The sequence below is a fragment of the Pseudomonas asplenii genome (assembly GCF_900105475.1).
In the GTDB taxonomy this organism is placed as follows: Bacteria; Pseudomonadota; Gammaproteobacteria; order Pseudomonadales; family Pseudomonadaceae; genus Aquipseudomonas; species Aquipseudomonas asplenii.
This window is the reverse complement of sequence record NZ_LT629777.1, coordinates 4,013,327-4,070,997: the sequence shown is the minus strand read 5'-3', so window position 1 is coordinate 4,070,997 and position 57,671 is coordinate 4,013,327. Positions and strand designations below refer to the sequence as shown.

General features: G+C 59.3%; 50 protein-coding genes and 3 pseudogenes (2 of these 53 running past the window's edge). 30 read left to right on the top strand and 23 right to left on the bottom strand.

The features are described 5' to 3' along the window. Positions 1–1,552: the 5' portion of a sigma-54-dependent Fis family transcriptional regulator gene (locus BLU37_RS18765; protein WP_090207478.1), read on the bottom strand. The gene continues 332 nt to the left of window position 1, outside the view; only the first 1,552 of its 1,884 coding nucleotides appear in the window; it begins with the start codon at positions 1,550–1,552; its stop codon lies off the left edge, out of view. 416 nt (positions 1,553–1,968) lie between these two features. Here BLU37_RS18765 and BLU37_RS18760 point away from each other — a divergent pair, with 416 nt between their 5' ends. From BLU37_RS18760 to BLU37_RS18740, 5 genes are all read left to right on the top strand, one after another. Next, positions 1,969–3,039 (top strand): ATP-NAD kinase family protein, encoded by a 1,071-nt coding sequence (locus tag BLU37_RS18760; protein ID WP_090207475.1) that lies wholly within the window; start codon positions 1,969–1,971, stop codon positions 3,037–3,039. After that, a complete protein-coding gene (locus tag BLU37_RS18755) occupies positions 3,020–3,994 on the top strand; it encodes a thiamine pyrophosphate-dependent dehydrogenase E1 component subunit alpha (RefSeq protein ID WP_090207472.1) in 975 nt (324 codons plus the stop codon). The genes BLU37_RS18760 and BLU37_RS18755 overlap by 20 nt, the downstream gene beginning before the upstream one ends. 69 nt (positions 3,995–4,063) lie before the next feature. Further along, entirely contained in the window at positions 4,064–5,083 is a 1,020-nt protein-coding gene (locus BLU37_RS18750; protein ID WP_010446263.1) for an alpha-ketoacid dehydrogenase subunit beta, read from the top strand. After that, on the top strand, positions 5,080–6,192 hold the full coding sequence (locus BLU37_RS18745) for an acetoin dehydrogenase dihydrolipoyllysine-residue acetyltransferase subunit (protein WP_090207470.1): 1,113 nt from the start codon (positions 5,080–5,082) through the stop codon (positions 6,190–6,192). Before BLU37_RS18750 ends, BLU37_RS18745 begins: the two co-directional genes overlap by 4 nt. 63 nt (positions 6,193–6,255) lie before the next feature. Beyond that, positions 6,256–7,320 (top strand): 2,3-butanediol dehydrogenase, encoded by a 1,065-nt coding sequence (locus tag BLU37_RS18740; RefSeq protein WP_010446267.1) that lies wholly within the window; start codon positions 6,256–6,258, stop codon positions 7,318–7,320. Positions 7,321–7,409: 89 nt separating this feature from the next. Here BLU37_RS18740 and BLU37_RS18735 read toward each other — a convergent pair whose 3' ends face one another. From BLU37_RS18735 to BLU37_RS18675, 13 genes are all read right to left on the bottom strand, one after another. Beyond that, positions 7,410–8,444, bottom strand: coding sequence for a DUF2891 domain-containing protein (locus BLU37_RS18735; protein ID WP_232000348.1), 1,035 nt, complete (start codon positions 8,442–8,444; stop codon positions 7,410–7,412). An 84-nt stretch (positions 8,445–8,528) separates the two neighbouring features. Next, positions 8,529–10,292, bottom strand: a complete 1,764-nt coding sequence (locus BLU37_RS18730; RefSeq protein ID WP_090207467.1) for an enoyl-CoA hydratase/isomerase family protein — start codon at positions 10,290–10,292, stop codon at positions 8,529–8,531. Positions 10,293–10,315: 23 nt separating this feature from the next. Then, complete coding sequence (tldD, locus tag BLU37_RS18725) at positions 10,316–11,770, bottom strand: metalloprotease TldD (RefSeq protein ID WP_090207465.1); 1,455 nt, start codon at positions 11,768–11,770, stop codon at positions 10,316–10,318. 36 nt (positions 11,771–11,806) lie between these two features. Beyond that, the gene (gene trxA, locus BLU37_RS18720; protein ID WP_010446275.1) at positions 11,807–12,163 is read right to left on the bottom strand and encodes a thioredoxin; all 357 of its coding nucleotides are present in this window, start codon (positions 12,161–12,163) and stop codon (positions 11,807–11,809) included. A 28-nt stretch (positions 12,164–12,191) separates the two neighbouring features. Beyond that, complete coding sequence (locus BLU37_RS18715) at positions 12,192–13,538, bottom strand: TldD/PmbA family protein (RefSeq protein WP_090207462.1); 1,347 nt, start codon at positions 13,536–13,538, stop codon at positions 12,192–12,194. A gap of 13 nt (positions 13,539–13,551) precedes the next feature. Continuing rightward, on the bottom strand, positions 13,552–15,267 hold the full coding sequence (locus tag BLU37_RS18710; protein ID WP_090207459.1) for an ABC transporter ATP-binding protein/permease: 1,716 nt from the start codon (positions 15,265–15,267) through the stop codon (positions 13,552–13,554). Positions 15,268–15,326: 59 nt separating this feature from the next. Then, entirely contained in the window at positions 15,327–17,039 is a 1,713-nt protein-coding gene (locus BLU37_RS18705) for an ABC transporter ATP-binding protein/permease (RefSeq protein WP_090207456.1), read from the bottom strand. Between the two features lie 16 nt (positions 17,040–17,055). Then, positions 17,056–17,472: an ExbD/TolR family protein gene (locus tag BLU37_RS18700; protein ID WP_231986155.1), complete on the bottom strand. Its 417-nt coding sequence runs from the start codon at positions 17,470–17,472 to the stop codon at positions 17,056–17,058. A 2-nt stretch (positions 17,473–17,474) separates the two neighbouring features. Continuing rightward, a complete protein-coding gene (locus BLU37_RS18695; protein WP_090207454.1) occupies positions 17,475–18,227 on the bottom strand; it encodes a MotA/TolQ/ExbB proton channel family protein in 753 nt (250 codons plus the stop codon). A gap of 40 nt (positions 18,228–18,267) precedes the next feature. After that, on the bottom strand, positions 18,268–19,095 hold the full coding sequence (locus BLU37_RS18690) for an energy transducer TonB (RefSeq protein ID WP_231986227.1): 828 nt from the start codon (positions 19,093–19,095) through the stop codon (positions 18,268–18,270). Positions 19,096–19,100: 5 nt separating this feature from the next. Continuing rightward, positions 19,101–19,388 carry an STN domain-containing protein gene (locus BLU37_RS18685; RefSeq protein WP_019363048.1) on the bottom strand — a complete coding sequence of 96 codons (288 nt, stop codon included), beginning with the start codon at positions 19,386–19,388 and terminating at the stop codon, positions 19,101–19,103. 267 nt (positions 19,389–19,655) lie between these two features. Next, entirely contained in the window at positions 19,656–20,618 is a 963-nt protein-coding gene (locus BLU37_RS18680) for a FecR family protein (protein ID WP_029533576.1), read from the bottom strand. Then, positions 20,602–21,084, bottom strand: a complete 483-nt coding sequence (locus tag BLU37_RS18675) for a sigma-70 family RNA polymerase sigma factor (protein WP_232000522.1) — start codon at positions 21,082–21,084, stop codon at positions 20,602–20,604. The genes BLU37_RS18680 and BLU37_RS18675 overlap by 17 nt, the downstream gene beginning before the upstream one ends. A 666-nt stretch (positions 21,085–21,750) precedes the next feature. Here BLU37_RS18675 and BLU37_RS18670 point away from each other — a divergent pair. The 7 genes from BLU37_RS18670 (at position 21,751) to BLU37_RS18640 (ending at position 30,582) form a co-directional block, all read left to right on the top strand. Further along, positions 21,751–24,204, top strand: coding sequence for a TonB-dependent siderophore receptor (locus BLU37_RS18670; protein WP_232000344.1), 2,454 nt, complete (start codon positions 21,751–21,753; stop codon positions 24,202–24,204). Positions 24,205–24,251: 47 nt separating this feature from the next. Next, positions 24,252–24,530: a LysR substrate-binding domain-containing protein gene (locus BLU37_RS18665; RefSeq protein WP_232000342.1), complete on the top strand. Its 279-nt coding sequence runs from the start codon at positions 24,252–24,254 to the stop codon at positions 24,528–24,530. Between the two features lie 108 nt (positions 24,531–24,638). After that, positions 24,639–25,508: an AraC family transcriptional regulator gene (locus BLU37_RS18660; protein WP_090207445.1), complete on the top strand. Its 870-nt coding sequence runs from the start codon at positions 24,639–24,641 to the stop codon at positions 25,506–25,508. Positions 25,509–25,865: 357 nt separating this feature from the next. Continuing rightward, positions 25,866–27,206 carry a cytochrome C gene (locus BLU37_RS18655; protein ID WP_090207442.1) on the top strand — a complete coding sequence of 447 codons (1,341 nt, stop codon included), beginning with the start codon at positions 25,866–25,868 and terminating at the stop codon, positions 27,204–27,206. Positions 27,207–27,210: 4 nt separating this feature from the next. Next, positions 27,211–27,702, top strand: coding sequence for a sorbitol dehydrogenase (locus BLU37_RS18650; RefSeq protein ID WP_090207439.1), 492 nt, complete (start codon positions 27,211–27,213; stop codon positions 27,700–27,702). After that, a complete protein-coding gene (locus BLU37_RS18645; RefSeq protein ID WP_090207437.1) occupies positions 27,699–29,957 on the top strand; it encodes a GMC family oxidoreductase in 2,259 nt (752 codons plus the stop codon). Before BLU37_RS18650 ends, BLU37_RS18645 begins: the two co-directional genes overlap by 4 nt. A gap of 220 nt (positions 29,958–30,177) precedes the next feature. Next, positions 30,178–30,582: a helix-turn-helix domain-containing protein gene (locus BLU37_RS18640; protein ID WP_090207434.1), complete on the top strand. Its 405-nt coding sequence runs from the start codon at positions 30,178–30,180 to the stop codon at positions 30,580–30,582. Between the two features lie 355 nt (positions 30,583–30,937). On the opposite strand, the gene BLU37_RS18630 is transcribed toward BLU37_RS18640, so the two are convergent. Next, positions 30,938–31,810, bottom strand: coding sequence for a LysR family transcriptional regulator (locus BLU37_RS18630; RefSeq protein WP_090207425.1), 873 nt, complete (start codon positions 31,808–31,810; stop codon positions 30,938–30,940). 103 nt (positions 31,811–31,913) lie between these two features. Here BLU37_RS18630 and BLU37_RS18625 point away from each other — a divergent pair, with 103 nt between their 5' ends. The 5 genes and pseudogenes from BLU37_RS18625 (at position 31,914) to BLU37_RS18605 (ending at position 37,885) form a co-directional block, all read left to right on the top strand. Next, positions 31,914–33,440: an NADH-quinone oxidoreductase subunit L gene (locus BLU37_RS18625; protein ID WP_090207420.1), complete on the top strand. Its 1,527-nt coding sequence runs from the start codon at positions 31,914–31,916 to the stop codon at positions 33,438–33,440. After that, positions 33,437–35,884: a YbcC family protein gene (locus tag BLU37_RS18620; protein WP_090207417.1), complete on the top strand. Its 2,448-nt coding sequence runs from the start codon at positions 33,437–33,439 to the stop codon at positions 35,882–35,884. Before BLU37_RS18625 ends, BLU37_RS18620 begins: the two co-directional genes overlap by 4 nt. 225 nt (positions 35,885–36,109) lie before the next feature. Beyond that, a pseudogene (locus BLU37_RS29955) lies at positions 36,110–36,683 on the top strand (TetR/AcrR family transcriptional regulator). A 52-nt stretch (positions 36,684–36,735) separates the two neighbouring features. Then, positions 36,736–37,212: a nuclear transport factor 2 family protein gene (locus tag BLU37_RS18610; protein WP_090207411.1), complete on the top strand. Its 477-nt coding sequence runs from the start codon at positions 36,736–36,738 to the stop codon at positions 37,210–37,212. 196 nt (positions 37,213–37,408) lie between these two features. After that, a complete protein-coding gene (locus BLU37_RS18605) occupies positions 37,409–37,885 on the top strand; it encodes a nuclear transport factor 2 family protein (protein ID WP_090207408.1) in 477 nt (158 codons plus the stop codon). 310 nt (positions 37,886–38,195) lie between these two features. Here the strand turns inward: BLU37_RS18605 and cynR are convergent, their stop codons facing one another. Beyond that, complete coding sequence (cynR, locus tag BLU37_RS18600) at positions 38,196–39,083, bottom strand: transcriptional regulator CynR (protein WP_090207405.1); 888 nt, start codon at positions 39,081–39,083, stop codon at positions 38,196–38,198. Positions 39,084–39,194: 111 nt separating this feature from the next. On the opposite strand from cynR, the gene BLU37_RS18595 reads away from it, so the two are divergent. From BLU37_RS18595 to BLU37_RS18585, 3 genes are all read left to right on the top strand, one after another. Continuing rightward, entirely contained in the window at positions 39,195–39,854 is a 660-nt protein-coding gene (locus BLU37_RS18595) for a carbonic anhydrase (RefSeq protein WP_090207403.1), read from the top strand. Between the two features lie 39 nt (positions 39,855–39,893). After that, positions 39,894–40,364 (top strand): cyanase, encoded by a 471-nt coding sequence (cynS, locus tag BLU37_RS18590; protein WP_090207400.1) that lies wholly within the window; start codon positions 39,894–39,896, stop codon positions 40,362–40,364. Positions 40,365–40,473: 109 nt separating this feature from the next. Further along, complete coding sequence (locus tag BLU37_RS18585; protein WP_090207398.1) at positions 40,474–40,728, top strand: DUF2790 domain-containing protein; 255 nt, start codon at positions 40,474–40,476, stop codon at positions 40,726–40,728. Between the two features lie 22 nt (positions 40,729–40,750). Here the strand turns inward: BLU37_RS18585 and BLU37_RS18580 are convergent. Next, positions 40,751–41,260 (bottom strand): annotated as a pseudogene (locus BLU37_RS18580) (IS256 family transposase); the annotation flags it as partial. Between the two features lie 8 nt (positions 41,261–41,268). On the opposite strand from BLU37_RS18580, the gene BLU37_RS18575 reads away from it, so the two are divergent. Continuing rightward, positions 41,269–41,460: a putative inorganic carbon transporter subunit DabA gene (locus BLU37_RS18575; RefSeq protein WP_090207395.1), complete on the top strand. Its 192-nt coding sequence runs from the start codon at positions 41,269–41,271 to the stop codon at positions 41,458–41,460. A 142-nt stretch (positions 41,461–41,602) separates the two neighbouring features. Here BLU37_RS18575 and BLU37_RS18570 read toward each other — a convergent pair whose 3' ends face one another. Beyond that, positions 41,603–42,520 carry a LysR family transcriptional regulator gene (locus BLU37_RS18570; protein ID WP_010446329.1) on the bottom strand — a complete coding sequence of 306 codons (918 nt, stop codon included), beginning with the start codon at positions 42,518–42,520 and terminating at the stop codon, positions 41,603–41,605. 125 nt (positions 42,521–42,645) lie between these two features. Between BLU37_RS18570 and BLU37_RS18565 the strand changes: the two genes are divergently transcribed. From BLU37_RS18565 to BLU37_RS18530, 7 genes are all read left to right on the top strand, one after another. Then, positions 42,646–43,404 carry a 5-oxoprolinase subunit PxpA gene (locus BLU37_RS18565; RefSeq protein WP_090207392.1) on the top strand — a complete coding sequence of 253 codons (759 nt, stop codon included), beginning with the start codon at positions 42,646–42,648 and terminating at the stop codon, positions 43,402–43,404. A gap of 91 nt (positions 43,405–43,495) precedes the next feature. Then, the gene (locus BLU37_RS18560; protein ID WP_010446331.1) at positions 43,496–43,741 is read left to right on the top strand and encodes an acetyl-CoA carboxylase; all 246 of its coding nucleotides are present in this window, start codon (positions 43,496–43,498) and stop codon (positions 43,739–43,741) included. A 10-nt stretch (positions 43,742–43,751) separates the two neighbouring features. Further along, a complete protein-coding gene (locus BLU37_RS18555; protein ID WP_090207390.1) occupies positions 43,752–45,125 on the top strand; it encodes an acetyl-CoA carboxylase biotin carboxylase subunit in 1,374 nt (457 codons plus the stop codon). Further along, positions 45,122–45,994, top strand: a complete 873-nt coding sequence (locus BLU37_RS18550) for a 5-oxoprolinase subunit B family protein (protein ID WP_090207386.1) — start codon at positions 45,122–45,124, stop codon at positions 45,992–45,994. The genes BLU37_RS18555 and BLU37_RS18550 overlap by 4 nt, the downstream gene beginning before the upstream one ends. Continuing rightward, entirely contained in the window at positions 45,991–46,965 is a 975-nt protein-coding gene (locus tag BLU37_RS18545) for a 5-oxoprolinase subunit C family protein (protein ID WP_090207383.1), read from the top strand. Before BLU37_RS18550 ends, BLU37_RS18545 begins: the two co-directional genes overlap by 4 nt. Positions 46,966–47,148: 183 nt before the next feature. Next, positions 47,149–48,399: a hypothetical protein gene (locus BLU37_RS18540; protein ID WP_019361153.1), complete on the top strand. Its 1,251-nt coding sequence runs from the start codon at positions 47,149–47,151 to the stop codon at positions 48,397–48,399. A 1,597-nt stretch (positions 48,400–49,996) separates the two neighbouring features. Then, positions 49,997–50,311, top strand: coding sequence for a hypothetical protein (locus BLU37_RS18530; RefSeq protein ID WP_090207381.1), 315 nt, complete (start codon positions 49,997–49,999; stop codon positions 50,309–50,311). 126 nt (positions 50,312–50,437) lie between these two features. On the opposite strand, the gene BLU37_RS18525 is transcribed toward BLU37_RS18530, so the two are convergent. Together BLU37_RS18525 and BLU37_RS18520 are read right to left on the bottom strand one after the other, a co-directional pair. Continuing rightward, the gene (locus BLU37_RS18525) at positions 50,438–52,204 is read right to left on the bottom strand and encodes a hypothetical protein (protein ID WP_157696388.1); all 1,767 of its coding nucleotides are present in this window, start codon (positions 52,202–52,204) and stop codon (positions 50,438–50,440) included. 48 nt (positions 52,205–52,252) lie between these two features. After that, positions 52,253–52,622, bottom strand: a pseudogene (locus tag BLU37_RS18520) (DDE-type integrase/transposase/recombinase); the annotation flags it as partial. A 54-nt stretch (positions 52,623–52,676) separates the two neighbouring features. On the opposite strand from BLU37_RS18520, the gene BLU37_RS18515 reads away from it, so the two are divergent. Beyond that, a complete protein-coding gene (locus tag BLU37_RS18515; protein ID WP_090207376.1) occupies positions 52,677–53,327 on the top strand; it encodes an alpha-hydroxy acid oxidase in 651 nt (216 codons plus the stop codon). A 198-nt stretch (positions 53,328–53,525) separates the two neighbouring features. After that, positions 53,526–55,078 (top strand): IS3 family transposase gene (locus BLU37_RS18510; RefSeq protein ID WP_090207373.1). Its coding sequence is split into 2 segments (ribosomal slippage): positions 53,526–53,988 and positions 53,988–55,078, totalling 1,554 coding nucleotides; the frame shifts between segments, so codons are not numbered across the junction. Here the strand turns inward: BLU37_RS18510 and BLU37_RS18505 are convergent. The 3 genes from BLU37_RS18505 to BLU37_RS18495 form a co-directional block, all read right to left on the bottom strand. Continuing rightward, positions 55,079–56,335: a cation:dicarboxylate symporter family transporter gene (locus BLU37_RS18505; protein ID WP_090207370.1), complete on the bottom strand. Its 1,257-nt coding sequence runs from the start codon at positions 56,333–56,335 to the stop codon at positions 55,079–55,081. It lies immediately after the preceding gene. 72 nt (positions 56,336–56,407) lie between these two features. Beyond that, positions 56,408–57,616, bottom strand: a complete 1,209-nt coding sequence (locus BLU37_RS18500; protein ID WP_090207366.1) for an aminotransferase class I/II-fold pyridoxal phosphate-dependent enzyme — start codon at positions 57,614–57,616, stop codon at positions 56,408–56,410. Positions 57,617–57,628: 12 nt separating this feature from the next. Beyond that, positions 57,629–57,671 carry the end of an RraA family protein gene (locus BLU37_RS18495; RefSeq protein WP_090207363.1) on the bottom strand. The gene runs 623 nt beyond the window's last position, so 43 of the gene's 666 nt are visible here — the last part of the coding sequence; its start codon lies beyond the right edge, outside the window; it ends in the stop codon at positions 57,629–57,631.

Below are 57,671 nucleotides of genomic sequence, written 5' to 3'. Positions count from 1 at the left end.
AGGCTGAGGCGCCAAGCCCCAAGCGCAAACCACAGCGCGAAGCCTCTTCGTCAAGGATCCGGTTGATCAGCACCAGCTTGTCGCTTCGCTCGCGAAGCGGCGGTAATTCGAAACGAGCACCGCTGAGGCGAAAATACAGGTCCTCACGAAAGGCCCCTTCAGCCACGAGGGCCGCCAGATCGCGGTGGCTGGCGCAGATCACCTGAATGTCCACCGCTTGCCGCTGCGCCGCCCCCAGCGGTGCCACCTCACCTTCAGCCAGCGCTCGAAGCAGTCGACTCTGCAGGGCCAGGGGCATATCGCCGATCTCGTCCAGGAACAACGTGCCGCCATCAGCCTGCTGCAAGAGCCCACGCGAGCCTTTGCGATCGGCACCGGTAAAGGCACCGGCGACGTAGCCAAACAACTCGCTCTCGATCAGGCTCTCGGGAATCGCGGCGCAATTGAGCGCCACAAAGGGTTTGTCACACCGCGCGCTTTGCTCATGCAACTGGCGCGCGAAGACCTCCTTGCCGGCGCCGGTTTCACCGTGAATCAACACTGGCAGGTTGCGGTCCTTGACGCGTACCGCCAAGCGCAGGCTCTGCGCGATTTTCGGATCCACTTCAGCGGCGGGGCGCTGCGCAATCGCCGCATGGAGGGCGCCCCGGGGGATGCTCAGACGAATGTGCAAGCCGTGCTCAGGGTCATACCGTGAATGCTCATCAGCAGCCGCGTGCAGCATGTTCAGGTCAAAGACCTCGCCAATCTGCCGAGGCAGTTGCCCGTGGCGCTCCAGCAGATAACGACGGGCCGAAGGATTGAGGGCCTGCACGCAACCGTCGGCGTCCCAGGCAAAGAGAAAATCCGGCTGGCTGTCGACGTAGCCAGGGGCGGCGTGGGCACGCAAGACCCACTGGCCACGAGTACTGTGCATGAAGAAAGCGTTTTCGATATCTCGGGCACTTTGCACGGTCATCTGCCGGATCAGGTGCTGACTGCGGCGATCATCCGGAGACTCCACGGCAGACACATCCAGCACACCGAGCAGTTCACCCCAGGGGTCGAACACGGGCGCCGCCGAACAGGTCAGGCCGATAAAAGCCGCGCGAAAGTGATCGCGCTTGTGCACCGTCACCGGCACACCGTTGGTCAGTACCGCGGCCACGCCACACGTGCCCTCCTCGCCCTCCGACCAGCAAGTACCCAGATAGAGCCCGGCACGCCGGCAATCGGCACGAATCGCCGATTCCACGCGATAGTCGATGGTGTTGCCTTGTGCGTCAGTGAGCAGCACGCAGTAGTCGGCATCGCGCACCCGTCCATGCAGCCGCGAAACCTCTTCACCGGCAAGGCACAGAAAACTCTCGGCGCGCTCGCGGCACTCCTTGAGCAGGGTCTGGCTCAGGATACGCGGGCCCTGCAGCGACCCCGGGTCCAGATGGTGCTGCTCCACTGAGCGGCGCCAGGAGTCGAGGATCAGGTTCGGCACCGGCGCCTCAGGCAAGCGGCCGGCATGACGCAACACGCGACTGACACAGTCCACATGGGCTTTCGAGTAGGCAGGAAGCATGGGGCCTCCACGGCTGTTTCATTGTTCTTGTCGCGCTCATTTAAGCCCCTCCTCGCCTCCCGGACAAGTCTTGCGAACAGGCAGTACCCGGCTGAGACGCAGCGTCTCAACGTCTCACGGGAGCGTCCTGCTGGCTGATATGGCCCGTCTCATTCCACGTGGGTCTGGACGTTGTCGTCAAACGGCTCCAACCGCTCTGGCCCGGCGCATTCGGCACCTTGAAAGCGCCCCTGGCACTGCCCTTGCTATTGCCCTGCTGACACCGGGACGCCGTCCCGCACCCACAACAACAATCAGAGGTGTCTCATGTCCGCTCCTGTTGCTTCGCCATTCTCCCTGGCCGGTAAGGTCGCCCTGGTCACCGGTGCCGGTTGCGGCATTGGGCTGGGAATCGCAGTCGACGGCGGCTTCTCGCTATGAGCGCGCTGCTGCGCGTGGGGATCATCGCCAATCCCGCATCGGGTCGGGACCTGCGTCGCCTGACCGCCAATGCTGCGCTCTATTCCAGCACCGACAAGGCCGCCGTGGTCCAGCGCCTGATGGGCGCCTTTGGCGCCACCGGTATCGACGAGGTACTGATGCCACCGGACATGACCGGCATAGCCGCCGCCGTGCTCAAGGCCAGTACCAGCCGTCACGCCCTTGAAAGCCGCTGGCCGCGCCTGAACTTCCTCGACATGCCGCTGCGCCAGAGCGTGGAGGACACCCGCCTGGCGGCGCGTCTGTTGGCTGAGCGGGGCGTCAGCATGATCGCCGTGCTCGGCGGTGACGGCACACACAAGGCGGTGGCCGCCGAGGTCGGCGACATTCCCCTGCTGTGCCTGTCCACCGGTACCAACAACGCCTTCCCGGAGTTGCGCGAGGCCACCGGAGCCGGACTGGCCGGCGGGCTCTATGCCAATGGACGCATTCCTCCCGAAGTCGGTCTGCGGCGCAATAAACGCCTGCGCGTACGGCTGGCAGCAAGAGGTATCGACGAAATCGCCCTGGTGGAGGTCGCCGTCTCGCCGCTGACTTTTACCGGCGCCCGCGCCATCAGCCGTGCCGAAGACCTGGCGGAAATCCATGCGGCGTTCGCCGAGCCCCATGCCATCGGCCTGTCCTCGCTGTGCGGTCTGTGGAATCCGGTGTCGCGACGTTGCCCGCGTGGCAGTTGGCTGCGCCTTTCCCCGCAGGCCGACGAGGCGCTGCTGGCGCCTCTGGCCCCTGGCCTCTTGCAAGCCTGCGGAATCGTCGCCAGCGGCAGCCTGGAACCGGGCGTGCCACGCCTGCCGCTACTGGCCGCCGGCACCCTGGCACTGGACGGTGAACGCGAGATCGAGTTCGCCGCCAGCGACCGCCCCACCATCACCCTCGAACTTGACGGCCCGCTGAGCATCGACGTCGAGGCCGCCCTGGCCTTCGCTGCCCATCATCGCCTGCTGGCCGTTCCTGGCAAGTCCGTGCCCCCCCCTGGAGAACAAGAAAATGTCCACGCTACCGACTGAACAACTGCTCCATGCCTATCGCGTGATGCGCACCATCCGCGCCTTCGAGGAACGCCTGCACGTGGAGTTCGCGACCGGCGAAATTCCCGGCTTCGTGCACCTGTACGCCGGTGAGGAAGCTTCCGCCGCAGGCGTCATGGCCCACCTCGACGATGAGGATTGCATCGCCTCCACCCACCGCGGCCACGGCCACTGCATCGCCAAGGGTGTGGACGTGTACGGAATGATGGCCGAGATCTACGGCAAGAAGACCGGTGTCTGCCAAGGCAAGGGCGGCTCCATGCACATCGCTGACCTGTCCAAGGGCATGCTCGGCGCCAATGGCATCGTCGGGGCCGGTGCGCCGCTGGCAGCCGGTGCAGCCCTGGCTGCCAAGCTCAAGGGCAGCCGCTCGGTGGCGGTGGCCTTCTTCGGCGACGGCGGCTCCAACGAAGGCGCGGTGTTCGAGGCCATGAACCTGGCATCGGTGTGGAACCTGCCGTGCATCTTCGTCGCCGAGAACAATGGCTACGCCGAAGCCACCGCCTCGAACTGGTCGCTGGCCTGTGACCACATCGCCGACCGCGCCGCCGGCTTCGGCATGCCTGGGGTGACGGTGGATGGCTTTGACTTCTTCGCGGTACACGAAGCGGCCGGTGCTGCCATCGAGCGCGCCCGGGCTGGCGAGGGTCCGTCGCTGATCGAGGTCAAGCTCACCCGCTATTACGGTCACTTCGAAGGTGATGCCCAGACTTACCGCGCACCCGACGAGGTCAAACACTACCGCGAAACCCGTGACTGCCTGATGCAATTTCGTGAACGCACCGTGCGCGCCGGTCTGCTGCAGGCCTCTGCACTGGACAGCATCGATGCCGAAGTACACGCGAGCATCGATGAAGCCGTGCTGCGCGCCAAGGCCGACCCCAAGCCCTCGCCAGCCGACCTGCTGAGCGACGTGTACGTCGCCTACCCCTGAGATCACCCGCCGAGCGCCTGGCCTCATGCCGCGACTCGGCCCGAGAAGAACAACAAAAGGAGAGCCATCATGGCCAGAAAAATCAGTTACCAGCAGGCCATCAACGAAGCCCTGGCCCAGGAAATGCGCCGCGACCCGACGGTGTTCATCATGGGCGAGGATAATGCCGGCGGCGCTGGCGCACCCGGTGAGGACGACGCCTGGGGTGGCGTGCTCGGCGTCACCAAGGGCCTGTTCCACGAATTCCCCGGCCGCGTGCTGGACACCCCGCTGTCGGAGATCGGCTACGTCGGCGCTGCGGTGGGCGCCGCAACGCGCGGCCTGCGTCCGGTGTGCGAACTGATGTTCGTCGACTTCGCCGGCTGCTGCCTGGACCAGATCCTCAACCAGGCCGCCAAATTTCGCTACATGTTCGGTGGCAAGGCGGTGACCCCGCTGGTGATCCGCACCATGGTCGGCGCAGGGCTACGGGCCGCCGCCCAGCATTCGCAGATGCTCACCGCACTCTGGACGCACATCCCCGGGCTGAAGGTGGTCTGCCCCTCCTCGCCCTATGACGCCAAGGGTCTGCTGATCCAGGCCATCCGTGACAACGACCCGGTGATCTTCTGTGAGCACAAGCTGCTCTACTCGATGCAGGGCGAAGTGCCGGAAGAGCTGTACACCGTGCCTTTCGGCGAAGCCAACTTCCTGCGCGAGGGTGACGACGTGACCCTGGTGACCTATGGGCGCATGGTTCACCTGGCCATGGACGCCGCCGCGAGCCTGGCGCGCCAGGGTGTGTCCTGTGAGGTGCTGGACCTGCGCACCACCAGCCCCCTGGACGCCGACAGTATCCTTGAAAGCGTCGAGAAAACCGGCCGCCTGGTGGTCATCGATGAGGCCAACCCACGCTGTTCCATGGCCACGGACATTGCCGCCCTGGCTGCCGAACAGGCCTTCAGCGCCCTCAAGGGACCGATCCGCCAGGTCACCGCGCCGCATACGCCGGTGCCCTTCTCCGACGCCCTGGAGGACCTGTACATCCCCAGCGCGGCGAAGATCGAGGCCACCGTTCTGGAGCTGGTACGAGGGAGGAAGGTCGCATGAGCCAAATCCATACCCTGACCATGCCCAAGTGGGGCCTGTCGATGACCGAAGGGCGTATCGACACCTGGCTCAAAAACGACGGTGACGTCATCGAGAAAGGTGATTCGGTGCTCGATGTGGAGACCGACAAGATCAGCAGCAGCGTCGAGGCACCCTTTTCCGGCGTGCTTCGACGGCAGATCGCGCGTGAGGAAGAGGTGCTGCCGGTCGGTGCTCTGCTGGCCGTTATCGTCGACGGTGAAGCCAGCGACGAAGAGATCGACGAGGTGGTCAATCGTTTCCAGGCGGAGTTCATCCCCAACGGCGGTGCCGAAGCAGATAGCGGTCCGACACCGCTGAAGGTCGAGCTGAACGGCAGTGTGCTGCGCTACTTCGAACGTGGCGAAGGCGGCGTACCGTTGCTGCTGATCCACGGTTTTGGCGGCGACCTGAACAACTGGCTGTTCAACCACGAGCCGCTGGCGGCCGAGCGTCGGGTCATTGCCCTTGACCTGCCGGGCCATGGAGAGTCGGGCAAAAGCCTTCAGCACGGCGGCCTCGACGAACTGAGTGGTGCGGTACTCAGCCTGCTCGATCACCTGGACATCCAGCAGGCGCACCTGGCCGGGCATTCCATGGGCGGTGCCGTAGCCCTCAACACCGCACGACTGGCGCCACGACGGGTGCGCTCGTTAAGCCTGTTGGCCAGCGCCGGCCTGGGCGAAGAGATCAACGGTGATTACCTGCAAGGCTTCGTCAAGGCCAACAGTCGCAACGAGCTCAAGCCGCAACTGGTGCAGTTGTTCTCCGACCCGGCGCTGGTCAACCGCCAGATGCTGGAAGACATGCTCAAGTACAAGCGACTCGAAGGCGTGGGCACCGCCCTGCAGCAACTCGCCGATCAGCTCTTCGCCAACGGCCAGCAGCAGGTCGACCTGCGCCCGGTGCTGGGCAGCACTGAGCACCCGGCGCTGGTGATCTGGGGCGAGGCGGACGCGATCATTCCGGCCAGCCACGCCGAAGGCCTCTCTGCCGAGGTTCATGTGCTGCCCAAACAGGCGCACATGCTCCAGCTAGAAGACGCCGAAGCGGTCAACGCCCTGTTGCTGGACTTCCTCAAACGCCATTGAACCATGAGGGCCCGCCTATGTAGCCGGGCCCAGGAGACAGCCATGACAATCACTTCAAACAGCATGCGCGCAGCGGTCTGGCACGGACGCAACGATATACGCGTGGAGAACGTACCGCTGCCGGGTGACCCGCCAGCCGGGTGGGTGCAGATCCGGGTCCACTGGTGTGGCATTTGTGGTTCAGACCTGCATGAGTATGTCGCAGGTCCCGTGTTCATACCGGTGGAAGCGCCACACCCGCTCACCGGCATCAAGGGACAATGCATTCTCGGTCACGAATTCTGCGGCGAGATCGTCAAGCTCGGCGACGGCGTCGAGGGTTTCAGCAGTGGCGAGATCGTCGCGGCTGACGCCTGCCAGCACTGTGGGACCTGCTACTACTGCCGCAACGGCCAGTACAACATCTGCGAGAACCTGGCCTTCACCGGACTCATGAACAACGGCGCCTTCGCCCAATGGGTCAACGTACCAGCCAACCTGCTGTACAAACTGCCCGCCGGCTTCCCCGCCGAAGCCGGAGCGCTGATCGAGCCCCTGGCAGTGGGCATGCATGCCGTGAAGAAAGCCGGCAGCCTGCTGGGGCGCAATGTAGTGGTGGTTGGCGCGGGCACCATCGGCCTGTGCACCATCATGTGCGCCAAGGCCGCGGGTGCCGCCCAGGTGATTGCATTGGAAATGTCCTCGGCGCGCAAGGCCAAGGCTCAGGAGGTCGGCGCCAGCCATGTGCTGGATCCGAACGAGTGCGATGTGCTCGCGGAAATACGCCGTCTCACCCACGGCCTGGGGGCGGACGTCAGCTTCGAATGCATCGGCAACAAGCACACCGCCAAGTTGGCCATCGATGCCATTCGCAAGGCTGGTACCTGCGTGCTGGTGGGCATCTTCGAGGAGCCCAGTTCGTTCAACTTCTTCGAACTGGTGGCGACCGAGAAGCAGGTGTTCGGCTCGTTGGCCTACAACGGCGAGTTCGCCGATGTGATCGCCTTCATCGCCGACGGCCGCCTGGACATCACGCCGTTGGTTACCGGGCGTATCGAGCTTGAAGACATCGTCGAGAAGGGTTTCCTGGAGCTGGTGAACAACAAGGAGCACAACGTGAAGATCATTGTTTCACCCCAGGTGGCTTGAGCTTCGTCTTGGGGGCCGTGTCAGCGGCCCTCAAGCACGGGTGTCGGGCCCGGACACAACTCAACCCGAGTTCCTCCTGGAGATAGAGATCAGGCATCAAGCGCCAAAAACAGGAAGGTAGCGAGCCAGTGCTCGCCCATGTAGTGGTCATGCAGGTGCGCGCTGCTAGCCTGCAGATGCTGCGCCGCCGACTCGGTCAGTCGGCAATGCTCATCACTGCCGACAGCAAAGCTTTTGGAGATACGGGTCATACACCAGGCGCGACTGAGGTTCAGCCCGTCCAAATGGGCCAGGCGACCATCAGTGCGGTCACTGACCTGGACAGGGATGAAAAGCCTGCTGGACGCAGAAACGCTCGGTGCGAGTAGAGATGTCGAGAACCACTGACGGTACTCTTCGGGTACCAGAACCCGCTGCATCAGCAGGGCCTGCTGCCAGGTGGGAGATAGAAAATCCTCACCGCCCGGCTCAAGCTCTGGGCAAGCCACAGCCTCCTTGAAGTATGAGAGAGCCAGCGTCTGTAGTAACCGGTCAAACTCGATGTCGTTGAAGGCCTGCGCATAGTCGAGCGCCAGCAAGAGCGCGAAGGCCGTGTTGTTGTGTTGTCCGGAGCGGATCGGGTAAACAAGTTTTGGCAAATAGCTCTTTAGTCGCGAGGCTAGCAACTCGGCCAGAGGTTCCAGATTTGCAAGCCACTGCGACGCCTGGGGCAAGGTCGATCCTTTGAGCTGAGCGACGAGCTTGAGCAACCAGACCCATCCATAAGGGCGCTCAAAACCTGCCTGGGCCGGTCGACGAAAGAAGTCGCACTCAGCCTCTACCTTTGGACTCGTGAAGTGGCTGTTGAAATGCTGCTCAATCTGCCGCGCCTGCAGACCTTGTGGCGCTCGCTCCAAGGCATGAAGCAGCAGCCAGTGACTGTGGACACAAGAATGCCAGTCGAAACTGCCATAGAAAATCGGGTGCACACTACTGGGTGTCTGCAGGTCTTCGGCAGACTCGAACACGCGGCTTTGGGAGTGCGGAAACTCCTGACGCACGTGTAGCAGAGTCGCTGAAACGATATGTTCGAATTGAAGATTGTCCATTAAAAATGACGGCTTCGTATTCAAGGTGAAGTTCATTGAGACCCTCGCAAGGTAAATCCCGAGACACGCTGGATGAGGTCGTCATGGAGTCGAATCATCAGGCAACGGCGACGCTGGGGCTCAGGAAACGCCCCGTAATCCGCTAGCCAAACGTTTAAGCATGGGCGCGGGTTTCCAGCTTTCACCAAACTGCGCCTGCAACTTCACCAGGTTGTCATGCAGCGCCAGCACGCTTTGCGCCCAGCGCGCCATGGGGCCAGACTGGTAAGGTGGGTAGCCATAGCCGCGGGTGATCAGCATATCGATATCCGCAGGATTCATCGCCAGCCCTGCGCCCAACTGGTAACAGCCCTGATTGGCAATAGAGCAGAGAATGGCGTCGAGCACGTCTTTATCGTCGAGTGAGCAATCGAGCTCGGTGGTTTGGCGGGAGCCCTGCGGCGACCATTGCAGGGCCTCCAGCGACAGACCGAAGCTTTGGCACACTCGCATGATGGATTCCGAGCTTACCCCCTGGAGCAGGAGGCTATCGAAGTCGGTTGTCCAACCCGCCTTCATTTCTGGCCCCAACATCCACTGTCCAGATGAATGCATGCACGCCAGCCCTACGGCGCGCCCACCATGCACGGCCAACTGGACGTGACTGGATTGATTCGACTCGCGAGCCCAGAACTGCAGGATTGACTTGGGGCCTGTGCCATAGACAAAAGCAGGCAACAACGCATGCCCTTGTATCTGCTCGGGGAGCTGACGCAGGTCAAAGCTCTCCCCTTCGCGAATCGCATAAACAATCACCGCGCCCGGCTTCATGGCCGCACAATAGCGGGTGAAGGTCTCCAACCGATTTGCCTGTGGCTCCTCGGTGAAGTCCAGCCATACATCTGCTGCCTCCAGAGCGGTCAATGTCTGGGCGCGCATTTCATGAGGCTTGATCCAGCTCACCTGCAATCCATCGACACTCTGCTTGCAGCCGAGCGGAAGCTGCGCTCCTGTCAACGTCACTGCGCCTATCGATGGCGCATGCTCGTCGGGCCGTCCTGTCATACGCCACGCCGCAGCTTCGTCGTGCATGAAGCTGTTCATCAAGGCCGTCTTCTGGCCAGATTGCTCAACCTCCAGGTAAAGGCGTTCCTCCAGCTCATAGCCCTTGTCAAACTCATCCGGGTCGATAGCTTCCATCGCCTGCAATATGGCGGCCTTGCCTTTGTATACAAAGAATTCTGCGGGTTTGGCGGCTCGGAATTCGCTGAAGAAGCCCTCCGGCGTTTGCGCGAGCAGATCACTGCGGTTGCGGGTCTGTTGAGGCGCTCCGAGCATCGCGGCCCATTCTGCGATCGCTTTGAAGTCACTCAACCAATCCTTTTCCAGAACCTTATCGACCAGCTTGAGGTCTCCGGCCTGCTCGGCGGTGATGATTGTGCCCTCCAGCAACAGATTCAAGGCTGGCTCAATCCCGATCAGCCGTGGCAAGCGCTGTGTAGCGCCGGCTCCCGGTGGCAGACCTATGTGGATTTCCGGAACCCCGATTCGAGCGGTCGCCGTTGCCACGCGCCAATGGCACGCCAGCGCGAGTTCCAGCCCCGCCCCCAGTACATGACCGTGCATCAGGGCCATGAGCGGTTTTGCGCAGGCCTCCACCGCGTCCACCAGCGGCCTGGTTGCGTCGCTGTTGTACAACGAGCCCAATTCGTTGGCCAAGGCTCCGATCGAGAAATCCGCACCTTGTCCATGGACGACGGCCAGTCGCGCCTCACCGTCCTGCTCATAAAGTGCCAGGCAGCGAGCGAAATCATCCAGCAAGGTTTCGCTGAAGGCGTTGAAAGGCGGGTTATTCAGTTGCAGCAGCGCGAGTGTGCCTTCGCGCCGGTAGTTGACCAGAGACATGCGGGGCTCCTGTAGGAGACGGCTCAGGCCGTCCCTCCGACGATAAGATTGTCAATTTTCAACGTGGGTTGCCCAACGCTGACCGGTACGCTCTGGCCTTTTTTCCCACAGACCGCCATGCCCGGGTCCAGCGCCAGGTCATTGCCGACCATACTGATTTGGCTGAGCGTTTGCGGACCGTTGCCTGTCAGGGTGGCTCCGCGCACGGGGGCAACCAGCCTGCCGTCTTCGATCAGGTAGGCCAGCGCACTTTGGAAAGTGAATTGGCCGCTGACGATATCGACCTGGCCGCTGCCTGGAGTGGCCAGGTAAAGGCCACGTTTCACTGAAGCGATGATTTCCTCTGGCACCAACTCGCCATTGCGCATGAAGGTGTTGGTCATGCGAGGCATCGGCAAATGGGCATATGACTGGCGTCGACCGTTGCCCGTAGGCGCCATGTTCATCAACCGCGCGCTGAGGCTGTCGTGCATGTAGCCGCACAGGATCCCATCCTCGATCAGCGGCGTGCACTGTCCTGCTTCGCCCTCATCGTCGATATTCAGCGAGCCCCTATGGCCGACCAGCGAGCCATCGTCGACCACGTTGACGCCTTTGGGCGCCACTCTCTCCCCCATGCGCCCGCTATAGGCGGAAGTCCCCAGGCGATTGAAGTCCCCTTCAAACCCGTGACCCATGGCTTCATGCAGGAGAATGCCGGTCCAACCGGGCCCCAGCACTACCGGCATACTGCCGGACGGGCTGGGAATGGCATCAAGATTGAGCAACGCGCCATCGACCAGCTTGCGCAGTTCCTCGCCTATGCTCGCTTCGTCCAGCGTCTCCAGCGCATAACGCCCACCGAGACCGGTACTGGCCATTTCGCGTTGCTTGCCGTTGGCGACCATCACGTTCATTTGCACGATGACCAGCGGTCGCACATCGGCAGCCAGGCGTCCATCGTGGCGCATGACCATGACGGTCTGTTGCTCTACCTCGATCATGGCGAAGACGTTGACTACCCGAGGGTCCATGGCCCGGGCCATGCGGTCGATGTTTTTGAGGATTGCGACCTTGGCATCGGTGCCCACAGAGTCGATCGGATCAACGTTGGCATACTGCGCCTGCGGTGCCGTAGTCTGAAGGTTGACCTGAATCGGCTTCCCCCCGGGGGGCGCTATGGTGCGCACTGCACGTGCAGCCTCCATGAGGAACCGCTCATTGATCTGCTGGGAGTAGGCAAAGGCACTTTGGTCCTGATCAAGCGCCCGCAGGCCAAAGCCCTGATCGACACTGAACGAACCAGACTTGATCAGCCCGTCTTCGATAGACCAGCGCTCTCGCTTGACCGACTGCAAATACAAATCCGCAAAGTCGACCTGGTGCGCCATGACATCGTCCAGGGCGCGCGCCAGCTTGCGCTCGTCCAGCCCATAGGGCTCGAGCAGCAGCTGCCTGGCGGCCTGCAGATTATTTATGTGAGTATGAGGTGCGTTCATGATGTCCCAGGTAGCTCGCTCAAAGGAAGTGGGTGATCAGTCGGCGTCGGCCGCAATCGCCTTATCGATAAAACCGCGCAGCCGCAGTCGCGACTGCACACCGACAGCCCGCGTAACCTCTTTGCCGTTCCGGTAAATCACCAGGGCGGGAATACCCGCCACCTGGAAACGTGCCTTGCCGGCCTCCGGGTCCTGGGCGTTGACTTCGTCCATATTGCATTTCATGACCTTGAGTCGGCCGTCATACTCTTCGGCCAACTGGTCGATGACCGGCGCGAGCATCTTGCACGGGCCGCACCAGGGCGCCCAGAAATCCACCAGCACTGGCAGGTCGGAATCAGTCACCTGTGCATCGAAAGTCGCTAGGGACAGGTCTTGAATCAATTCGCTCATGGGGTTCGCTCCGTTCAGAATGTGCAAGTTATTGGCCGCCGATTCGCAGTTGGTCGATCAGGACCGAGCCACTGCTGATATTGCCCAGGGTCAGGGTGTCGCTTCCCACCGCGACGATGCCGGCGAACATCTCGCGCAGATGCCCGGCAATGGTGATTTGCTCGACCGGAAACTGTATCTGGCCGTTTTCAACCCAGAAGCCTTGGGCCGCGCGCGAATAATCACCGGAGGCCAGGCGTACGCCATCGCCCATGAGGTGGGTGACCAGAAGCCCTGTATGCAGCTTGCGCAGCATGGCTGGCAGGTCGTCCTCGGGACGCGTCAGCCGGCTTTTGAGGGTAAGATTGTGCGCCCCCTGCGCATTGCCGGTGCTGACCATACCCAGGCGTCGGGCACTGTAGGCATTGAGAAAATAGCCGCTGACCATGCCATGCTTGACCACGGCACGACGCTGCCCGACTACGCCATCGGTGTCGAAACAGGCGCTGGCCGCGCCACCGACAAGGAAGGGGTCCTCAAGCACGTCAATGTGCTCGGCAAAAATCACTTGGCCAAGGCTGCCACGTAGAAAGCTCGAACCGCGCGACAGTTCGCCCCCGTTTACCGCCTGAAAAAAATGCTGAGTGAGGCTATGGGCAGCTTTGGGTGCGAACAGCACCGGACAACTGCGCGAACTGATCGAGCAGCCGCCCAAGGCTTCAAGCGCAGATCGCGCAGCGCGCTCACCCGTTGCCTCCGGCGCCTGGAGGCGGTGCGGTGCAACTTGATAATCAGTCCAGGCGTCCGGCTTGTTTTGCCCGTCACGATTGGCAATTACCCTCGCGGAAATGTTGTGGTCGGTACGTGTCGCCGTCCGGCAAAATCCTCGTGACGTGACCAGCTGGAATTGCGAGCGCGAAGTGCTCACACTGGCTCCGTCACTGCGCACGTCACGGCCTACCGCCCGTATGCCGGCCTCGACGCGATGGGCATGTTCAAGCGCCTCATCGATACTCAGGTCCCAGGGGTTGTCGAGCTTGAGGTCTGCGTAAAAACGGCTAAGCCCGTCGCCATCCACCAACCCCGCGTGTCGGTCCTCATTGGTGTAACGGGCGATATCCAGCGCTTTACCCACCATGCGCTGCAGGTTGCCCGCGCTGAAATCGGTGGAATGCGTGGTGCCTTGCCGATCACCGCGAAAAACCGTGAGAGAAAGCCCGCTCTTGGCATGTTGCGAGCGCGTGTTCACACGGCCGCCCATGACCTCGACGCTCAGACCGGCCATCTCCGAGAGCGAGACCTTCACATCGCTTGCACCCGCCGCATGGGCCTGCGCGATCAAGTCATGAGCCACTTCTGCCAGTTGTTCCTCGGTATAAGCGAACTGATGATCCATGGGTAACTCCGATTCAGAAAGAATATCCAGAAGCGCCTTCACGCTGCGGATGGTTGAATGAGAACGGCGGTGACGCGTCCAGATCGAGTACGTGCTCGTGCAGGCTGTCCAGGGCGGGTCTGTGGCTGATACTGACGATCGTGGTGGCCGGCAACTGAGCAAGCACATGGCGGTAAACTGCGATTTCGGTCTCAGCGTCCAGCGCACTGGTGGCCTCATCGAGGAACACAAGGTTCGGGCGTTGCAGTAGCAACCGGGCAAACGCCAGCCGCTGCTGTTCACCTCCGGACAACTTGCGGTGCCACGCAGCTTCTTCATGTAGCAGCCCTGCGCATTGCGGCAGCCGACAATCTCGCAGTGCCTGCTCGCACTGCGCGTCACTGAACTGAGCCGCTTCGGCGGGGTAACAGAGTGCAGCCTTGAGCGTGCCGGTAGGCGTATAGCTGCGCTGGGGAACGAACATCACCTGCCAATGGCTCGGCGTCCGTATCAGCCCGCTGCCATGTGGCCACAGGCCGGCGATAGCGCGCAGCAGGGTGCTTTTGCCGCGCCCGGAAGCGCCCTTGATCAGCCAGCGCTGACCCTGGCTGATCTCGAGCGACCTGAGCCGCAGCAAGGGTTGGCCCAAAGGTTTGAGCAGGTGCACATCGCGACAAATCAATCGATAGCCGCCCCGCTGCAGCTTGAAGCCATTGGGTTTCGCATCGAGTTTGTTAATTGCCCAGCTGAAGTCCCGCAGCCGGTTAACCAGCGCCAACCACAGGGTAAAGGTCGGGTATATCTGCACGAACAGGCTCAATACGCCGGTCATCGCGCCGAACGCACCGCCGGCAGGGCCGCCGAGACCACCTCGAATGCGCGCAACGTCGCCAAGGCTGATATCCCCGCTCATGTAGCGCGGTACCGCAAGCAATAGAGGCAGCAGCGAGAATGCCTCGGAATAGGCGTCACGGGCGAACATCAGCCTGCAGGTCCGCCTGATGATCGCCACCCAGTTGCTACGCACGCGCATGAATGCGCCCGATAGCCGCTGCCCTTCTGTTTCTGCGCCACGATAGAAAGCGATCTGCTCGGCGTTTTCGCGCAAGCGCATTGCCAGGAAACGAAACTCGGCTTCAACCGTCTGCTTGTGGTTATTGAGGCCTATCAGCGACTTGCCCGCCCAATGCACCACAGCCAGTTGGCCAAAGGTGTATGCGAAAGCAGCCAATAGCAGGTATCCGGGAATGGCCAAGGCCAGCCCGAATACACTGAACGACAACTCACCTGAAAGTCCCCAGAGCACCACCCCGAAGGACACGGCGCTGACCACGACTTGAATGATGTTGAGAATATTGTTGAGGGTAATGTCGACGAACTGGGCCACATCCTGAGCGATACGCTGATCGGCATTGCCCAGCATGCCCTCGCGTTCAAGCTCGAAAAAATGGTTGGCCTGCGTCCAGCGTTCTACATAGTGACGGGTCAGCCAAGTCCGCCAACGCAACTCCAGTAGCTGGCGGAAGACCGAGCCGATGATCATCAATACCGGTGTGGCCAAGGCCAACAAAAAGTTGAGCACCAACACGGGAAACAGCGTTGCCCAGTTCCGTGCAACCAGCGCATCGACCAGGCTGCCACCGGCTTTGTTAGCCCACACGGCGACATACACCCCGCCCAAGGTAATGCTCACGCACACGGCGAACAACAGGTAGGCCAGCCACTTCTCTTCTGAAACCCAGAACCCCATTACCAGGCGACCTATACTCGGCCGCAGTGCGCTGCTGTCGGTTCTTTGCTCGGTAGCGCTCATGCCGGCACCCCATGCCGCGCGCAGGTGAGGTTCAGTTGATAGGGGTAGTAAGAGTCGAGTTGCCGGTTATGACTGATGCTGATAATCGCGCTGTTGGGCAGGCGGGCGAACACTACCTGATACAGCGCGTGCTCGCTGGCTATATCCAGCCCGCTGGTGGCCTCGTCAAAAAAGACGAATTGCGGTTGTTGCAATAACACTCGCGCAATGGCCAGGCGCTGCTGCTCACCGCCAGAGAGCACTTTCTGCCAGTCGTCACATACGCTTAACGACCCCGCCCGCTCGGTCAAGCCGACATCGAGGAGCGCCTGGCTGCATTGCTCCGTGGTGAACCGGGCCTCAGCATCCGGGTAGCACAGTGCGGCTTTCAAGCTGCCCTCTGGAATGTAGCTTTTTTGCGGGACGAACAGCGTGGTGGCCTGAGATCCAGGCAGTGTGATGTCGCCGTTGCCATGGGGCCACAACCCGGACAGCGCACGCATCAACGTGCTTTTGCCGGAACCGGAGGCCCCTTTGATCAACCATCGCTGGCCTGGCTCTATGCGGATGGCGGCCACATGGCTCAGCAGTTCGCCAGTGGGTGCCTCGAGCGCCAGGGGCGAGGCAGTCAATACCGCCTCGCTTGAATGTTTAAACACGATACCGGTGCGGTTGAATTGCAGTTTGTCCAGCGCCGCCTTGAAGTCACGCAAGCGGTTGGCAGAGGCCAACCAGATGCTGAAATCGACATAGCAGGAGATGAAGTAGTTCAGCGAGGAATGAACGCGTTCGAAAGACGCGGTAACCTGAGTGATGTCCCCCAGCGAGGCAGCACCTGACAAGTAACGCGGCATCGACAATACGGTGGGAACCAGGCTCCCGACGTGAAAGTAGGTCACGTTAGTGACCAATAGCTTGGAGGTGCGGATCACCAGCGCGACAAAGTTGAGCTGTATCTCTCGGAACTGTCCCATCATGCGGCGTCCCTCTTGGGGCCCACCGCGATAAAATGCGATTTGCTCAGCGTTTTCGCGCAGGTTCATGCCCAGCGCTCGGAAGTCCGCCTCGACTGTCTGCTTGCGTGCATTGAGGGCAATCAACGGCTTGCCCATCCATTGCGCGATCAGCATACCCAGCAGTGAATACAGGAGCGCGGCGTAGAGTAGATAACCTGGAATCGCGTAGTGGGTTCCGGCCAGGTCGAACTCGACAGTACCGGACAGTGACCACAAGACCGCACCGAATGTGAAAGCATTCACTACCGCTGTCAGTGTCCCTACGCTCAAGGACAGCGCGCGCTGTACGAACACATCAATGTCTTCGGCCAAGCGCTGGTCAGCATTGCCCAGCAGCCCGTCGCGCTCTATTCCATAAAACCGCTGGTCAGCGGTCCACTGATGGATAAAGCCGTGGGTCATCCAGGTTCGCCAGCGAATGCGCAAGTAATCCTGCACGGCATAATTGATGATGGCCAGAAACACCATTGTCCCCCCCAGCGCCAGCCCCAATCCCAGCGCCCCCCACAACGTAGGCCAATCGCGCGCGACCAGTGCATCCGTGGTTTTTGCCACAACCCGCATTGCCGCAAGAGACACGTAGACCGAACCGAAGTTGATCGCAAGATTGGTCGCCAAGAGCCCCCATGCCCAATACCGGTCTTGCGAAACCCAGTAGGGCAGCAAAAGCTGGGCGAGCGAGGGCCTGGCAGTGGTTTTTACGGCACTGGTCATAGGGGTACCAAAGGACTCAGGGAGTTGCGGGTTTGGCTTCAGTCACGAAGTCGATTTTGCTCAGGCCGCCACCTTGTGCTGCGGATAACACGGTGGCGACCCGCTCGTAGCGCACTGCCTTGTCGGCGAACAGGCGAACATTGGGCACGGGGTCCTGCACCGCAGCCACGGCGATACGTTGTTTGAGTTGCTCATCATCCACCGCTTCCTTGTTCCACAGCACCTGGCCGTCGGCGGTGATCGATACATCGATCGCATCTGGCTGCTTTTCCATCGCGTGGCTGTCGGCTTTGGGCAGCTCAAGTTTCACCGCGTGGTTGATGACTGGAAGGGTGATGATGAAGATGATCAACAACACCAGCATGACGTCGATCAACGGCGTCATGTTGATATCGGACATCACGTCGTCGGCATCGAACTGTGAGCCACCCATGCTCATGCCCGTGCCCTCTCGACGAGAGTGTCCGAGCACTTGTCGGAAGGTACTGCGACAGGCTGTGCCGCATTGCCGGCAATGCTGACGCGGGCGCCGGTGAGGAAGTAGGCGTGCAGGTCGTGAGCGAACCGCCCCAGCGCATGACTGACGCTTTTGTTGCGACGCGCAATCGCGTTGTAACCCAGCACGGCCGGGATGGCCACGAACAGACCGAATGCCGTCATGATCAGCGATTCGCCCACAGGACCGGCGACCTGGGCCAAGGATGCATCGCCCGACGTTCCTATCACTTTGAGCGCGTGGTAAATACCCCACACGGTACCAAAAAGCCCCACGAACGGTGCGGTGCTGCCAATCGACGCCAGCACTGCCAAGCCCATTTGCAAGCGCGACAAATGCTCCTCCACCACATCCTTGAGGCAGCGTGCCAACCAGTCACTCAGGTCGAACCGGCTGTTCAACTGGGAGCTCTGTTGCTGCTGGTGAGTATTAGCGGCAACACCGGCCTGGGCCAGATGGACGAAGGGATTGCCGGGGCCGGTATTGAGCTGCTTTACACCCTCTTCGAAGCTTTCGGCGCGCCAGAACGATGTCACCGCGCGGCGCGTCATGCTGCGTAGCTTGATCAACTGCCCAGCCTTGATGATCATCACTCCCCAGCTCAGTACTGACATGATCAGCAGTACGAAAGCGATGGTTTTCGACACCATATCCGCTGTTTGCCAAGCGTAGGCCAATCCCATTTCTTGCATGATCAATCCTCTTCTGTGGCACTCGAGCATCGTCGAGCGGTTATTTGCTCAAATTGAAGTCAACGGTTTGCACAGCGCGCACCGAGATGGCTTGGCCGCCTTCCATATAAGGGTTGCAAACAGCGCCGCGTACGGCGGTAACCGCAGACTCGTCAAGGTCTTCATTGCCACTGCTGCGAACGACATCCGCGCGCTGTACCAGTCCTTTAGGGTTGATTTCCAGGCGTACCAGCACTTGTCCCTGGGCATGTAGCCGCCGGGCTCTACGCGGATAATCCGGCGCCGGCACGCGGCAACCTACCGAAGGCACGTCCTTGGGCACTGCGGAGGGCAGATCCATCAGCTTTTGCGCAACAGGTGCCGACTGGGCCTGCGTTGAATTCGGGTCAGGCTTGGCTTCAGTGCGTGGGCTCGGCTCGACCGGCTTTTGCTCGACCACAGGCGGCGTTTTCTTCGGTTCAGGCTTGATGACAGGCTTGGGCTTGAGCTTGGGTTTTACTTCCTTTGGCTTGGCCTCGGGCTTGGGCGGCGCCTGTTCTATCGTACGGGTTGCCGACTCACTGGTGAGCACGGCGGGCTCCGGCGCAACAGGAGCTTCGACCACCGGTGGCGGCACAACCACGGGCGGCGGTGGCGGCATGGCGATCAGGCTCACGCGTACACTGGTGACCGGCGCGGAAGCGTCCATCGTCAACTCTCGCTTGCTGACCTGGGTGACCAGCAGTGCCAGCGCCGCCACATGAATCAGCACTGCAAAACTGAACGCCGTGACGATAGGCAAGCGGCTTTTTTTCAGCTCGGCAAACTCGCCAATTCGGCTGGCATCCCAGCCGCGCCCGCGAGGGATCTGTTCTACACGCACATTCATATTGGTCACACGCCTCTCCCCGCACTCGCACGCTTGATCTGGACATCCGCTGGCTGCAGGGTCAGGGTGCCGTTGGCAGTAAGCACCAACTCGAACCCCGAGCCATGCAGGAGCATCCGCGCAACGTCGTAGCCACTGAAATGGCCGCGAACGCCGTCACTGCGCATCTGGCTGATCAAACCCGGATCAAACACGATCGAGCACCCGTTGAGACGCCCGATTTCAAGCAGCGCGTTGCTCAAGGTGCCGCGAGCTATCGAGTAGTCTCGCTCGGCGGTCAAGCTGCAAGCCATACTGCTGCCACAACCTCCTGCCATCAGTACTGACAGACTCACGGCCTGGGCAGAGCGAAAATGACGCTTGGGAAGGAGGGAACGCAGCACGATGGTGATCGCCTAACAGTTGTTCTTACTACCTATGTGCAACGAGGAAGTAAAAGCGTGAGGGGCGAATGCGATTATTTTGGATTTTTTTTGCAGGGCTGCCGTGAAGGCAGGCGTGGCGGGGGTTCTGGTCAGTCAAGCAAGGGAGGAGAAAACACGAGCAGGCAAATGCAGACGTCAGGCAGCGCTGATGCTGACCCAAAAACCTGTGGTGCGCTGTACGATGATCGGCAAGGTTTGCGCTATTGATTCGATGGCATTGTCGCTGTCGTCCAACGGGAATATGCCACTCACCCGCATGACAGCAGCTTGAGGATCCAGCCGCACCACGCCGGTACGATAGTTACGCAGGGCTTCGATTACGGTCGCCAGCGGCTGGTCATCAACCACCAGCAGCCCCCGCGTCCAGCTACATTCGGCTACGGCGGAGATCGGGAAGACATTGAAGCCGTTCGCCCCCACCGAAGCCCCCTGCCCTACGGCAAGCAAGCGCGAATTGCCGGTCGCATCCCACACCTGCACAGGCGCGGTGAGGGCCGCCACCCGGAAGCCATCATTCAGATGCCGGATGGACAGCCGACCACTGCCCAGCTCCACCCTGCCGCCTGCCAACTGAACACTCAGGGGTAGCCGGGAAGCAGCCGCCTGCAGCAACATTTCCCCTTCCATCAATTTGATCTTGCGCTTGCCGTGAACCTCATCGATATCGATGTTGACCGCACTGCGCGCATTGAGCGTAAGCGAGCTGCCGTCACCCAAGGTCAAGGTCCGACGCTCCGAAGTGCGGGTCGAAAGATCGGCGAGGAGGTTGCCGACCGGATAGGTTCTATCGACCAGCGCCCCACCCACTACGCCGACTGCTGCCACGCACAGGGCATTGCGCAGGAACTCACGACGGCGCGAGGGTGCAAGCAAGGTAGAACGCACCGCCTGATGCTGAGTGGGCGCCAGCCTGAGTGGAATCCGACCCAGCGTTGCCTCTATGTAGGCACAGGCCTGATCGTGTTCCGCACTGCGGGCTCGCCAGGCGGCGAACTCATGCTCATCGTCGAGTGTGGCTTCACCAGAACGCAGTAACACCATCCACTCGATCGCCTGTTCGGCTGCGTCGTCAGTACTTTTCTTAGATGCCTTGCTCATGGCGAGCCGCCTCATAACAGCACCGCAGTGCCTTGACCATGTATTGACGAACTCGAGCCGCCGAAACTCCGAGCAGTTCACCAATTTGCGCGTAGGTCAAACCATCGAGCTGGCTATACAGGAACGCGCTCCGGGCGTTGACCGACAGCCCTTCCAGCGCCTTGTCGACGGCCAGCAGTGACTCCATCAGCAAGTGCTGCTCTTCCGGCGAAGGATGACATGCCTCGGGTGCCAGAGCCAGAGCCTCCATGTAGGCTCGCTCCAGATCCCGACGACGCGACAGTTCATACATGACCCGGTTGGCGATGGTGGTCAGCATCGCCCGCGGCTCTTTCACTTCCTGCAGGGTGGGCATTGCAGCCAACTGGGTGAATGCCTCGGAAGCGACATCTTCGGCGTTGTATCGGCAGCCAAGCTTGTAGCGCAAGCGCGAGGTCAGCCAGCTATAGTCACTGCGAAAGACCATAGTCAGTAAATCGGATCGAATGCGAGAGTCAGTGGCGGCCATGAATGCACCCGTTCAACTGCAAATGAATACGCTTCACACAGACGGTCCGGCGACTTGGTCAAGCGGTTGGGGCACACGTACGCAAGTCTTGGGCCAACACAGCTCAGCAGGTTCAGGTAACACCCTGGATACACAGCGTTGTCATAATTGAGCGCTATAGTGGAGCGGGAAAAAACCGCAACGCACCATCATTGATCGAAAGAGAAAGCAGCACTGCAAAAATTTCTCTTGTTCATGCAGCGCACTGGACGAGTGTTACCTAGATGCACCTGGGGAAAGCGATAAAAACCCCAGTTGTAGGAAATTTACTCGGCAACACCACTGCCGGGAGGTGCTGCCTGCCGACGCCCTGATAGCCTCATCAACAAGATGCAGCGGCTGTGATCTTCAACCCTTCAACGAGCCCGCGAAAGATCAGTAGCCGGTCATCGGAATACGTCAGGGATGGCAACTGGTTTCAGGTAAGCCCTCCCCCCCATGCTAGAGCCCCCGGGGGAGGCAATCGCCTACTGCAGGTCAGGTCCTGCTTTCCAAAAAATACATTTTTTTCGCCAGACCTCTCACGCTTTTGACATCTCGTCACACAGAACCAGTAACCGAACATTTTGGTTTTCTGGGGACACGGTGGAGCGCAAACGTATGGCATCAAGCTGCAAGTTGGCAAAACTCGCTTTGGCTATTTCGCTGATTTCCGGCTTGTCGCCGGTGCACGTTGTCCTGGCGGCAACCGCGCAAGAGGCCGTAGCTCAATTCAACGTTCCTGCGGGCTCGCTGGATCAGACACTCCTGGCGATCGGGCAACAGACCGGGAGAACGATATCCTTCGACCCGGCATTGGCCAAGGCTTACCGCGTGCCGGCAGTTACCGGTCTCTTGAGCACCGAACAAGCCATCGCCCAGGCATTGCGCAGCACTGACCTGCGCCTGGGTATCACCAGCAACGGGACATTGACCGTTGAGCGTGCTCCGCAAGCCGCTGCGGCGCCAGCGGCGGCCAATAACGATGCCGTACTACCCAGCATAACCGTGAGCAGCAGCACCGAAAACGAGGATGCAGAGGTCTACAATCCAAACAGTGCCACTGGCGCGATGCGCGGCAACACCTCGATTCAGGAAACCCCACGCTCGGTTCAGGTAATCAGTAACAAACTGTTGACCGACCGCCAAGCCTCTTCTCTCGAGGACGCATTACGCAGCTCTGGGGGCGTAACCACCTGGCAAAATAACCGCGGGGTCAATTCTTACTTCATTCGGGGCTTCGCCGTTGCGAACACCAGCACCAATGGTGTGGCGGACGTTGGCGCCGGCACTACTCCAATCGAAGGGTTGGACCGTGTCGAAGTCATCAAGGGCCCGGACTCCATCATGACCGGCAGCGCGGGTTCTTCGGGCTCGATCAATCTGGTCCGCAAAGCGCCGGTAACCACGCCATTGCATCAACTTCGCGTGGACTTGACCGACAAGGGCGAATTTCAGCAAGCGCTGGATCTGGGTGGCGCATTGAGTGATGACAAACAGTTCAGTTATCGACTCAACATCGTCCACATGCGTGCCAACGAAAGCGAGCCGGATTACAACGGCGGCCGTCGCGACTATATCGCTCCGGCATTACGCTGGAAGGATGACGACACCAGCCTGACGATTGGCGCAGAACTCCAAGGCCAGCGAGGCGCTCTAGGCGCTGCGACGTACCTCTACCAAGGCAAGATACAAAAGCTTCCCAATTACCGCATCACCGGCAAGGACGACCGAGTGACCGGCAATACCAAAACCGGTTATTACGAGTTCAGTCACAACTTCACAAGCAACCTCACGTTTGAAAGCAAGGCGACCTATACCCGTGAAGAAGACCAGGTTCACCTATGGGAGCCGGGAGGACCCGGTGGTGCACCGCCTTATGGGCCGAACGGCTTGATCCGCTCAAGAGGCTTACAATCCGGAACGAACACCGATTCCTTTAATACTCAAAATAATATTATTTACACGCTGACGACGGGTGTTATCGAACAGAAACTTCTAGCCGGGCTTGACTACCAACACTACAAAACCTCCGCGTTTGATACTTCAACTCGGGTTTCAGCCAGTGGCAACCTCAATGCGGGCCACGATTTCGACCTGCCTGATTTCAGTTACACATCACCCAACTATTATCACTCAGGGGACTACCTTCAGACCCAAAAGGGACTGTTGCTGCAGGACCTGGTCAAGGTTGGCGATAAAACACACGTCATGCTCGTCGCGAGACGTACTCTGTACGATGCCGATTCGACTATTTATATACCCAACTTGCCCGACTACCCGGCCAATAGACGTGGCACTTCCTCTTCAACGGATTTCAAGAACAGCAAGTGGGTACCGAGCTACGGCATCAGTTACGACATCACGCCCGATGTAACGGTGTATGCAAACCATTACAAAGGTTTCCAGGCCAACAACACGACTGACAACGTCACAGGCCTGGCGCTGCCTCCTAGACAAAGCGATTCAAAGGAGGCCGGGGTAAAAGTGAAGTTCAACGACGACGCCCTGACCTTGACCAGCGCCGTTTTCCAAATGGAAGAAACCGGCGTGCCGACCACCGATCCGTTCGGCCGAACTACCGGTTCCCAAGGGCTTAAATCCAAGGGCGTGGATCTTGACCTGGCCGGTGAAATTCTTCCGGGCTGGGCAATCAATGCCAGCTACACCTACAGTGATTTCGACCAACCGGCAGCGCCACCAGGAAGGAACCCCCTTTTTAACGCTTCTCCTCAAACGATCGGCCAGCCAAAACACACCGGCAGCGTGTGGACCTCCTATGAGCTGTTGGATGGCACGTTCAAAGGCTTGGGAGCAGGGATAGGCGTGAATGCCTACAGCAGCACGATAAACGGGTACGCTTCAGGCTTCAATTACTTCTCCCTTCCCGGCGGGGCTCAGACCGATGCGTCGATTTTCTACCGGCAGAAAGACTGGTCACTGACGCTGGGCGTCAAAAACATCTTTGACCGCACGCTTTACTCATACACGGCGACGCCGAACTATATCGGGGTGCGGCCTGGGCGTACGACCCGGTTGACAGCGACCTATAACTTCTAAAGCGGCTCAAACAAAAAAACCGGCCTACACTCTGGCCGGTTTTTTTCGTGAAAATTCTCCACTGGGAACAGTGTCGGTTTACCCTGGCCAAGGTGAACGCGGCATTGTCGGATTTCGGCATCACGCTCTGTGTCGAGGACGTGCTCATGCCCTACGTGCAACGAGGTGAATGGGTCGTACTCTTTGAGGACTTCGAAGGGCCCACCTACCCCGTCAACCTGATCTACCCCACCGACCGTCGTCCCTCAGCAAAGGTCAGGCACTTCATCGACGAAGTCGTCGATGCTCTGGGCATGCCGCAAGGCAGAAGCAGCAGCGAGGGCTAACGTTTTCACACCTCAAGGTGGGAACGGCCCCTTGAGCAAGCGCGGCTAGGCGGTTCGTGTCGCTATAGTCGACTCTATTGGCGACCGTACTTCCAGGAGCTGCTCCTTGTGTCTGACATGCCGACCCATTTCGCTTACACGAAACGCTTCAACGCCGTACTCGCCTACATTGATGCCAATCTCGAAGGTGATCTGTCGGTGAAGGTGTTGAGCCATGTGGCGAACTTTTCGGTGTTTCACTTCCATAGACAATTCACCGCGTTCGTTGGAGTGCCTGTCTCACGTTACGTGCAACTGATGCGACTACGACGCGCGGCACATCGCCTGGCCGCCCTCGCTGATCACTCGGTACTGGACGCTGCACTCGGTGCCGGTTTTGAAAGTCCCGAGGCATTTTGCAGGGCATTCAGGCGGGCGTTCGGTACGACGCCGAGTGCGTTCAGGAAGGAACCGAACTGGCAGGTCTGGAACGCGGTATTCGCAATCCCTCACTTTTCCAGGGCTATCATCATGCAAATACGAATCGTGGAATTCCCTGAAGTCAGGGTCGCAGCGCTTGAACACTGCGGACCCGCCGGGCTCGTCAATGAGAGCGTGCGCAAGTTCATCGAGTGGCGCAAGCAGAGCGGACAGTCGCCAGTGGCATCGAGCCGCAGCTTTGGCATTCCCTATGGCAATCCCGATACCACACCTGCGCAAGCATTCCGCTTCGCAATCTGCGGCGAGATTCACAAGGACGTGATACCGAATGAATTCGGCGTGCGCGAGATCGTCATTCCTGGCGGTCGCTGCGTCGTAATGCGACACGTGGGGTCACCGGATCACATCGGCGAAACGATCTATCCGATTTACCGCGATTGGCTTCCTGGCAGTGGAGAGGAACTTCGTGACCAGCCGCTGTTCTTCAATTACCTGAGCGTCTATCCCGAGACACCTCGGGATCAATGGCAAACAGATGTGTATATTCCGCTGCAATAGTGGAGCAAGCAGCTTTCGCCCCTGAGCTGACGTAGAACGGTTGAATCCACAGCCAAAAGCGGCTGCCTCGCAGTGGCCTAGGGGTATCTACGAAGGGGTATCTACGAAACTGTGGGCGATTCACCAGGATGGTCTGCACCGTTTCAACATCGCCAGTTGCCGCCTACACCTTGGCCGCCAGAGAGCGTCTGCCGCTGTGCGACGATCCCTGCTTTGTCCCAACCGTTAGTCGGATATCTCTGAGGGGGTTACTGCAACGACTAGCCTCCAGCCTAGCGTCAGGGACGACGCTGAACATTCGGTCCATGAAGGGCCCGTACGCCTCGTCCCGACGCTTTATCTGCTGAGGAGACGATAATGAAAATAACCCTGAAACGGTTGGCGTGCCTGGGTGCAAGCTTCACCAGCGCGCTCGCCATGGCCGATGCGGCCAGCCCGCCGGTGCTGTCACCTGCGATTCCCTTCGACGTCACCGCCAACGCCCCCTTCACCCTGGACAACCTGCAACACGATTTCGACGTGCTTTCGTGGCAGACCTTCGTCGCCCTGAACTGGCCCGCCAACGCCGACGGCAGCGCCAACACCTCGGCGAAGATCGGCGCGCCGGGGCAGACGGTTTGGGAGTCGTGGAAGGAGAGCTACGAGATTTTCCTGCCCCAAGGCAAGAAGCCGGTCGCGTGGAACCAGAAGGCGCCGCTACCCGCAGCCTGCCAAGGCAAGGGTGACCTGCCCGTATTGCAACAGATGGGCAAGGTCGCCGGTGTGCTCGACGAGTTCATCCAGCCGTTCAAGACCGGCCCACTGGTGGACCAGAACGGCACCTACACGCGCAACGCGATCATGGTCAACCAGCCGATGTTCAACGACATCGTCAACAATGGTCTCTACAGCAAGGAAGGCCAGCAGTCATTCTTCACCAAGGCCGACAACCGCATCGCCTTCTCCTGCGGTTCGAAGAAAGACCAGCAGGTCGGCGCGATCATGGTCAAGTCGTCCTGGAAGGTACTCGGCGGCAACGACAACCCGCAGGACTTCCACGCCGTCGACGCCTTGGTCTACACCCCCGGCAACGCCGACCCGAACAAGGGTGCGGTGATCCCCGAGTCGTGCAGCGCACAGAAGGTCGGGCTGGTCGGCCTGCACATCGTGCACAAGACCAAAGGTGCGCCGCAGTGGGTATGGTCGAGCTTCGAGCACGTGCGCAACGTACCGGAAAAGACCACGCCGATGAACGAGCGCAAGGGCCCCTACCTGTTCTATAACGCCCAGGCCAGCGACCGACCGGTGAACGAACCGCCAGCGCAGCCATGGGACCCGTCGAAGAAAGCCACGCCTTCGCAGATCGTGCGGGAAATCCCGCTCACCGTCGCGACCCAACAGCTCAACGCGCAGTGGCAAGGCGCGCTCAAGGGCACGGTCTGGGCCAACTACCAGTTGATCAGCACCCAGTGGCCGACCGACCCGGCCAAGGATTGCCAAGTGCCGTCGCCGACCAACCCGCTGGGCACGCCTGCCCCGTCCTTCCTGGCCAACGCCACCCTGGAAACCTACAACCAGGGCACCACGCCACAGGCCTCGTCCAGTTGCATGGAGTGCCACAACAACGCGACCACCCGGGTGACCCAGTCCCCGCGCACCAGCTTCGCCGATTTCACCTTCCTGCTTGAACGTGCCCAATCCACCGGCGCCAAGGAGTGATGCCATGAGTGTCCCGAACCTGCAGAACTTCATCGACCTGTCCGCCATACTCACCGGCCTTGCGGCCGACCTGCTCGCGCCGTCCGTCGACCCGATCAACCTGCCGCCGCTGTTCTACGCCACTGCCCAGCAAGGCATGGGCACCGTAGCGTTCAGCAACCTGCTGGAGCTGTACGCCCGCATCAAGAGCCAACCGCCTGAGCAAATCGCTAGCGCCGTGCTCGGCAACTCGGACCCGCAGATCGCCCAGGGGGCCCGCTCGATCATGAAGCTGTGGCTGCTTGGCAGTTGGTACCAGCCTTATGACCAGGACAACGCCCACAAGGGTGATACCCGCGTGGTCTCCGACCAGGCCTACAAGGAAAGCTGGGCGTGGAAGATCGCCCAATCCCACCCCATGGGCTACAGCCAGTACCACTTCGGCTACTGGGCCGAACAGCCACCGACCCTCAAGCAATTCACCGGTGTCGACGCCAAGGAAGGGCAGCAGCCATGAGCAATCTACCAACCCAGAACATCGAAACCGCCGATGTGATCGTCGTGGGCGCCGGCATGGCCGGCAGCGTCATGGCCTATCAGTTGGGCCTGGCCGGCTTGAAAGTGCTGGTGCTCGAGTCGGGCCCGGCGATTCCGCCGAACCGCAGCGAGTACCTGGAGCGTTTCTACACCGCCGTGCTCAAGTCGCCCGAGTCGCCATACCCACCGGAGCAGACCGAGCAGACCCCAGCCACGCAGTTCGCCCCGCGAGCGACTATTCAGGACTTGATCACCGCCAGTAGCACCGACCCGAACAAGGCGCAGAAGAGCTATCTGGTACAGAAGGGGCCGCAACTGTTCGCCAGCACCTACGAGCGGGTAGGCGGCGGCACCATGTGGCACTGGATGGGCACGGCCTTGCGCCTGTTGCCCAACGACTTTCGCATGCGCACTGCGTACAACGTCGGGGTCGACTGGCCGATCAGCTACGACGACCTGCAGACCGCCTACTGCCGCGCCGAGGAGGAGATGGGCGTGTCCGCCGATGTCGCCTCGCAGACCTACCTGGGCGTGACCTTCCCGCAGGGCTATGAATACAGCATGCACGGCATCCCGCCGTCGCTGGTCGACCAGGGCCTGGGCAAGAACGTCACGGGCACGGTGTACCAGAGCCCGGAGAAGGCGCCCGACGACAAGCCATACCCAAGTGTCACCCTCAACGTCCGGCAGACCCCGGCCGGGCGCAACTCGCAGAGCGACAACGGCCGCCGGGTGTGCGCTGGCAACACCAGCTGCACGCCGATCTGCCCGATCCAGGCCAAGTACGATGCCACCGTGACGATGGCCAAGGCGCTGGATACCGGCAACGTGCGCATCCTCTACCAGAGTGTGGCGAGCCAGGTGCAGGTCGATGCCAATGGGGTCACGGGTATCGATTTCATTCAGTACCAGAACGATGGCACGCGCCACAACGGCACGGCCCAGGGCAAGCGCTACGTGATCGCCGCCCACGCGATCGAAACGCCGAAGCTGCTGCTCAATTCCATCGGCCCGAACAGCCCTAAAGGGGTCGCCAACAGCAGCGGCCAGGTCGGCCAGGCGTTGGCCGACCACCCAGTGTACTTGGCCTGGGGTCTTATGCCCGAAGGCAAGCCACTGTTCCCGTTCCGCGGGCCGTTGTCCACCTCGGGGATCGAGGACATGCGCGATGGCCCGTTCCGCAGCCAGCGTGCCGCCTGGCGTATCGAGATCGGCAACGAGGGTTGGAACTGGTCGGTGAATGACCCCTACACCTCGGTCTGCGATTTCATCGACGGCACCAACCACGGCGGCGCTAACCCCAAAAACCTGGCGCTGTCCGGCAAGACGCTGGTGCAGCAGCTCAACAGCGTACTGACCCGCCAATTCCGTCTGGGCTTCCTGATCGAACAGGTGGAGAAAGATCCCGACAATGCGCTGTGCCGGGTGGAGAGGAGCACGGAGTTCACCGACGGTTTGGGCCTGCCTCGGCCACAGATCACCTACGAACTGTCCGAATACACCAGGAAGGGCTTCAAGCAGGCGCGCCTGGCCGCCACGCATATCATCACCAAGCTGATGGGCGCCACCGAGCTGACCAACCTGAACCCCAAGCTCGAGCCCGGCTCGCAAACGGTGTTCGAGTACGACGGCCAGAACTACGCGTTCTTCGGCGCTGGCCACCTGATGGGCACCTACCGCATGGGCTCGGACCGCACCAAGTCGGTGGTGGACAAGGACCAGCGCAGCTGGGACCACCCCAACCTGTTCCTGGTCGGTGATGGAGTGTTCCCCACCACCGGAACCGCCAACCCGACCTTGACCATCACCGCGCTGACCTTCCAGGCAGCAGACGTGGTCGCCAGCGATCTGCTCAAGCGTACCGTGCAGGTGCAGGCCAACCAGGCCTGGCAGAGCACCGGCGTGCAGGTCAACGGGCAGAGCTGGCAACTGGCGGTGTGCATCGGTGGGCAGTGGACGGCCAACCCGGCCACCGGGATGGTCAACGCGGCGGGCCACCCAGGGTTGATCGCCAAGCCCGGCTATACCTTGTCCGGTCAACCGGAAGGAGCATTGATCGGGCGTATCGGCAACAGCGGCGTGCCGTTCCTGGTCGGCAACCAGGCGCAATTGCCACGTGGCCAGCAGGGGGAGTTGCAATTGTGCATCAATGACGATCTGGACGGGCGTTACGGGGCTGGCCTGAGCGATAACCAGGGCAGTCTGTCGGTGGAGGTGCGTTTCGGGACGGTGTAGGCGCTGTCATACCAACCCCACAGTGCTTCGGCAATGCCGCAGTATTGTGGGGTTGCGTTGATACGCCTCGTTCAATGAGACAACATACCCCTGTTCTCGACACAACGGTTCAAGCGATCACGGCTCAAGTCGTGCTAGTTTCAACGGTGCCAGAACACTTCAACCCGCTACACGAACAACCCGATGGGTACACAGACGCCCCCCTCTCACGGAACGTTTTATGTCGCTCAAGACAACCTTTGCTGCGGTGCTCAAAGCCATGCGTGCCACGCGTGGGCTCTCGCAGAAAAAACTCGCTGAAGTCAGCAGCCGCACGTACATCTCGAAGCTGGAACGCGGACAGTGCTGCCCTACTCTGGAAATGATCACTGCGTTGAGTGCTCCTCTGAACGTGAGCCCGCTGACGCTGATGGCCATCACACTGGGGGCGCAGACCGGCGAGCCCATCAAGGGCTTGGTGAATCGCATCGAGCAAGAGGCGGCCGAACTGGCACAGACGGGAGTACTCCAGAAGTTGCAGATTTCGATGGGTGAAGAGTCGCCAGTGCCACAGCGCCGCTCCCCACCTCGGACCCGGCACTTGGCAATGACTACTCAACAGACTGAGTTCTGTTTTGCTGAGTAGCAACGTTTCATATCTTTGTCCGGTTTGTCGATACCCCGGGCTTGAAGATCCTCCCTACGACGAGGTTGGTTGTTCTTCTTTTGGCATGTGCCCGTCCTGCGGTACGCAGTTTGGCTACGATGACGCGACATCTGCTCATGCTGATTTGCGGAAATCATGGATATCTAAAGGAATGCTTTGGTGGAGCAAAGCTCAAGCGTCGCCAAGTGGTTGGGACCCGCTAAGGCAACTACAGACGATCGAAAAACGCATCAATCTCTGAATAGAACACCGCCCTTTGTGACCATTGAAGACTTGCGCGCGCGATCATGGTCGCATGACTATTGAATCGCGTTGAATGTCTGATCAATTGCGATCAAGGCTTGTCAAGCAGCTCATCTAGAATACCAAGCCCAAAATGGCGTTCGAGCGTAACCGCAAAGAACTGCTCGGCGATTTCAGGCAGCTCGGCATACAACTGCAGGGTGCCGTTGAGCAACTCGTCCTGCACCACCACGGCGGGCAGCAAGGCGATGTCGCCGGAGTCGCGCGCCAGTAGACGCAGCATGGCCATGTCGTCCACCTCGGCACAGATATTCGGGCTAAGGCCGTGGCTGTTGCAGTAGACCTCGAACTGGCTGCGAATATCGCTGCTGCGCCCAGGCACTATCAGGCGGGCCTGCTGCAGATCAGCAGGCAAGGTGAACGGCGCCAGCCCCGTCCGGGGCTGCCCCACCAGGCACACGCTCTGCCGGTCCAGCAGGCGGCAGCGCCAGGCCCGCTGGCCATCGCCACTGACCGCCTGGTTGGTCAGCACCACATCCAGTTTGTGTAAGGCCAGCCGGTCAAGCAACTCCTCCAGGCTGCCGGACTCAAGGGTGATGCGCACCTGCGCACGGCCGAGAAAGGGCCGCAGCAGGTTTTCCTGAAAGTTACGCGACAGGGTTGCCACTGCGCCGATGCGTAAAGGCTGGATATCCTGCTGCGCGCCTTGCAGGGTCATCTGCAATTCGCTGCCCAGGGCAAAGATGCTCTCGGCGTAGTCCAGCACCAGTCGTCCCGCTTCGGTCAGCGTCAGGCTGCGACCGCTGCGAATAAACAGCGCGTGGCCCAGATCGTCTTCCAGTGTCCGGATTTGCGTCGACAGCGCCGATTGCGACACATGCAGCGAGTGGGCGGCGCGCGTCAGGTTGCCTTCTTTGGCAACAGCCCAGAAGTAGTGCAGGTGATGAAAGTTGAGTCGACGCATGCCGAATTCCTAAAAAGAGAACGATCCATTCATATCAATCTATTTTTAATAGATCAACCGCTACGGGAGACTAGGACCACTCGATGGATTAGGAGCTACGCCCGTGCCGATCACCCTTCCCCCCCTGGTCGAACTGTTGCCCTGGCTATATGCCCTGGCGCTGATTCCGGCCAGCCTCTTGCACACTCACGAACGTTTCTGGTGGCCAGCCCGAGGTGCCGGCTACGTCGGCCTCAGCCTGGTTCTGGCGGCCTGGCTGCAAGCTGCTCTCAACGAACAGAAGGATGATCGACTGGGTCTGGCCATGGCGGGGCTGGTCAGTTTGCTGGCGTTGGTGATCATCGACTATTCCCGGCGCTACCTGGAGGGCGAACCGGGGCAGCGGCGCTATGTGCTGGCCCTGCTCGGTACGCTGGCGGCAGTGGCCACCGTGGTCACCAGCACCCATCTGCTGGTGCTGGTCGGTGCCTGGATTTTCTCCAGCCTGTGTCTGCATCAACTGCTCACGTTTTACCGCGACCGCCCGCAGGCCCTGGTGGTGGCGCACAAGAAATTCCTCGCCAGTCGCCTGGCCGATGTCTGTTTGTTGTTGGCCACCGGGTTGCTGGTGCGTGCCGGCGGTGACAGCAGCATCGCCGTGATTCTCGATGCCGTGTACAGCCGCCTGCAGACCAGCGGCCAGCTTGGCTGGGACCTGCAACTGGCTGCGCTGCTACTGGCCCTGGCGGTCATCCTCAAGTCGGCGCAATTGCCGGTGCATGGCTGGCTGATCCAGGTGATGGAGGCACCGACGCCGGTATCCGCGTTGTTGCACGCCGGCTTGGTCAACCTGGGTGGTTTCCTGCTGCTGCGCTTCGCCCCCCTGTTTTCTGCCGCCGTACCGGCGCAGAGCCTGCTGGTGCTGGTCGGCGGCCTGACGGCGGTGCTTGCCGCGCTGGTGATGATGACGCGCATCAGCATCAAGGTCCGCCTGGCCTGGTCGACCTGTGCGCAGATGGGCCTGATGCTGCTGGAGTGCGGCCTGGGGCTCTACGAACTGGCCCTGGTGCACCTGCTGGCACACTCGTTATACAAGGCTCATGCCTTCCTCGCCGCTGGCGAGACGGTGGCCCAGGCGCGCCAACATGCCCTGCAGCCCGCTGTTCCGCTGCCGGGCCTGGGTGATCTGGTGCGGGCCCTGTTGCTGGCCGGCCTGGCGCTGGTGCTGCTGCAGGGCGTGTGGACCTGGCAACTGCCGGCCCATGAGTTGCCTCTGGTGGCCCTGGCCATCCTCGCCATCGGCCTGGCCCCCTGGTGCCTGCGCCGCGGGCAGGTGCTGCAAGGGCTGAGCATGTTCGTTCTGCTGCTTGCGGCCTACCTGCTCTGGCACCAGGCCGCCGCCTGGATCCTGGACACCCCGCCAACGGAGGCACCCCGGCTGCTGACCGGGTTGGCCCTGCTGCTGTTTGTCGGCCTGTACCTGGTGCAGGCGCTGATCCTCGCGCGCCCCCAGGGCGCACTGGCGCAGCGCCTGTATCCGCTGGCCTTTGCCGGCTTCTACCTGGATGAGCACTTCACCCGCCTGACCTTCCGCCTGTGGCCAGTGCGTTCGCCCCAGCGCCTGACCTCGACTACTGGAGACCGCCCATGACTGCGCTCGAACACTTCACCAGCCTCGACCGGGATGCTCTGCATGAGGCTGCGCGTCAGGCTTGTGCGCGTATCGCGCCCACCTGGCCACTGGACCGCATGATTGCCGTCAACCCGCTGTGGGAGAGGCGCGAACACGCCTGGTCAGCCGTCGCCGCAGAGCTCTGGCAACGTGCCGGCAGCCCGCTGACACTAAGCGCCGCAGACTACCGGAGCGCCTGGCAGGAGGGTCGCATCAGCAAACACCACTTGCAGCAGGCCCTGGCTGAGCAGGCCGAGTCCTGGAGCACGTCACAGTTGCTGCAGGCCCTGGAGATGCCGCCGGAGGCAAACGCCGGGCTGCCTTTGCTCGAAGACTTGGCCGATCCCGGCATCCCGTTACCGGGCTGGCCGGTGCTGATCACCCAGCAGATTGGCCAGTGTTGCGCCGCCTGGTTTGACCACGAACAGGCCGACTGGCGCCCGCAAGCCAGCGCCGGGCTTTACCAGACCTGGCGCAGCAGCATGCTCGCGGACAGAGGGTTGAGCGTACTCAGTGACTGCCGCGACCTGCACGGGCGCATTGCCGAGCTGCCGTCGCAGCCACACGCTGCGCTTGAGGCTGCGGTGCAGCGCCTCGGGCTGAGCGCCGATGACTGGGCGCCGTGGTTCGACTGCTTGTTACTGCGCAGCCTGGGTTGGGCCTCCTGGTGCGCGTATAAGCGCTGGCAGGCGAACCAGTTGGGAGAGGATGACCAGACTACATTGGAACTGCTGGCTATCCGCGCCGCCTGGGAGTGGCTGGTGGATGATCGCCAACGTGATGCCCAGAGCCGCTGGCAGCGCTGGCGCTCGGCCTGGCAGACCGGTTTGCAGCAGCCGCCCTCGGCCGCCTGGCAGGCTTTGCAACTGTGGCAGCGGGCCGACGAGCTGGCCTGGCAGGAGCAACTGCAACAGAAACTCTCTCGGGCCGAACCGGCCGCACTGCCGCAGGCGCCGCTGGCCAAGCTGTTCTTCTGTATCGACGTGCGCTCCGAGCCCTTGCGTCGGGCCTTGGAACAGGTCTGCCCCGACCTTGAAACCGGTGGTTTCGCCGGCTTCTTCGGCCTGCCCATCGCCTACACGCCGCTGGGCACTGCCGCCACCCGCCCGCAGTTGCCGGGGCTGCTGGCACCGCAGTTGCAGGTCAGCGATGGCAGCGGTGATGCCGCGCTGGATAACCACCTGGCGCAGCGCCGCCAGGCGCGGCTGGCCCGTCAGGGACGCTGGCGTCTGTTCGAACGCCTGCCGGCTTCGACCTTTACCTTGGTCGAGAGTGTCGGCCTGGGTTATGCCGGGGCGCTGCTAGGGCGCACCTGTGGCCTGTCCTCGGGTACGAAAGAAGCACATCGCAGTGGCTGGCGCGCTGCCGAGTGGCAGCAGTTGCTCCCTCGATTGCCTGCCTTGTCGCTGACCGAGAAGACTGATCTGGCTGCGCGCATCCTGCGGGCCATGGGGCTCAACGGGCCGGTACCGGCGCTGCTGGTGCTGCTCGGGCACGGCAGCCAGAGTGCCAACAATCCCCAGGCTGCCGGGCTCGACTGCGGTGCCTGCTGCGGCCAGAGTGGCGAGATCAATGCCCGCCTGCTGGCCGGCCTGCTCAACGATCGCGAGGTGCGCGCTGAACTGCGCCAGCGTGGGCATGACCTGCCTGCGCACTGCCATGTGCTGGCCGGCCTGCACAACACCACCACCGACGAGGTGCAGATATTTGCCCACGAGACCCTGGCAGCCGCCCAGCAGCCCAACTGGCAGCGTCTGCGCCTGGCGCTGAATCAGGCCGCTGCCCAGGTGCGCCAGGAGCGCGCCGCTGGGCTGGGCCTGACGGCAATCATGGGGCAGCCGGTCAAATTGCTTGATCGGTTGCGCCAGCGTGCCCGCGACTGGTCGCAGACACGCCCCGAATGGGGCCTGGCCAACAATGCCGCGTTTATCGCCGCGCCGCGCGCGCGTACTCGCGGCGTCGACCTGCAGGGCCGCGCCTTCCTGCACGACTACGAGTGGCAGCAGGATACCGAGGGCGCGGTGCTGGAGCTGATCATGACCGCGCCCATGGTGGTTGCGCACTGGATCAACCTGCAGTACTTCACCTCGACCACCGACAATGCGCGTTTTGGCAGCGGCAATAAGCTGCTGCACAACGTGGTCGGCGGGCATATCGGCGTATTTGAAGGCAATGGCGGCGATCTGCGCATCGGCCTGGCCCGCCAGTCGCTGCACGATGGTCAGCAGTGGAGGCATCGCCCGCTGCGCCTGCATGTGGTGATAGAAGCGCCGCAGGCCATGATCGACCGGGTCATCGAGAAGCACGCCGTGGTGCGCGACTTGGTCCAGCATGGCTGGCTGTACCTGTTGCGCATGGACGGTCAACCCGTCCGCCTGGAGCGGCGTACCGCAGCAGGCTGGCAACCGCTGCCGGGAGTCTGATCGATAAGGGCCGCGCCTACACGGCGCGGCTTTTCGCATACCAGCCTGATCACGCTGGTGCCGGTGTTCTTATGGGGAAGGCTTACAATCAGAGCTTGTGACCGCACCGTCGAGGTGGTGAGAACGATATGAAATTCGAAAAACCTGCACGCTCGATCCCACTGAAATCCCCCCGCTATCGCGCAGTCAAAAATAATTTCTTTAGAAGCTTGACCACGGAGAACGATCGTTCTACTCTGGCTACATGGAAAAGCAAATGATCGAAACAAGCGAAAAATCTTGTCTACTGCCGAGAAGCTGATTTACGAAATGGTATCCACGCCACTGGCATGGACCGCTGGTAAGAACTTCCGCCGTAGCGCAAAAAGTATTTACCGCTATTGTGCGAACAAGGACGATACAGCGGCAGCGGTATTAAATGCACGCGATGTACGCTGGATGCAGTGATTTAGAAGCGAGTGCGAAAAGTCGGAAATTCCGCAAAGGCGTATCATTAGCATCTTTGCGGTACTCAAGAGTTGGTTTGAGTCAGACGGGTTTCGGGGATGTGCATTTAACACGACCGAAGAGGTTGACGACATAGATGATCCTATTCGTCATATCGCAAAGCTGTATAAACAAAAGCCACTCGATTATACATTGAAGCAGGCCGGACAGTTAGATATAGAAGACCCAAGCTACCTGGATAAACAGTTGAACGATAACCGTGATCCGCACAATGGTTGACTACACAGCCCTGGATAGTGCAAGAAAAGCTGCCGTAATCTTGCTTGAAGAAGCACATCGCCCAAGCGCGTGATTTTTAGAAACACTAACTTAAATGAAGTTATCCAAAGATTGGAGGCACCACCATGTCCAACGAACAAGCTCGCCCACCACTTCCTCCTTTCACTCGCGAGTCGGCGATTGAAAAGGTTCGACTCGCTGAAGATGGCTGGAATAGCCGAGATGCAGAAAGAGTTTCGCTTGCCTATACGCTAGATACCAAATGGCGTAACCGGGCTGAGTTTGCGACCAATCGCGAAGAAGCCAAAGGATTCCTCACTCGCAAATGGAAAAAAGAGCTCGATTATCGCCTGATCAAAGAGCTTTGGGCCTTCACCGACAACCGCATCGCCGTGCGCTACGCCTACGAGTGGCGCGACGATTCGGGTAACTGGTTCCGCTCCTACGGCAATGAAAACTGGGAATTTGAAGCTGATGGTTTGATGCAGCGTCGATTCGCCTGTGTTAATGACATGCCGATCAAGGAAAGCGAGCGTAAGTTCTTCTGGCCACTGGGTCGCCGCCCTGACGATCACCCAAGTCTGAGTGATCTGGGCCTGTAAGCGCTGCAATTGATCACGTTTTCGGATGAGCCGTTGGTGTAAGAATTTTATTTCCGCCATTAATGGTTACTGTCGGCTGCGCTCCTTAGCCGTTGCTTAAAGCATATTAAGTATCGATCCAACCAGGTCTGACTGCATCGACCCAGTCTGACAAATGCAATTTTTATTGATTTCCAGTTAATTTGGAGGCACCACCATGTCCAATGCACAAGTTCGCCCGCCACTTCCTCCGTTCACTCGTGAGACGGCGATTGAGAAAGTCCGACTCGCTGAAGATGGCTGGAACAGCCGCGACGCCGAAAAAGTCTCGCTCGCCTATACACTGGACACCAAATGGCGTAACCGCGCCGAATTCGCTACCAATCGCGAAGAGGCCAAAGGCTTCCTCACTCGCAAATGGAAAAAAGAACTCGATTATCGCTTGATCAAAGAATTGTGGGCCTTTACCGATAACCGGATTGCCGTTCGTTATGCTTATGAATGGCATGATGATTCGGGTAACTGGTTCCGCTCTTACGGTAACGAAAACTGGGAATTTGAAGCGGATGGCCTGATGCATCGTCGCTTCGCTTGCGTCAATGATATGCCCATCAAAGAAAATGAGCGAAAGTTCTTCTGGCCTCTGGGTCGCCGCCCTGATGATCACCCAAGTCTGACCGAACTGGGCCTGTAAGCCATTCCGAACCTGATCCTTTATTCGTGAAGGATCAGGTTTTGTTTTGTAAAAGTCCATATATCGATGTAGCAGTTTTTATTTGCATAACTGCGCGCTTTGGGCGACTAAAAAGCCAATTGCAACTGCCTTCAAATCCATTCTTCCCGCTGCGTGACTTGGCTATTAAGGCGAAGCTGCCAGTCCCGTCTTCATGCCCTGAGCGCCGCATAGCGCTATCAGCCTCAGCGACACCTACGACTGTCCCGATCAGGCGATTTGCGCACTGATGGCGTCGCCCGTGAACGCGCAACTTGAGTCGTATGCCATCTCACTCATCAAGTTCGATGGATACTTCCTTAGCCAGTTCAATAAAAACTTGTGCTGCTGCGCTCTGAAAAGCGTCTCGGCGTCGCATAAGAACGGCGGTTCGCTGCAGGCGTTCTGGCTCCAAATTGATGGCCACCAGATCGTCGTGGGCTAGCGCGATTTTGGCAGGCAATAAGGTCGAGAGATGAGTGCGGCGGACGATTTCGATCACAGCCCCAAGAGCATTGGCCTCCATTTGCACCTGAGGGCGAATAGCGTGTTTACGGCAGTAACGGTCGATTTGTTCGCGGGTGGCAAAATCTGTACTAAGCAGAACCAGAGACTCGGCGCTGAGGTCTTGCAATCCAATGGACCGCTCCTCGGCCAGGCGGTGCCTGCGGCTCACCACTAAAGCGAGGGTTTCGTTCAGCAAGGGAATCGCATCAATGTCTGGTGTATTTATTTCATCAAACGCGATCCCTACGTCCAGTTCTCCTGCCAAAAGCAGCTCTTCAATCCGCTCTTGGGAGATCTCTTTCAGGTTGAAGGTGATTTTAGGGTACCTGGAGTGAAATGCCTCGATCAGCGGCCCCACCAAATAGGTGGTGAACGTCGGCGTTACGGCCACGCGCAATGAGCCGCGAGTGAGGTCGCTCACGTCATGGATGGCGCTTTGAGCCGCCCGCAATTCCTGATAAGCACGGCGCGCATAAAGAAGATAGGCATCTCCAGCGTCAGTCAATCGCGTTGTGCGTCCTGATCGGTCAAACAACTGGGCTCCAAGGATTTCTTCCAACTGCTTTACCTGCTGGGAAAGGGCTGGCTGAGAGACGTGCAACGCTGCTGCCGCCTTGGTGAAGCTGAGATGTTCTGCAACCGCGAGAAAATATTGGATAGGGCGAGCAAGCATGCGTTAACTCATAAGATTATCTGATAATAACCATAATAAATGAGACTTTTACCTTATGCCATGTGTTGCTTAATCTTTGTTCCACACCCAGCGAACATTGAGACAGCAACCATGAAAGCGATCATCGACGGTTTTCTGAAATTCCAAAAAAATGCCTTCCCTGAACGCGTCAAGCTGTTCAAGGACCTGGCCAATCAGCAGAACCCGAAAGCTCTATTCATCTCCTGCTCCGACAGCCGGCTGGTACCGGAACTCGTCACTCAACGCGAGCCAGGCGATCTGTTTGTCATCCGCAACGCCGGCAACATCGTGCCGTCGTATGGTCCAGAGCCAGGCGGTGTTTCGGCCTCGGTGGAATACGCGGTCGCCGGACTCAACGTCGCCGACATCGTGATCTGCGGCCATTCCGACTGCGGTGCGATGACCGCCATTGCCACCTGTAAATGCCTCGACCATATGCCCGCAGTGGCCGGTTGGTTGCGCTACGCCGACTCGGCGAAGGTGGTTAACGAAGCCCGCAAGCACCCTGATCAACCGAGCAAGGTTTCGTCCATGGTGCGCGAAAACGTTATCGCGCAACTGGCCAATATCCAGACCCACCCATCCGTTCGCCTGGCGCTTGAAGAAGGCCGCGTAACCCTGCATGGCTGGATCTATGACATCGAGACTGGCCGTATCGACGCCTTCGATGGCCGCACCGGGGCCTTTGTATCCCTCGCAGAAAACCCGGAAGTCCACGCTGTTTCCCAACAAGCCAGGCACGTTGCCTGAAATCTGAACTCGCACCCCTACCTATCCAGGAGATTTACCATGATCCAGACTCAAGCCACCCGCACCGCTCGCCAAGAACTGACCGAAGTCATCATTTTGGCCAAGGCCCGCAAGGACTTGTCTTTCGCCGAGATCGTTGACGGCACCGGCCTGTCCGAAGCCTTCGTCACTGCAGCCCTGCTTGGCCAGCACCCGCTGCCTGCCGCCGCCGCGAAGGTCGTGGGCGAGAAACTCGATCTTGATGCTGATCAAGTCGCTCTACTGCAATCGATGCCCATTCGGGGCAGCTTCTTCGACGGCGTACCAAGCGACCCGACCATCTACCGTTTCTACGAAATGATGTCGGTATACGGCACCACCCTCAAAGCACTGGTTCACGAGAAGTTCGGCGACGGCATCATCAGCGCCATCAACTTCAAGCTGGACATCAAGAAAGTCGAAGATCCGGACGGTGGTCACCGAGCCGTGATCACCCTGGACGGCAAGTACCTGCCTACCAAGCCTTTCTGATGTACCTCAACCCGGCGTCTGCGGGCGCCGGGTACACCCCAACTCTTATTACCACTGAGCACCGCTTGCGTGCTCTGGACTTCTCACGCCCTCAATACAGGTGATTGCCATGAAACGCTTACTCGTCTTACTCCTAGTCTGCATCGGTTCTGTTGCTATGGCCGATGAGCAGGAGGCTCAGACCACACAGGTTACGGTCGAGCCCTATCGTTACTCTCAGGACCTGGATATTGCGCACGTTGTAGCGATTACTCAGGTACCCAATGTCTGCGATGTAGTACCGATGCATTTGACTTACGACGATTCCAAGGGCGACCGGCACATCATGGAATACCACGTAATGGGGAATGGTTGTACGAACTGAGCCGCTTGCAGGTTAGAACTTGCACTTCATCCTCACTGTTATCCATGAGCGTAGCGATTTTCGGATACTTCTCTCGCAACTGGTCAGCCATCAACCGCCACTGCTGATGACATTCTGCGCAGTTGTCCTGGGCGAAGACCGTGCGCAGCAGTGCCGCCACCATCGTTCGCTGGCCTTTACCGACATGAGCCATGGCATTGCGTATGAAGTGGACTCGGCAGCGCTGCCACGTCGCATGGAAGACCTTGGATACGGCGGCCTCAAGCCCTTCATGGGCATCGGAGATCACCAGCTTTACACCGCGCAGGCCGCGTCGCATGAGGCTTCGCAGGAAGTCCGCCCAGAATGGCTCGGTTTCCGAAGGGCCGACGCGCATGCCCAGGATTTCCCGGCCACCATGGGTGTTCACCGCCACGGCGATTATGATGGCGCCCGACACAATACGGCCGGCCTTCCGTACTTTGACGTAGGTGGCATCAATCCAGAAATAGGGAGTGGCGAGATCAATGCCCGCCTGCTGGCCGGCCTGCACAACAGTGGATGCATCGCCCGCTGCGCCTGCATGTGGTGATAGAAGCGCCGCAGGCCATGATCGACCGGGTCATCGAGAAGCACGCCGTGGTGCGCGACTTGGTCCAGCATGGCTGGCTGTACCTGTTGCGCATGGACGGTCAACCCGCCCACGTGGAGCGGCGCACCGCAGCAGGCTGGCAACCGCTGCCGGGAGTCTGATCGATAAGGGCCCCTCTTCCAGCCAAAACCGGACATTCGCGACAGTCAGAAAACGACCAAAGTTTTCCCGTCACAACAGGTCGCAAATAGCCCAAAGCGCTGATCGCACATCCACAAAAGGAGGACATGGTTTTCGCTGTTTTCAGCGTCGAGCCGACAGCTGTTGCGGCGCCAAAAATGCATCGTGGAAATAATTACGGAACGCCTGCATCGCCGGGCTGAATTCGCGCTCTCGATGCCACGCCAATCCGACACTCATCGGTGTCACCTTGTCGGTGACCGTCAGGGTTTCGATGCGTTTTCCTTCCAGTGACCAGGGGCGGTGTACCAAGTCCGAGAGGATTGCCACACCGCTGCCATTGGCAACCATACTGCGCACCGCTTCAACTGAACTGGTCCGCACCCGCACGTTTGGCTGTTGATGCGCATGTTCCCAGTAACGCATGGCGCTTTGTTCGGCTTCGTCGACGGTCAGCAGGATGTAGGGTTCTTTGGCGACGTCGGCGAGGCTGACCGCTGAGCGTTCGCAAAGCGGATGGTGGCTGGGCAGCCATAACCGCCGTTCGGAGTTGAAGAGAATCTCTGAAACGATATCCGGGTGCGTAAGGTTGGCGGTGAGCACCACGGCCATATCAAAACGACCTTCCAGCAAGCCTTGTTCGATAGCTTGCCGCTCCTGCTCATGAACTTCGATGGTCACGTCCGGATGCCAGTGTTCAAGCCGTTGCAGGTGGTGCGGCAGGAAGTAACCGATCACCGTGTAGCTCGCTGCCAAGCGCAACAAACCACTGGCGCGGATGTCCGGCAAGGGGCTGTTTAACGCGTCATCGACGCTGCGCAAAATCACGTAGGCCCGATTCAAAAAGTGCCGCCCGGCGTCGGTCAGGCTCATGCCCTGGGCCGAGCGCTGGAACAACAGCGTGCCAAGGATGCTTTCCAGTTCCTTAATCGCTGTGGTCACCGCCGACTGGGAAATATTCAAATGAATCGCGGCTTGAGAGATTTGCCCAATCTCGGCCGTGGCGACGAAATAACGGATTTGACGCAGGGTTAGAGACATGGGCACTCCAAGTGACTTGGTATCTGTTTTTCAGAAGATACCCAATCTGATAATAGATCTTCCCAAGGGGTCAACGAGAATCTAACTTGGCCTGCATGAAGTCACAAGCGTCGGGAGCAAGGGTCATGCAGGTCATAGATTTCAACTCGGACATGGGCGAAGGCTTTGGCCCCTGGACCATCGGCGATGGCGTCGACAATGAACTGATGGGCTTTATCAGTTCGGCCAACATCGCCACCGGTTTTCATGCCGGCGACCCCAGCACCATGCGTCGCACCGTCGAGCAGGCCAAGTACCTGGGCGTGGCCATCGGCGCGCATCCGGGGTTTCGCGACCTGGTTGGTTTTGGCCGTCGGCATATCAATGCGCCGGCCCAGGAACTGGTTGATGACATGCTCTATCAGTTGGGCGCCTTGCGTGAACTCGCCCGGGTTCAAGGCGTGCCCCTACAACACATCAAACCCCACGGTGCGCTCTACATGCACCTGGCCCGAGACGAAGAGGCCGCCCGTTTGCTGGTGGAGAACCTACAGCGTCTGGAACCTGAGTTGCTGCTGTATTGCATGCCTGACTCGGTGATCTGGCGGGTTGCCACGGAACTCGGCCAACCGGTGATCCGCGAGTTCTACGCCGACCGCGAATATGACCTCAGCGGCTCCATTGTCTTTACCCGCAACGTGCAGGCTTACGACCCGGACCACGTCGCTGAGCGAGTGCTGCGTGCTTGCCAACAAGGCGTGGTGCGCACCGTCGAGGGCGAAGACCTGGCGATTGAATTCGATTCCATCTGTTTGCACAGCGACACACCGGGTGCCCTGGCATTGGTCGAAGCCACGCGTCATGCACTCAATGGCGCGGGCATAGCGGTCAGAGCACCGCGCTGAGACAAAAAAACACTTGGCAAACAGACGCCAAGGTTTGCTCACCGATTCACTTTTTGCCTGCCTTTCTACAACTATTCCAAGAGGAACAGACATGGCTGAACACACTGTAATCACCCCGTTGCCGGGGACCTTCTACCGCAAAGCCACTCCAGAATCGGCGAACTTCGTCGAGGTCGGCACGCAGGTTAGCACCGACACGGTCATTGGCCTGATCGAGGTCATGAAGCAGTTCTCCGAACTGACCGCCGGGACGGCCGGTCGCCTCAGTGCCTTTTTGGTAGAAGACGGTGATCCGGTGGAGCCTGGTCAAGTCGTCGCAACACTCGACCACGAGTGAGGGTGCGATCATGACCCAAGCCATTCATAAATTGCTGGTCGCCAACCGTGGCGAGATCGCCGTGCGGATTATCCGCGCGGCCAAAGAAATGGGTATCCCCACCGTTGCTGCGTGCAGCGAGGCAGACGTCGATTCCCAGGCCGCGCGCATGGCCGATGAGGTGCACATTCTTGGCCCGGCCCGTGCCGACAAAAGTTACCTGAACGTCGAGGCCTTACTCGGCGCCTTAAAAGCCACGGGCGCCAACGCGGTGCATCCCGGTTATGGCTTTCTGTCGGAGAACGCCGAATTCGCCGATGCGGTGGTGGCTGCCGGCGCCATTTTCGTCGGCCCGAGTGCGGAGACGATCCGTCGCATGGGCGATAAAGCCGAGGCAAGACTTACCGCACAAGCCGCTGGCGTGCCGGTGGTACCGGGCTCGCCGGGTGAACTGTTCGACGTTGAGTCGGCGCTCAAGGCTGCTGAATCCGTTGGCTACCCGTTGTTGATCAAAGCTTCGGCCGGTGGTGGCGGGCGCGGTATTCGGCTGGCGGAAAATGCCGAGCAACTGGCTGAAGAGTTTCCCCGCTCCCAACGCGAAGCCCAAGCGGCCTTCGGCAATGGCGCGGTGTACCTGGAGCGGTTTATCAGCAAGGCCCGGCACATCGAAGTGCAGGTATTGGGCGACGGTCAGCACGCGGTGCATTTGTTTGAGCGCGAGTGTTCGCTGCAACGGCGCCGGCAGAAAATTTTTGAAGAAGCGCCGTCGCCAGTCCTCAGCCAACAGCAACGCGAAACCCTCTGTGAAAGCGCCGTGCGCCTGACCGAATCTTTGGGTTACAAGGGCGCCGGAACCCTGGAATATTTGTATGACGACGCCACTGGCGAGTTCTTCTTTATCGAGATGAACACGCGGATTCAGGTGGAGCACCCGGTCAGCGAACTGATCACTGGCATCGACCTGGTCCAGGCCATGTTGCGCATCGCTGGCGGCGAGCCGCTGGGCTTAAGGCAACGTGACATTCGACTCAACGGCGCCGCCCTGCAAATGCGCCTAAACGCTGAAGACCCGGCGCGGGATTTCTTCCCGAGTCCAGGCCTGGTCGAGGCTCTGATCTGGCCGAACAACGAGGGCATTCGCGTCGACACGCATCTGTATCAAGGCTACCGTGTGCCGCCGTACTATGACTCTCTGCTGGCCAAAATGATTATTCACGGTGCGGATCGCGCCGAAGCGCTGGCCCGAGCGCGAATGGCGGTAGCGCACACCACGCTCACCGGCATGGCCAACACCTTGGCGTTGCACGGTGAATTGCTGGAACAACCGTGGCTGCACAGCGCCGACTTTCACACCGGCACCCTGGAAATCTGGCTGGCCGAGCGCCGCAGCGGAGGTGAAGCATGAGTACGCCCATCCGCTACAGCTTTGGCGCCGATGAGCATTTGTTTGCAGAAGTCAGCGACAGCATGTCCCTGGACGCCTTTTTCAAAGGCCTGGCCGTCACCCGCGCAGTGGAACGGCTGGCGCTGGATGGCGTGCTCGATATCTGCCTCGCCAACGCGTCATTCCAGATTCGTTTCGATCCAGATCGCATCGCCCCCTGTACCTTGCTCGAAGCGGTAAAAACTGCCGAGGCCGGAGTCGTTGCCGAGCGTACGTTGCAGACGCGTATTATCGAGATACCAGTGCTCTACAACGATCCCTGGACCCACGAAACCCTGATGCGTTTTCGCGACCGCCATCAAGACCCGAACGCCACAGACCTGGAGTACGCCGCACGGATCAACGGTCTGGCCGATGTCGATGCATTCATCGCAGCCCACAGTGGCGCGCCGTGGTTTGTCTCGATGGTCGGCTTCGTTGCGGGGCTGCCGTTCATGTTCCAGATGGTCGAGCGCGAGCATCAGTTGCAGGTGCCCAAGTACCTGCGCCCGCGCACCGACACACCGAAATTGACCCTTGGTCACGGCGGCTGCTTTGGTTGTATTTACTCGGTGCGCGGCGCCGGCGGTTATCAGATGTTTGGCGTCACCCCCGCGCCGATCTACGACCCGCAACAGAACCTCGCGTACCTGAAAGAACACATGGTGTTTTTCCATCCAGGCGACATCGTGCAGTTCAAGCCGATAGAGCGTGAAGCCTACGACCACGCGGTGGCCGAAGTGGAAGCCGGTTGCTTTGACCTGCGGATTCGGCCGGTGGAGTTTTCGCTGGACGCATTCCTCGCCGATCCCGTTGGTTATCCCAAGTCGTTGCAGGAGGTGTTGGCATGATCAAGGTCATCAAACCCGGCCTGGCCACTTCGGTACAGGACTTGGGCCGCGAAGGGTATTACCACTTGGGCATTCCGCCGTCTGGCGCGCTTGATCAATACGCCTTGAGCGCGGCCAATCAATTGGTCGGGAACCCGGCAGGGTTGGCAGCGCTGGAATGCACGCTGCTCGGGCCTGAGTTGGAGTTTCAACAGGATGCATTGGTGGCGGTCAGCGGCGCGCACATGACGCCACGGGTCGATGGTGTGGAAATGCATCACGACACCGCATTCACGGTGAAGGCCGGGCAAGTGCTGCGTTTTGACTTTCCCAAGGCCGGGGCCCGCGCTTATGTGGCGGTGGCCGGTGGAATTGATGTGCCGGTGGTACTCGGCAGCAGGTCCACCTATGCGCTGGGCACGCTCGGCGGTTTCCGGGGTCGGCGTCTGATCGCGGGCGACGAGTTGCCCGTCGGCATCGCCAGCGGCAAGAGCCGCGCCGGGGCCAGTTTACCCATGGCGCTGCGGCAATCATTGGGTGGCGAAATCACCCTACGGGTGGTGCCCGGTTTGTACTACCACCGCTTGACCGAATCGGCGGCCAAGAGCTTTTTCGCCGAGCCGTGGACCGTCGGTTCGGAAGCCGACCGCATCGGCTATCGCTTCAAGGGTGGCAGCGCGTTGAGCTTTCAGCCCCGGGAGCAACCGTTCGGAGCCGGTTCCGATCCGTCGAACATCGTCGACAGTTGCTACCCGATCGGCTCGATCCAGGTGCCTGCCGGGCTCGAACCCATCGTGCTGCATCGTGATGCGGTGTCCGGTGGCGGCTACGCGATGATAGGCACGGTGATCAGCGCCGACCTCGATTTGATCGGCCAGATGCAACCCAACCAGAAGGCCCGCTTTATCGCGGTAACCCTCGAAGAGGCGCTGGAAGCGCGACGTTCCCATAAGAAAAAACTCAGTTGCCTGAGCAAGCTGTTCCCTTCCTGATTCTGCCCTCCGTTTAGCGCGGGCCATGCCTGACGGTATACCAACGCCGCACTTCGGTGCGGTGATGGCTGCCCGCGCTTCAACCTTTGTCCGGTCTTGGAGTTCACGCATATGGCTGCTTTATCGCAATCGAGTCAAACCGGGCAAGACCCGGCGCATCATCCTGTTCCCACCGAATCGCGCATGGGCCGACTGTCCCTGACCATGGCTTGGTGGGCGGTTTGCAGTGCGATGTTTTACATCGTGGTGGGTGCTTCACTGGCGTTGTCGTTCGGTACGCGCAATGCGCTGATTGGCATGGTTCTGTCGGTGATCAGTTATGGACTGGTCAACAGCGTGCTCAGCCGTTTTGCGATTCGCAGCGGTTTGTCGGTTGCGCTGTTTTCACGGCTGCTGTTCGGCAGCACCGGGGCGTGCCTGGCGACGTTGATTTTCTTCTCGACCGCGATCTATTACGCGGTGTTTGAAGGTTCGGTGATCGCCGTCGCGCTCAATCACCTGTACCCGGAACTGGTCTATCCGCTTGCGGCATTGGCGGTAGTGCTCTACAGCGTACCGATGATCCTGGGCAGCGTGCAGCACTGGCTGGACAAGCTCAACGGCGTGTTGCTGCCGGTGTACCTCGCTGGTTTGCTGGTGGCGGTGGGGCTATCGATTAGCCGTTATGGCTATCAACCGCAATGGCTGGACTTCGGCCCGGCAACACCCAGTGCATTCGGCTGGTGGAATTGTTTTGTCGCCTACATGGGCGTCTGGGTGTTGATGCTGTTCACCTTCGACTATGCGCGTTTTGGCAAACCTGAAGACGCCGAGTACCATGGGCGCTGGAACTTCGGCATTCCGTTCTACGCGGTGACGTTTCTGCTCAACGGCGCCTCGGGCATTTACCTGGTCAGCAGCATTCCACACGAAGGCGCGCTGAACGAAGTCTCGGTGGTGATGGCGATTTTGCAGTTGATGGGCCTGTGGGGATTACTGTTTGTCTGGGCCACGCAAACACGCATCAACACCGCCAACTATTACTTGGCGACCCTGAACATGCAGGCGTTTTTTGGTCGATTTGGCCTTCGTGGTTCGTACCTGATGTGGGCAGTGACAGTGGGGGTGATCGTCTACGGCCTGATGCTCGCGGACGTGTTTGCCTACATCCTGAAGGCGTTGGCCTATCAGGGGATTTTCGTGGTGGCCTGGGTGGGTGTGGCGTTGGCGCAGATTATCTACGGACGCAGTGACGTGGCAGCGCTCAAGCGGGTGGTCGCGTTTAACCCGGTGGGCTTGACGGCCTGGTTTGGTGCTACCGCATTGGGTCTTGCGTTGATGTTTTCCGGCGGTGGCCTGAGCAGCTTTTCCGCGCCATCTACCGTGATAGTTGCATTTGCCTTGCAAGCAGGCTTATCCCATCGAAGCCGGTTACAGTTACCGTTGGCAGAGTAGAGTTTTGAAGTTGCTCATTACGAACTCGCTGCTGGGCTTCCGATGATTGCTCTGGCCGACTGCTGCCCTCCACGAAGGGCAGCTTCCGCCCACTTAGCGCCCAACCAGACAGCTCCCTTTCCCTTTGGTCCTTCAGTGACACAGGCTAGCCAAGCGTGAGTGCCCCCAGAAGCAAGCTGGCGAGACGCGCTTTCGCACACGAGACGCAACAGCGCTCGACAGCAGTAACCGCATGCGCCCTACACCTGTAGCAGAGCAATACATGCCATTGTTTTCCGGGTCTCGTACAGGTCAGCCCCACCGGAAAACATCTGTTGCAGATGGGGCTTTGACAGCCAGTAGTCGATGTATCCATTGTGTGGGGGCGAACTGCTGACCTTGTCGGCACATGCCAAGTAGCTTGGGATCTGAAGGGCTACGATGCGCCATTGCGTATGATCCCCCACAGGTCGCCAAGCTTCCAGTGATGCGACCAATCGACTGCCATTGCGGTAGGTGGAGGGACTACTGCTCTGAATTTTTCCCAATACGGGCCTCGCCTGTATGGGCAGGCCCTCCTACTGAAATCTGGAGGTCTAATGAAACACCGTGCACATGCACATGGTAGTCGTCATGAAAGCACTGCAAGGGATTGCAGGGAGCGTGCTGTTTACTACATTGAGGTTCTTCAAGTAGGACCATCCGTTGTAACTACCCACGCGGGAAACCTCTCCCCGTCGGGCGAAGAGTTCTCCGCATTCTGTTTCACGAAACCGGAGAATCGCGAAGCCCCGCTGTTGCACCTTCGAGCGTTGATCGCTCCTCTTTGACTTCGTCGGCCCCAGGCTGACTTGCTGATCCGAATGCCGGCCTCCTGTGAGGTTCGATGTTCATCGGCTTTCACTTAATGGGTGTGCTGCAGGTTGGCACACCCACCTAACACTCACTGCCCTGCCCCTGATTTTTCGTCGGGACGACATGGCGGATAGCTCACTTCGCTGCTTGGTCGTACCGGCTGCTGATCGATTTCGCAGTTTGCGTTTCGGGTGCTTTTTCGCCTGCGTCGGTATCTGGCTGCGGCTTTAACCTGACATCCATCCATAGGGACTTCCTTGCCCTATGGGGCGAGGTCCGTCCCGCCCCTAGGAGTGCTGCATGCGTATCCGACGCTCAGTGCCGTAGCTTCATTCGATCCACGGACGGTAGAGGTTTACTACACGCGAGCCAGGGTCTATCGGCGAAAGCCCATAGCCTGTGCAGGCGATGATGATCAACGGGTGCTGTCCGGTGTCATTGGGGCATCGGAGATTGCTTGGCAACGCCCCTGTGAAACGACTGCAGAGGTTTGGGCAGTTGAACAGCGGATGGCGGCGCGCTACGAGCAGGCGCACCAGGACTTGAGCCAGGAGGCTTATGAGTCGGCAAGGATTGCTCGGCGGGAAGCCACGGAACTTAAAGGCTTTCTGATTTCACACAGATGGCGAGTGTTTGCCTTGCAGGCGCTCAACAAGACAAGCGTGACCTGCTGCACCGCTTGACGTTTCACGTTCAATCGCCGTAACCGGGATATCACCTCCCGGTCGGGGCAGATGGTTTCTCTCAATCCTGGAGAAATCAGATGCCCCAAATGAAAAAACAATGCGTTGGCCCTGTGATGGATCACGCCATCGGGTTCACATCAGCGGTATGGACCAAGGTGCTGCTGGACCCGACTGACCGCCGGAGATTCATGTTCGGTAACCGGCTGTCTGAGGTGTTCCAGGCAGTGGCCAAGGTACACAACGAGTGCCCCGCGGTGCGGCAGGTTCATTTTGAACTGGACGTGTCTGAGCACAAGGAAGGCTCTGTGGCACTGACGCTGAGGTTTATGGATTCACCTGAAGGAGGGCCGTATCTGCTCCTGTCGCTTCAGGGTGAGCCGGTCGAGGGATGATCGGGTGCAGCCTGTAGCGGTACTTCACTCCAGCCCGACTCCGTCGGGCTTTTTCTGCAGGTGTGAATGAGGGACAGCAGTAAGTCTGAGGATTTGTGATAGGGCTCGCGTCCACTACCTAGTCCATCAATTTCCCGGCGGTAACCAGAACTCAATGACACCTGGCATCGCTGGTAAAAACGCAGAAAGCTTTATCACCTTCGCTGTAGATGAGAAATCCCGAGCAAGGTAACGAGCACAGTTGGCCTCGGTATCCATGTGATAGATGAACGTCGCTTGAGGCCATGGTAGTGGTCCCGCAACCCCTTTGCGTACAGCGCTGGCTACGACGTTTTCGATGCCCATTATGTTTACTTTCGACTCTGCCAGTCTTTTGAGGAAATCACGGGCTGTACTTCGTTCATCTTCAGAATAAATCTGAGTATAAAGCACCACGCGTTGCGTCTCTGGACGCTTGCAATCCTCACTGGAAACTTTGTCAGTCTCAGTCGTTACAGGGAAGCCAGGAACCGAAGTAGACGTGTCGGTATTCTCCTGAGAGATCGCAGTGGGATTTGCCTGTAACTCCGTTTCCTGAGAGGGAGATGCGTTCGGACTAGACTCGACGCTAGATTCACCAGAAAGCTCTGGAACCAGAGGCATATCGCTTTTTGCAATTTCTGTCGCTGGTTCGGGTCCTGACTGCGGTTCTGTTGGCACAGGTGCAGCGATAGCAGCTATAACCGGTTTGGAGGGCTGAACGGAATCGCCAGAAACCGAGTTATCGTTTTGGGATTTCAACGTACTGGAACTAACAACCTGCTTCGTCGGTTTAACGGGTTTACTTGCCGACATGTGCTCAACTTCAGGCTTTCGAGCGACCTGTGCGCTGCTAGGGTGCTGAGATATAGCAACCTGTTCCGGTGATTTGACAGGTTTACTTGCCAACACGCGCTCAACTTCGTTAACCACTGGTGCGAGTCCCGACCAGTATTGTTCCGTAGCACCTTTTTCAGACTTGACTGAAATGGCTGAGCGATAGCCATCGCAGGTTTCATCTGGCAAGCTACCTTTGGGCCCGGGGCATAACTCTTTGATATAGCTGCTGAGATACTGCATGTCTCTGGATAATAGACTCCTATCGCCAACAACAGTTGCCATATCGCTGAGACTGCGAAGCTGACGCGTCAACGTCGCTACCGACACCTTGTCGTGGCCACCAAGGGATTTCTCCACCTCCAGATAAAGTGCGTCGTAACGCGCTCGGCCGGCTAGTTCACTGCTCCGATGCTGATCAAATGCCTGCCAGACAGCTAGCACCAAGCTAGCCGAAATCCCCACACCTAGGGAAGTTTTCAACGTCTGTGTAATGCGCTGGCGACGATTTGGAGTATCGGTGGGTACGACGTTGGAGGCTAAAAGTCCGGTTATCTGACCTTTGGCGACCCAAGACGACAAGGCGTCAAGCAGATCGCTCTGAAGCACACTGGAAAGCGTCAGACCAAGACCGTGGTAACTCTCCCACTGCGCCTCATCAAAGAATTGATCACGGGTGCTCTCCTGAGGAAACTCCGAATGACGGTCAGCATAACCAATCATGTCAAATGACATCTGCACTTGCGTTGTGCTGGACACCCGTGGTTTGACGATCAATAGACAGCCTGTTTTTCCATCACAGTACGTAATGCGTGCCAGCACAAGAAAAGCCTCACCGGGTAGAGGCGTGATGCTTTCCGGCGTACCAAACAGCTTCCAACGTGGATCGCCAGGTGGCAGGAGCGCCACCAGACTGGAGGGGTCGATGAATTCGATCTTGGCGTCGTAATCTATCTTCGCTTTGCGTACCAGGTTCTCAACGTCTTCAAACAGGTACTGAGGGTCAGCACCACAATCAGCAGCGACAATCACATCCAAGCGACGCTTTAGCAACGCATAGATGCCAGTGTTATCGAAGTGTAGTGGTCAACTAATCCCGGACACGATGTTAAGTTTTTTCTCGGACTGAGCCGGTGGCAGCCCGCCGTTCAACTGGTGCGGTCAAACCCAGTTGTATCTGTGCATCAAGAAATGGCTGATATCCCGCAGAGCTTCTTGAGCCGTCATGTAGCCCACGGTCGATATCCGGCTTTCCCGACAATGCCCAGCCCACAACACGACGGGCAAAAAGATCCAGCACAACCGCGAGGTACTGCCATTTTCCTTGAGCCCAGATGTAAGTGATATCGCCACACCAGACCTGCTCAGGAGCAGGCACATCAAACTCCCGGTTCAAAATATTAGGGATGTCGGGCCGCTCGACCGTCGTTTTTTTGTGAGCATGCGATCCCTGTTCGGCATTTTTTGGTCATCTGACACCTCGATCTGACGAACATTCTCGCCTAAAAAGGTGTCCGGGATTGGTAGACCACTACACCTGCGCCTTGCAGTGCAAGGCATTAGCCATCCCACTTGGTTAATCAGCACTTTCTTTAAAACACTCTATCGGCACGGGATGCCTCATTTCGAGAATAACTACGCTACCCGCGGGGCTCCGATCATGTCGGCATACGTCCTAAGGGATTTTTCCGATAGGGGACATCTCAATTGGGCACATATCGCGAAGATTCGCGCCCGTTGGAAAGGCCCCCTGATCATCAAGGGCATCTTGAATCCAAAGGACGCTACCCAAGCTGCCAACTTCGGTGTCGATGGAATCATCGTATCGAATCATGGCGGGCGGCAGCTCGACAGCAGTGTTGCCCCATTGGTGATCCTCCCAAGGATTATCGAGGCAGCGCCTGACATGGTTACGATGCTCGATAGCGGCATACGACGCGGCACGGACGCGATAAAAGCGATGGCCTTGGGTGCCAAGGCCGTATTTGTCGGTAGACCGTTTAATTACGCTGCAACCATGGCAGGAGAGGCCGGCGTGTCCCATGCAATCAAGCTGATCAAGGATGAGCTAACGCGAGACCTGGGACTGCTAGGGGTCCCGCAGCTATCAGACCTCGACGCGACTGCGCTTGTTGAGCTAACTCATCCAGCAACGCTATAGCTCTCCCGTGCGCATCGTTACGTTCCCCCGCCAGTTTGCAAACACATCCTCAAGCCGACTCGTTCTGCTGGGATGCAGCGGAGCGAGCGCCTGAATGTTGCGATTCAGCTTTTTTCTCTTCCCCCCCCGGTGTCAGGATAGTTGTCGCCTCTCCGAATTTTCCTGAAAACGCAGATCGGGGGCGGAAAGAGACTGTTCGTGCCGTACTATTCACCGGAACGCAAAGCCGCATTGCTCAAAATGCTGCTTCCCCCACTGAGCCTGTCGATGGCCGAGGTTGCTCGGCGCGAAGGGGTCAGCGACATGTCATTGGCCAACTGGCGCAGAAAGGCCCGCTCTGAAGGAAACGCAGTGTCCGAGAACATCCCATCGGCCCAGAACTGGACAGCCGAAGCCCAGTTTGCCGTCGTCCTTGAAACCGCCGGCTTGTCCGAAATTGAACTGGCTGAATACTGCCGTCGCAAAGGCCTGTACCCCGAGCAAATCAAGGCTTGGCGGCAAGCCTGCATCAACGGCCAGAAGGCAGACAAAGCCCAGCAAAAAGACGATCGCGAGCAAGCCCGCAAGGACAAGAAACGCATCCAGGAACTGGAGCGCGAGCTGCGCCGCAAAGACAAGGCGCTGGCTGAAACCGCCGCGTTGCTGGTGCTGCGAAAAAAGCTCAACGACTACTGGGGGATCGACAACGAGGACAACTGACCGCCTTGCCGGAACGGCAATTACTGGTGACCTGGTTGAGTGAAGCCCGGATGGCCGGCGCCCGGAAAATCAAGGCCTGCCAGGAAGTCGGTCTCTCGCTCAGAACCGTGCAGCGCTGGACTGAAACTGATGCGGTTCAGGCAGACGCCCGAACGACCACGGTACGATCCAGGCCGCGCAATGCGCTGAGCGAGGTCGAACGACAAGCGATCCTAAACGTGTGTAACAGCCCGGGCTACGGCCATTTGCCGCCGAGCCAGATCGTACCGAGGTTGGCTGATCAGCAGCTCTATCTGGCGTCGGAGTCGACGTTTTACCGGGTGCTGCGTGCGGCAGGCCAACAGCAGCATCGTGGTCGTAGCCAGCGCCCCAGGCGGCACGTGGCACCGACGACGTATGCCGCCAAAGGGCCGAACCAGGTGTGGTCGTGGGACATCACCTACCTGCCGTCTCCGGTGCGCGGAAAGTATTACTACCTGTACCTGATCGAGGATATTTACAGCCGCAAGGCCGTGGGCTGGGAGGTTTACGAAGAAGAAAGCGGTGAGAAGGCGGCTGCGCTACTGCAACGTAGCGTGATCGGCGAGCAGTGTTTGCACGAGCCACTGGTGCTGCACTCGGACAATGGAGCACCGATGAAATCGCTGACGCTGTTGAGCAAAATGCATGAGCTGGGCATCACGCCGTCACGTGGCCGACCGCGAGTGAGCAATGACAACCCGTACTCGGAATCACTGTTTCGGACGTTGAAATACTACCCGCAATGGCCGGCAGATGGCTTTGCCAGCCTGGACGCCGCACGCGCCTGGGTCAGGGACTTTATGCGTTGGTATAACCACGAGCACCGGCACAGCCGAATCCGCTTTGTGACCCCGGCCGAACGGCACCGTGGTCAGGATCATCAGATCCTGGCTCGGCGTCATGAGCTGTACGAGCAAGCCCGGGAGAGAAGCCCAGAACGCTGGTCTGGACAGACGCGAAACTGGGAGCCGATGGGTACGGTGCTGTTGAACCCTGATCGGGAGCAGCCAGTCGAGAAAAGAGCAGCATAGTTAGACGGTGACGCGACAACTACCTTGAAAAACGCCGTCCCACTTGGCAATCACCAGCGGTGCCAGTGCGTTGCCCAGGACGTTCAACGCAGTAGTAGGCATGTCCATCAGGCGGTACACACCCGCAATAAATGCAATTCCCTCCAGCGGTAATCCCGCGCTCGCCAACGTGGCGGACAGAATGACAAACATGAACCCAGGGACGCCAGCTGCCCCTTTCGAGGTCAAAACCATCGTAACGACCAGCAAGGCCTGGGTGGAGAGGCTCAGGTCAATGCCATAAAGCTGCGCAACGAACAACGTACCGATACCCAAGAACAACGACGCCCCGTCCAGATTGAAAGAATATCCAATCGGCACAACGAAACTGACCAACGACCGCGGTGCGCCAAAGGTTTCCAACTTGGCCATGAGCTGCGGCATGACCGCTGCCGAGCTGGCGCTGGAAAACGCCAGGATCAGTTCATCTTTGAGATGCTTGATCAGACCGATGAAATCAATGCCTGCAAATTTGGCGATCGAACCCAATACGGCGAAAGCGAAGAAAATGATGGCTGCGTAGCTGACGAGAATCAGCTTGACCAGCGGAAGGAGTGATCCGAACCCGAAGTTCGCGACGGTCACTGCGATCATGCCGAAAACGCCTATGGGTGAATACGCCATGATCATCGACGTTATCTTGAACATCGCCTCGGAAACGCCGCGCAGGCTGTCGATCAGTGGCTGCTTGCGCTCCTTGGGCAGCTTCGATACGCCAAGCCCGAACATAACGGCAAAGAACAGCACTGGTAGCAAATTGCCCTTTGCCATGGCATCGACGATGTTATCAGGGATGATATTCAGGATTATCTGCGCGATACCGTGATTGGCTGTACTGGTCGCCGCAATATTGATATCCGCAGCCTTCAGGCTGGCCAGGTCTGTGCCTGTACCTGGCTGCAGCAGATTGCCAATGACCAACCCCACGATAATGGCGGTGGTGGTGACCGCAAAAAAATAGCCCAGGGTTTTTGCACCCACGCGACCTAAGGATTTGCCATCACCGCTACCCGCAATGCCAACAACCATGCAGGCAAAGACGATCGGGACGACGATCATTTTCATCAAACGAATAAAAATGTCGCCGGCAGGTTGAAGAACATTACTGATCATCCATGGGCGCAATTCTGGGAATTGATGAAGGATCGCGCCAACTACAATACCAGCGGCCAGCCCCAACATTATTTGAATAACTAGGGGTATGCGTGGCTTATTCATGGCTATTCGCCTTTTATTTTAATAAATGATCTTTCATGCGCGCCTGGAGAGGCGCGCGTGGAGGGGTTAGCTTCAGGACAATTTTTCGCAGGCCATTTGGAACCGTTTACAGCCCTCTTCAATGACGTCCATCGAACTCGCGAAGCTCAGTCGAACATAGGGCGAAAGCCCATATGCCGCTCCGGCCACGGTGGCCACGCCCCCTTCTTCCAACAGAAATTTGACCAGTTCGGTGTCCGATTGGATGCTTACTCCCGCTGGGGTTTTCTTACCTATAAGTCCAGCGACATTGGCATAGATGTAGAAAGCACCGTCGGGCAAAGTGAAAGTCACGCCTCCAACGGGACGCAGCAGCTCAGCCATACGCTCCCTGCGTGCCGTGTAGATTTCGCGCATGGACTGGATAGGCGCTTGATCACCGGCAAAGGCTGCGACTGCCGCGGCCTGGCTGATCGAGCTAGGACACGTGGTCGTTTGGGACAACAGTTTGCCGATCGCAGCGATCAGGAATTTAGGGCCGGCCCCAAAGCCCAGACGCCAGCCCGTCATCGCGTAGCCTTTCGAGGCGCCATTGAGTATCAGAGTCCGCTCTTTTAGATCGGGCGCCACCTTGACGAGTGACAGATGGGCGGATTCGCCGTAAACGAAATGCTCGTAGATTTCGTCGGACATGATCAGCACGTGCGGGTGCTTTCTCAATACCTTGGCTAGGCCTTCCAGCTCTGCCTCGCTGTAGACTGCGCCACTGGGATTGTTCGGAGTATTGAGGATCACCCACTTCGTTTTCGGAGTAATTGCTGCGTCAAGCTCCGCGGGTTGGAGCTTGAATCCATTCGACTCGCAGCCAGGAATAATGACCGGAGTGGCATCGTTCAGTTTGGCGATATCCGGGTAGGACACCCAGTACGGCGTGTGAACGATCACCTCATCATAACGATTCAGCGTCGCCGCCAGGGCGTGATAAATAATGTGCTTGCCGCCACAGCCCGCAACGACTTCGTCCAGGCCATACGAGACACCGTTGTCACGCTGCAATTTCAAGATAATGGCTTCGCGTAAAGCGAGTGTGCCTGTGGTGCTCGTGTAATGGGTTTCCCCATGCTCCATCGCATATTGTGCGGCTTTCAGGATGTGCCCCGGGGTATCCAGATCGGGTTCGCCAATGGTGAAGTTGACGATGTCCTTGCCTTCAGCCCTGAGCTTGCCTACTAAAGCGTTAGCTTCGACGCTGGGGGACGGCGCGATGCCCAATACGCGTTCGGATAGAAACTGCTGACTCATCGACCTGTCCCCTTATCCAGCCAAGCCATTGTTTTTCAGCACTTTATCAAGCCAT

What these genes read in the sequence shown, in the direction of transcription:
- BLU37_RS18760 (WP_090207475.1), top strand. Translation starts at nt 1,969, where the DNA reads ATGAGCGCGCTGCTGCGCGTGGGGATCATCGCCAATCCCGCATCGGGT.
- BLU37_RS18755 (WP_090207472.1), top strand. Translation starts at nt 3,020, where the DNA reads ATGTCCACGCTACCGACTGAACAACTGCTCCATGCCTATCGCGTGATG.
- BLU37_RS18750 (WP_010446263.1), top strand. Translation starts at nt 4,064, where the DNA reads ATGGCCAGAAAAATCAGTTACCAGCAGGCCATCAACGAAGCCCTGGCC.
- BLU37_RS18745 (WP_090207470.1), top strand. Translation starts at nt 5,080, where the DNA reads ATGAGCCAAATCCATACCCTGACCATGCCCAAGTGGGGCCTGTCGATG.
- BLU37_RS18740 (WP_010446267.1), top strand. Translation starts at nt 6,256, where the DNA reads ATGCGCGCAGCGGTCTGGCACGGACGCAACGATATACGCGTGGAGAAC.
- BLU37_RS18735 (WP_232000348.1), bottom strand. Translation starts at nt 8,444, where the DNA reads ATGAACTTCACCTTGAATACGAAGCCGTCATTTTTAATGGACAATCTT.
- BLU37_RS18730 (WP_090207467.1), bottom strand. Translation starts at nt 10,292, where the DNA reads ATGTCTCTGGTCAACTACCGGCGCGAAGGCACACTCGCGCTGCTGCAA.
- tldD (WP_090207465.1), bottom strand. Translation starts at nt 11,770, where the DNA reads ATGAACGCACCTCATACTCACATAAATAATCTGCAGGCCGCCAGGCAG.
- trxA (WP_010446275.1), bottom strand. Translation starts at nt 12,163, where the DNA reads ATGAGCGAATTGATTCAAGACCTGTCCCTAGCGACTTTCGATGCACAG.
- BLU37_RS18715 (WP_090207462.1), bottom strand. Translation starts at nt 13,538, where the DNA reads ATGGATCATCAGTTCGCTTATACCGAGGAACAACTGGCAGAAGTGGCT.
- BLU37_RS18710 (WP_090207459.1), bottom strand. Translation starts at nt 15,267, where the DNA reads ATGGGGTTCTGGGTTTCAGAAGAGAAGTGGCTGGCCTACCTGTTGTTC.
- BLU37_RS18705 (WP_090207456.1), bottom strand. Translation starts at nt 17,039, where the DNA reads ATGACCAGTGCCGTAAAAACCACTGCCAGGCCCTCGCTCGCCCAGCTT.
- BLU37_RS18700 (WP_231986155.1), bottom strand. Translation starts at nt 17,472, where the DNA reads ATGGGTGGCTCACAGTTCGATGCCGACGACGTGATGTCCGATATCAAC.
- BLU37_RS18695 (WP_090207454.1), bottom strand. Translation starts at nt 18,227, where the DNA reads ATGCAAGAAATGGGATTGGCCTACGCTTGGCAAACAGCGGATATGGTG.
- BLU37_RS18690 (WP_231986227.1), bottom strand. Translation starts at nt 19,095, where the DNA reads ATGAATGTGCGTGTAGAACAGATCCCTCGCGGGCGCGGCTGGGATGCC.
- BLU37_RS18685 (WP_019363048.1), bottom strand. Translation starts at nt 19,388, where the DNA reads ATGGCTTGCAGCTTGACCGCCGAGCGAGACTACTCGATAGCTCGCGGC.
- BLU37_RS18680 (WP_029533576.1), bottom strand. Translation starts at nt 20,618, where the DNA reads ATGAGCAAGGCATCTAAGAAAAGTACTGACGACGCAGCCGAACAGGCG.
- BLU37_RS18675 (WP_232000522.1), bottom strand. Translation starts at nt 21,084, where the DNA reads ATGGTCTTTCGCAGTGACTATAGCTGGCTGACCTCGCGCTTGCGCTAC.
- BLU37_RS18655 (WP_090207442.1), top strand. Translation starts at nt 25,866, where the DNA reads ATGAAAATAACCCTGAAACGGTTGGCGTGCCTGGGTGCAAGCTTCACC.
- BLU37_RS18650 (WP_090207439.1), top strand. Translation starts at nt 27,211, where the DNA reads ATGAGTGTCCCGAACCTGCAGAACTTCATCGACCTGTCCGCCATACTC.
- BLU37_RS18645 (WP_090207437.1), top strand. Translation starts at nt 27,699, where the DNA reads ATGAGCAATCTACCAACCCAGAACATCGAAACCGCCGATGTGATCGTC.
- BLU37_RS18640 (WP_090207434.1), top strand. Translation starts at nt 30,178, where the DNA reads ATGTCGCTCAAGACAACCTTTGCTGCGGTGCTCAAAGCCATGCGTGCC.
- BLU37_RS18630 (WP_090207425.1), bottom strand. Translation starts at nt 31,810, where the DNA reads ATGCGTCGACTCAACTTTCATCACCTGCACTACTTCTGGGCTGTTGCC.
- BLU37_RS18620 (WP_090207417.1), top strand. Translation starts at nt 33,437, where the DNA reads ATGACTGCGCTCGAACACTTCACCAGCCTCGACCGGGATGCTCTGCAT.
- BLU37_RS18610 (WP_090207411.1), top strand. Translation starts at nt 36,736, where the DNA reads ATGTCCAACGAACAAGCTCGCCCACCACTTCCTCCTTTCACTCGCGAG.
- BLU37_RS18605 (WP_090207408.1), top strand. Translation starts at nt 37,409, where the DNA reads ATGTCCAATGCACAAGTTCGCCCGCCACTTCCTCCGTTCACTCGTGAG.
- cynR (WP_090207405.1), bottom strand. Translation starts at nt 39,083, where the DNA reads ATGCTTGCTCGCCCTATCCAATATTTTCTCGCGGTTGCAGAACATCTC.
- BLU37_RS18595 (WP_090207403.1), top strand. Translation starts at nt 39,195, where the DNA reads ATGAAAGCGATCATCGACGGTTTTCTGAAATTCCAAAAAAATGCCTTC.
- cynS (WP_090207400.1), top strand. Translation starts at nt 39,894, where the DNA reads ATGATCCAGACTCAAGCCACCCGCACCGCTCGCCAAGAACTGACCGAA.
- BLU37_RS18585 (WP_090207398.1), top strand. Translation starts at nt 40,474, where the DNA reads ATGAAACGCTTACTCGTCTTACTCCTAGTCTGCATCGGTTCTGTTGCT.
- BLU37_RS18575 (WP_090207395.1), top strand. Translation starts at nt 41,269, where the DNA reads ATGCATCGCCCGCTGCGCCTGCATGTGGTGATAGAAGCGCCGCAGGCC.
- BLU37_RS18570 (WP_010446329.1), bottom strand. Translation starts at nt 42,520, where the DNA reads ATGTCTCTAACCCTGCGTCAAATCCGTTATTTCGTCGCCACGGCCGAG.
- BLU37_RS18565 (WP_090207392.1), top strand. Translation starts at nt 42,646, where the DNA reads ATGCAGGTCATAGATTTCAACTCGGACATGGGCGAAGGCTTTGGCCCC.
- BLU37_RS18560 (WP_010446331.1), top strand. Translation starts at nt 43,496, where the DNA reads ATGGCTGAACACACTGTAATCACCCCGTTGCCGGGGACCTTCTACCGC.
- BLU37_RS18555 (WP_090207390.1), top strand. Translation starts at nt 43,752, where the DNA reads ATGACCCAAGCCATTCATAAATTGCTGGTCGCCAACCGTGGCGAGATC.
- BLU37_RS18550 (WP_090207386.1), top strand. Translation starts at nt 45,122, where the DNA reads ATGAGTACGCCCATCCGCTACAGCTTTGGCGCCGATGAGCATTTGTTT.
- BLU37_RS18545 (WP_090207383.1), top strand. Translation starts at nt 45,991, where the DNA reads ATGATCAAGGTCATCAAACCCGGCCTGGCCACTTCGGTACAGGACTTG.
- BLU37_RS18540 (WP_019361153.1), top strand. Translation starts at nt 47,149, where the DNA reads ATGGGCCGACTGTCCCTGACCATGGCTTGGTGGGCGGTTTGCAGTGCG.
- BLU37_RS18530 (WP_090207381.1), top strand. Translation starts at nt 49,997, where the DNA reads ATGCCCCAAATGAAAAAACAATGCGTTGGCCCTGTGATGGATCACGCC.
- BLU37_RS18505 (WP_090207370.1), bottom strand. Translation starts at nt 56,335, where the DNA reads ATGAATAAGCCACGCATACCCCTAGTTATTCAAATAATGTTGGGGCTG.
- BLU37_RS18500 (WP_090207366.1), bottom strand. Translation starts at nt 57,616, where the DNA reads ATGAGTCAGCAGTTTCTATCCGAACGCGTATTGGGCATCGCGCCGTCC.